This window comes from Priestia sp. KCTC 13724 (assembly GCF_056820425.1).
In genome coordinates, this window is sequence record NZ_JBXDLD010000021.1 from 1 (window position 1) to 57,357 (window position 57,357).

Here is a 57,357-nt window from a genome sequence, read left to right on the forward strand (position 1 = left end):
ACCCCGGTCAAAGACGTACATGCATTCTTTGTCGTCAACGAGTACTTCCAGCTGACCACGATCATGTTCAATCGCATTCGTTAACACCGCTTTATCCGGGTATGAACAGCCTTTTTCTGCGTAAACAAGACGTAAATGAAGCTTAATGCCTGATTTTGTTTTACGGAATTCAGCCCACTTATGGTTTTTCAAGTTCAATGGCAACGTACTTGAGTCGATAATTTTCAGTGGTGTTGTCGTTTCTCGGCGCTGCTCATAATGTGGTCCGAGCTGCGAAAAGCTAATCGCTTCTAAATGCGTCGCTTTTTGAAGGTCGTCAGAAAATAATGTCTCACTGACTGCACGCAGACTCTCGGTTTCATTGAGCTGAGCAAATACGAACAATTTCAAGAATGACGCAATGTGTAGCTTCTTTGTATAGTAATTTAATTGATAGCTTTCAACCAATTCCTCGAGTTTTGTGGAGAAAATCGGTGAAAACCATTGTTCAAATGATGTTTTTCGTGTAAACTTATCCATGTTTATTGTTCTTTATTTTGGATTTGGATGGTTTAGTACCGCCCAACCATTATAAAGGCTTTTTTTATGCAAAGATAAAATTACTGAAAATTTAGATTCTTATAAAGCGTTGAATTATTTTAATGCGACACTAGTGAAAAAATATAGTTTAAAAATTTTTTTATACTGCTTTTAGTTTCCCTCTACCTCTTTTATAGTGAATACAAACCATATTTTTATTTTATCTACCTTCCTTTATCTCAATAACACCGTAATGAAAAGCGGCGGTTTTACGCTTATACACATGAAATTGATGCTCATGAAAACGCGTGCTTTTGTAATGATCTTTAAGCACAACACGCTTCCTTGCAACTCGCTTTGCCTGCGTCATAACTTGCTCCGTTAGCGGTGTGTATAAAGCAAGTTGCTTTAACCCTTGAATTCCGTTAGAGTCAGCAAGGTTTGCTTCAAACATGGGATCAAAATAGACAATATCAAATGAATTATCTTCACAGCAATGAAGATATGTTTCGAATGTTTGGTGCATGACAGAGATTCTGTTCATCGCTTCATCTATTTCACGAATACCACTTTTCCACGTTTTTAAGCCTTGCTTTAATAAATACGCCATAAAACGATTTCCTTCTAATCCCTTTACTAGCCCTCTTTCTCCGACGGCAAGGCTGGCAATAATACTATCGGAAGCAAGTCCTAGCGTGCAGTCTAATACGCTCATACCAGTTGTTAATTTTGCGGCTTGAATAAACGGGTCTTGTTCACCTTTTAATAACCGCTTTGCCCGAAACATCGCTGAGTTTGGATGAAAGAAAAATGGTTCTTCTGCTTCTTGGATATGTAGTTCCATTCTCTCTTTTCCAACAACTAAAAGATCTGATTTTTCTTTTTTCTGCAACATTTTCACAGATGTTTTTGCTCGAGCAACGTATGGAATGTGCAAATCATTTGCTACGCTTTTAGCAAATCTAATCATCCTTTCATCCGTTCTCCCAGCTGTCGTTACAATCATTGATTTTACTCCTTTCCACCTAAGCTACATTATTTACGCAGAAGAAAAAGGATGCCTGAAGACATCCTTTTCGCGTCTTACATTATTCACCTACTTCGTAGCACGCTATAAATTAGCAGTGCTTGTTAAAACCGTCTAAAACATTTTCAAAAATGGCTTCTAATGATTGACCTTCAATTTCGTGACGTGGAATGAAGTGAACAACTTCTTTTCCTTTTAATAGAGCCATTGATGGAGAAGATGGTTCAATATCACCAAAATATTCTCTCATCTTTGCTGTTGCTTCTTTGTCTTGGCCAGCAAATACAGTAACCGCTTGATTCGGTTTATTTTCAGCATGTAAAAATGCTTGTGTTGCCGCAGGGCGAGCTAACCCAGCAGCGCATCCGCATACGGAATTCACAACAACAAACGTTGTACCCTCTGCATTTTCCATAAATTCTGTTACCGCTTCTTCTGTTGTAAGCTCTTTATACCCAGCACGAGTTAACTCTTCACGCATCGGCTTAACAAGCTGACGCATATATTCTTCATATGCCATTGACATCGTAATCTTCCTCCTTACAATGATTCATCCACACATCATACTACAAATGCCAGGAAAAATCTAGCTAGAGCTCGGTTCAGTACCACATAAATTGAGAAGAAACAGCAATTACTAAAATTCGTTCAATTTTTGCCGTATTTTACTATTATTCTTCCATTTTTTATACTATAGTTATAGGTAGAAGTTTATACATAGAAAGGATTTTTTTCAATTGAAACCGGCTTTACAGAAATCAAAACAATTTTACATTGGAATTAGCTTAGTACTACTCATTTTTCTTTTATTGGTGGCAATTGGCAAGTATACGAATGCACAAACAATGAGTGCAGCAGCAAAAGAACCCTTGGCTTACACACCAATGCCACAAAAAGAAAACGGTGTAAACTATGCAGGCAAGACGTTAAACACATTACATCACAGCGCGTATTTAGCAAATACGCTAAACGATCGCAACGAACCGCTTACTAAACCAATTTTTATTACGTTTGATGACGGACCTAACAATGATACTCCAAAAATCTTAGATACTCTAAGAGACTACAACGTCAAAGCAACGTTCTTTTTATTAAAGAATCAAATTGACCGATATCCTGACATCGCTAAGCGCATTGTTGCTGAAGGGCATAGCGTCGGATGTCATGGAGTTTCACATGATATTCATCAGATGTACGGGCAAGATGGCGCTGCTTTAAACGAAATGACAACGTGCTTAAAAGCTCTTAAGGACGTGACTGGCGTTGATAGCAAGCTCATCCGCGTACCTTTTGGTAGCGTGCCGTACTTAAAGGAACCGCATAGAACACAGCTGACTTCTCGTTACCAGCTGTGGGACTGGAATATTGACAGTGAGGATTGGGCGCTACGCTCTGCGCCAAAAATCATTCAATCCATTGAGCCACACATTGAACACGTGAATGCAAGCGAACAAACACCGGTTATCTTATTTCACGATAAGCCTTTTACGGCACAGTCTTTGCCAACTATATTAACCTATTTACATTCTAATCATTATCAATCTATGACGATTAATAATACAATGAAACCATTGCAGTTTCCTTTTCACACATAAAAAAAGAGCATTCATCTGAATGCCCTTTTTTCTCTTACCCTTTACGACTTTCCGTCATTTGTTTCCAAACGGATCCTTTTGCTTCTTCTCCGCCTGCAATTCGTTCAATTGCTAGTTTAATTTGTAAATCAACCTCAAACTCTGGATCGTTTTCCGCTGCTTTTAAGGCTGACAAAGCTGTTTCGTCTCCTACTTCGTATAAAAACATTGCTGCTCTCCAGCGCACAAGCTTACTTTTATCTTGTAGCGCTTCACACATCGCCGCAATCCCTTCTTCAAACCCTAAATCTGACATACAGTCTCCTGCAGTACGACGAACCGTTACAGATTTATCTTTTAAAGCTTTATATAAGAATGGAAGGACTTCTTTCGATTCAATCATTCCAAGATAGACCGTTGCTAAGCGGCGGATGGATGCTTTTTCATCATCAAGCGCTTTGTTCAAAACGGGTAAATCCTCTTCTGTTGGATTCATTTGCTCTAAATGAGCATAACGAACTGTCCAATCTTCCTCATCTAACATTTCTTCTGTTACTTTATATGCTTCGCGTGGCTTTACAACTTGCTCTCCACTTTCCTCTTGCTTTGCAAGTTGGACAAGTCGATTCAAACGCTCCTCAGGATAAGCTGCTGATAATTCCTCTACAACATCTTCTCCAATTGCTTCTAGTTCACCGTAGCGAACTCCTTGCTCTTTCCATTTACGCTCCAATACAACGTTTGATGCAAATTGCTGAACTTCAGCAACCGCTTTTGCAAAACGATTTGGAAGCCCAAATCGCTTCTCTTCTGTTCCATCCGTTAACTTTACTTGCATAGGGACATTTTTAAACAGTTGAACAGCTACGCTCACTTCCCCGTAGTGCTCATTAATCTGCTGGTTTTCAGTCTCATCCTGTATGTCTTCTCCAAAAGCTGCGCGAACCTGAGGTAAAATTTGTTTCCAATCATATTTTGCATTACGCTCAACTGCCAAAAAATCAGCGACGTGATATACGCCTTTTACGCCTTCAACCTTCATGATTTCTTGAATAACCGCTGGGGCTTCATGACTATTATCTTTATGGTAGTTGTTGCTTTTTCCTCCAGGCAACACTTCATTTAAATTGATCTTCATTGTATTCGGACTTGGTGTGGGTTCAATAGATTTAATCTTCATACACTCATACTCCTCAATTTCATTTTTTTACATTGTAACATGCTCAAAAACAGAGGGTCTAATCACCTGCTTTTTTACGCATTTTCAATTTCTTCAATTAGTTCCGAAAGCTCCGTCCAGCGTTCTAGCAGCTCATTTAAATCATCGTTTGCTTGCTCTTGTTCCATCGATAAGGTATGGGCTTTGGAGTAATCACTTCCAGCTCGTTCAATTTCAGCTGTTAAGCGTTCAATCTCCTCTTCTTTGGCTGCAATTTTATCTTCAATTTCATCCCATTCTTTTTGCTCTTTATATGATAAGCGACGCTTTTTCTGCTTTTCTTGTACTCTAGGCTTTTCTTCTTTCACTTTGGTCTCTTGCACTTGTTTTTGCTTTTGACGTCTTGCTTCTTCCAGCTGATCCGTATAAGCACCGTAATAGGTTGAAATGACGCCGTCTCCTTCAAAGACCAACAAGTAGTCAGCGACTTTATCTAAGAAATAGCGATCATGTGAAACAGTAATAACAACGCCTGGAAATTCCTCTAGATAGTCTTCTAGAACCGTTAACGTTTGTGTATCTAAATCATTGGTTGGCTCATCTAACAGCAACACGTTCGGTGAGGTCATTAAAAGCTTCAATAAATAAAGGCGACGACGTTCTCCACCTGAAAGCTTTCGAATAGGCGTTCCGTGTGTATGAGAAGGAAATAAAAAACGTTCAAGCATTTGCGAAGCTGAAATTACTTTTCCATCCGTCGTTTGGACGATTTCAGCTGACTCTTTGATATAATCTAGCATTCGTTTATTTAAGTCCATATCGTCACTTTCTTGCGTATAGTACGCAATTTTAACAGTTTGCCCACGATCAACCTCTCCGCTATCAGGTCCAATACGACCAGCAAGCATGTTTAAAAGCGTTGACTTCCCGCTTCCATTTTTACCGACAATCCCAATCCGATCTCCTTTTTTCACAATGTGAGTGAAATCGTTCAAGATCATCTTACCTTCAAATGCTTTTGACACTTCTTTTAGTTCAACAACTTTTTTCCCTAAACGACTGCCTGTTAAACTTATATCCAGTCCCTCTTTTTCAGTACTTCCTACTTTTCCTTCAAGTTCTTCAAATCGTTGAATGCGCGCCTTTTGCTTCGTTGTTCGCGCCTTGGCACCACGTCGAATCCAAGCTAATTCATTACGGTATAAATTACTTAACTTGGATTGCGTTGCTTTTTCTTGCTCTTCACGAAGTGCTTTCCCTTCCAAAAACGCTCCATAATTTCCTTTGTAGCTGTATAAATTACCACCATCTAATTCAAAGATGCGATTCGTAACGGCGTCTAAGAAGTAACGATCATGCGTTACGAGTAAAACGGCACCTTGATACTTCGCTAAATATTCTTCTAGCCATTTTACCGTTTCATAGTCCAAGTGGTTTGTCGGTTCATCTAAAATTAAAAGATCCGGCGTTTGAATTAAGCTTTGAGCAATGGAAACACGTTTTTTCTGACCACCAGATAATGCCCCAATTTTCTCTTGCATATTGGTAATACCAAGCTTCGTTAGAACGGCTTGGGCACTAGAGTTCGCTTCCCATGCGTTCATTGCATCCATCTTTTGCTGAAGATCATATAAATTCTGCTGCGCTTTTTCACTCGAAGCATCTTGCTGGAGCTCGTACAGCGCAAGCTCATATTGCTTTAATAACTGAAGAAGCGGCGTATCACCGCTGAAGACCTGCTCTAGCACCGTAAGTTCAGGATTAAAATCCGGGTGTTGAGGCATATACGTAATGCGGTAATCCTTCGCGTGCATGACTTCGCCACCATCGGCTATTTCCAGTCCTGCAATAATTTTTAGCAACGTTGACTTTCCTGTACCGTTGACACCAATTAAGCCAATTCGTTCATTTTCAGTAATGGTAAAGGTTAAATGATTAAATAAGTTCTTTTCCCCATACGTTTTTGTTAATTCTTCAATCGTAATCATTTTCATTGTTATAATTCCACTCTTTCTTAAATTGTGCTAAAAAACCAAGCATATAGTCATGACGTTCCTTTGCAATTGCTTTAGCTGTGTATGTATTCATTCCTTCGTACAACTTCAGTAGCTTTTCATAAAAATGGGCAACAGCCGTTGACTTTCCATTTCGATATTCTTGTTCCGACATCACGTCTCGAATCTCAATTGAAGGATTGTATAAAGGTGTTCCTTTGGCTCCTGCATACATAAATGTTCGCGCGATACCCACTGCTCCAATTGCATCCAAGCGATCCGCATCTTGCACAATTTCTCCTTCTAACGTCGTCATGTCCGGACGGTTTCCACCTTTAAAAGACACTGTTTTTAAAATATGTATAATATGATGACAATCCTTTTCGCTAATCCCGTGAACAATCAGCCACTCTTCTACTTCTTTGTAAGCTTTATTAACATCAACCACTAGTTTATCATCTACAACATCATGAAATAAAGCAGCCAGTTCGACTACCTGTTTATTTCCACCTTCTTTTTCACATAGAATCATAGCTAAATTGCGCACGCGATTAATATGCTGCCAGTCGTGGCCCGTAGTGTCATGTGCGAGCTTCTCTTTCACAAATGCTTCTGCTTCTTTTATCGTTCGCTTCATCTTAGCCTCCTTATGAAACGCATTTATTCAATTCATTTTACCACAAAGAAGCTCAGGGTGTTTGAGTAACAAAAAAGCAGATGAACACTACACTCACCTGCTTTGCCTTATATTAATTCTTCAATGTCTTTCTTTATATCTTTTGGTGAAGAGCGACACTTGTTCACCTTTAATCGTTTTTGCAGAATACTTATAAACTGACATACATTCGACCTCCATTTAGTAAAGTATCGTTCATACCTTTATTGTAATGTATGAGATGTCGTTTCAACAATTTATAAGCGCTTATCATGTGCTTGCTGTTCACAATAATTTTTCAACTGGTCCATTGTTTGGAGCATATAGTCAATCATCTCAATTAAATCGGCCACTTGGTCTTCATAAACAAAGCGGTTAAACATCATTTTTACTTCATTTTCATATTCGTCAGTGTCAACTTCATGAATCACTCGTTGTTCAATTACTCGATTCTCTCCCCAAACTCTTTCACACAGCGTGCGAATTTCATTGCAGTCTTCAATCGTATAAGCAACGGCTTGCTTAATATAAAAAGCAATAAATACCGTACAGCCTGGCTTTTCCTGACGAGACAGAGTTAACTCAGCATGGATGCTATCTAAATCCGTTGAAAGAGCCAAGGTTGCCGTACAGCACGAATGCTGCTGAAATGAAATACGATACGTCCTCGTAAACCGAGCTAAGTCCATTAAGTCTTCACGATTTACAACCGATACTTGCCCCGATAAATCTAAATCGTATATTTCCCCTTCCACAACCACTTTTAAATTATCAAATACAATTGGATCAAACATCGTTCCACTACTTTCTTTACAATAAAATAATTTATCCTTTACTTGTTCTAACCATTTCCTATGATAACATACGCTCTTTGGAAAAAATAAGAAAAAGACGATGCACCCATCGCCTTTTCCTATTAAAAGATTCCTACTGCTTGTCCGTTCTCGTCGACGTCCATATTTAGCGCTGCTGGTTTTTTCGGGAGGCCAGGCATCGTCATAATTGAACCTGTTAAAGCAACTAGAAAACCCGCACCGATCGATGGCTTAAACTCACGAATTGTGATGCGGAAGTTTTCAGGTCTTCCTAATAGTTCTTGATCATCACTTAGTGAATACTGTGTTTTCGCCATACAAATCGGTAAGTACGACCATCCGTATTGTTCAAACTGGGCGATTTGCTTGTGGGCTTTTGGAGAGAAATCTACGCCACTCGCTCCGTACACTACTTTTGCAATCGTTTCTACTTTTTCTTCAACTGTCGCTGATAAATCATAAATCGGTGCAAAGTTTGACTCTTCTGTTTTCATGATTTGGAGAAGTTCTTTTGCTAAATCAATACCGCCAGCTCCACCTTTTTCCCACACTTCTGTGAGGGCTACTTTTACGCTGTTTTCTTCACACCAGCTCATAATCGTTTCAATTTCTCCTGTACTATCCGTAACGAAACGATTCACTGCCACGACGCACGGAACTCCAAATGCGCGAATTGTTTCAATATGCTTTTCTAAATTCTTCATGCCTTCTTGTAGCGCTTCAATATTTTCCTTACTTAACTCAGTTTTTGGAACGCCTCCGTGCATTTTCAATGCGCGGACGGTGGCAACAAGCACAACGGCTTCAGGCTTAATATCTGCCATTCGTGCTTTAATATTTAAGAACTTTTCTGCTCCTAAATCAGCTCCAAATCCTGCTTCTGTCACAACATAGTCACCTAATTTAGCCGCCATCTTCGTTGCAATCACGCTGTTGCACCCATGGGCAATATTAGCAAATGGACCGCCATGAATAAGAGCTGGCGTATGCTCTAACGTCTGGACGAGATTAGGCTTAATCGCATCTTTTAACAGAAGGGTCAGTGCTCCTTCCGAGTTTAAATCAGCGACCGTTACTGGCTCATTTTGATATGTATAACCAACTACAATGCGAGCTAATCGTTTTTTCAAATCTTGAACGCTTGTTGCCAAACAAAAAATGGCCATAATTTCTGATGCTACTGTAATATCGAAGCCATCTTCTCTTGGTACACCTTGAACTGGACCACCAAGCCCGACTACTACTTGACGAAGTGCACGATCATTTAAATCAACGACGCGCTTCCATGTTACTTTACGCGTATCAATTCCTAGCTCGTTACCTTGGTGAATATGATTGTCAATAATAGCTGATAGCGCATTGTTTGCTGTTGTAATGGCATGAAGGTCTCCCGTAAAATGAAGGTTGATGTCCTCCATTGGGACAACCTGAGCATAGCCACCTCCAGCTGCTCCTCCTTTAATTCCCATGACTGGACCTAAAGAAGGCTCACGCATGGCGATAATTGCTTTTTCATTCAGCTGTTGAAGGGCTTGTGCCAGTCCTACAGTTACCGTAGACTTCCCTTCACCCGCAGGGGTCGGATTAATGGCCGTCACCAAAATAACCTTGCCATCCTTCTGGTCTTTTAAGCGTTCCATAATGTCCAATGAAAGCTTTCCTTTATAATGGCCGTATGGCTCGAGCTCCTCTTCTAAAACACTTAGCTGAGCTGCAATATCCTTAATCGGTTTCATCTTTGCTTCTTGAGCGATTTGTAAATCACTTTTCACTTGTTTCTTGGTTGTCATGTTATCCTTCTCCTTTTTCATACAAATGAATGCACGCTCTTTTTACCATTAAAAGAACCTTATTTATGTATATTAGTCTTATCTAAGTATTACCTAGCACTTACTGTTGATATTGTATCATTTTTGGCTTAAATTACGAATAAGAAACTCTACTTTTTCGAAAATTCAGTTGATTAATATTCTGTATATTCATATAATAGTGTATTGTATATAGAAATGAAAATCGTCTTTGAAAAAACCATTCAAGAGATAAAAAAATCTGTGTGCTCACTATATATAGTGATTGATTGCACGTTATATTACGAAAAAACAGGAGGAAGTTTTATTGCCTATTAACATCCCGCGTGATCTACCAGCAAAAGAAATTTTAGAAAAAGAACGTATTTTTATCATGGATGATGTACGGGCATTTAATCAAGAAATTCGCCCTTTAAATATTGCGATTTTAAATTTAATGCCTGAAAAAGAAAAAACTGAAACACAGCTGCTTCGTCTGCTGGGTAACTCACCGTTACAAGTACATATTACGCTTCTGCACCCAGCAACCCATGAAGCGAAGACAACGAGTAAAAATCATTTGGATCAGTTTTACAAAACCTTTAAGCAAATTAAACACCAAAAGTTTGATGGCATGATCATCACCGGTGCACCAATTGAACATATTCCATTTGAAGATGTGAATTACTGGTCGGAGCTCACTGAGATTATGGATTGGTGTAAGACAAACGTTACGTCAACGATGCATATCTGTTGGGGAGCTCAAGCTGGGTTATATCATCATTTTAACATTGATAAAAGACCGCTTGACGAAAAATGTACAGGTGTGTTCACACATACTTCTCTTCAAGAGCCTATTAAGCTTCTGCGAGGGTTTGATGATCTCTTTTTCTCCCCTCATTCACGCAATACAGATGTGGACTTAAATGAAGTGAAAGCTCACCCCGATCTAACGTTGCTATCACACTCAGAAGAAGCAGGTGTCTACTTAGTCATGTCAAAGGATGAAAAGTTCATTTTCGTAACAGGTCATCCTGAATATGATGTTCAGACGCTACAAGATGAGTTTATGCGGGACAAAACAAAAGGAATGGATGCAAAGTTGCCTGAGCACTATTTTCCAAATGATGATCCAACCCGTGCTCCGCTCAAAACGTGGCGCTCGCACGCAAATCTATTATTCATGAACTGGTTAAACTATTATGTTTACCAAGAAACGCCTTATGAGTGGAAATGAAAGAACCTGGTCACAAACAAAGCGGACTCTCTCTAGAGTCCGCTTATTTCTTTAAAATAATGCACGCCACGTATTTATACCAATGATTCCATCTACGGAAAGGCCTTTGCTACGCTGAAATGCTTTTACTGCACTTAACGTGTTGGTGCCAAAAATGCCGTCAATAGTGCCTGGATTATGGCCAGAAATATAAAGAGCGGCTTGTGCAATCCATGTTAAATTTCCACGAGCCCCTTGTACAATATTTACAACGGCATTCCTTGTATTACTCCCATAAATACCATCTACGGCTAAGCGAGCATTAAACTGCGTGTTCAGCTCAGACTGTAGACCTTTAATAAGCGCTGCTTTTGTATTAGGTCCATAAATGCCGTCTACAGCAATGCCTGTTTTATAGCGAGAATTTAACGTTTGTTGAATGGTACGAATAACAGTATCTCCCGAAGTTGAAGCTGGCGGAGCTGAAGACTTTGGTGGTGTTGGCTGTGGTTTTGCAGGTGCTTTTGGCCGCGTTGAAACTGGTGTTGGTGTTGGCGTAGGTGTAGCCCCTGATTTTGCAGGCAACCTTAAAAAAGTTGCCATTCCTTTTGCATAGGCATAGGCTATATTCTGTAAAAACGATTCGTTTTTAAGCAAAGTCGCATCTGCAGCTCGGTCAATAAAAGCAATTTCAGTTAGAACAGCCGGCATATTTGTACGACGAAGCACGGCATAAGAGGCTGTTTTTTTCCCTCGGTTTGGATGGTTGTAACCGCCTATTACTTTCTTTACTTCACCATGTACTGCATTTCGCAACGAAACAGAGCTAACTCTTCGACCCGTATAAATATAATCTTCGTATCCTGTTCCACCTCCAGCGTTCACGTGAATAGACATAAATGCGTCTGCTCCCCATGCGTTTGCCCGACTTGCTCTTTCACTTAGTGACAAAAACACATCCGTTGTACGCGTAGTGCGAATGGTAAACCCCGTATATTGATCATTAAAAAATTGAATCATGTATTGCTGAAGTTTTAATACTAAATTTTTTTCAAGCAGCCCACTTGACACGGCCCCTGAATCGTGACCACCATGTCCTGCATCAAGATAAATTTTTTTCATATCGCTTGTCTCCGCCCTATATTTAAATTATGCTGCATTCGCTTATAGCGACACGTACAGAAACCTACTTCAACTATTTTCTAAAAAAAGGAACGTAACCCGAGGTTTAATTTATGTAAATACAGAGTAAATACTATATAAAGAGACTTTTAACAGAATGATGTTAAATGAATCTGTTAATGATAAGCTGTATAGCTGTTTTATCAGCTCCTCATTCTACCTCAGAAGTCTTTACTGAAACGTTAGGGAGTTTTTTAAATGATTACAAAAAAAGAAGCGTTTCTATTTCATCATGAGTTAAATCGGCTGCTGGCAGATTATCGTAATTGTTCAAATTCAAGCATTCGAGATGAGATTTACAAAGATATTCTGTTAATAACGAACGTCATCCACGAGTTTAAAGAAAAAAGCTTGCATTAGATACAGAGATTAACTCTTTCCTTTTATATAGTTGAACACACATCAAAAAGGGAGTAACATTTGTTACTCCCTTTTTGATGTACTGCATATTCCTTACGTACTAATGGTTGTATCAACATCTAAGTTTGTGATGGAAGTAGACGTTGAGGTCACGTCTGCGAAATCATCAAGCTCTAATACCACTGGAACACCAAGGGGTACAGGTGCACTGATTGTTATCTGCGCAGGAGTAATAACGCTTAATCCTGCTTGTTGGAGTACTCCGTTGATATAAACGTTATATACATTATCTGCTGCGGGTGTAGGTAGTGCTGCAACGGGATCTCCATTATCATCTAAAAAGGAAGCAACGGGAAATGAGGTCGACTTTCTTTCGTGAGTTCATGTCTTTTTTGCTCCACGTTCATCCCTCTTTAATCTGACAGTCTTACTTCATTGGTATGTTGAGCTACATTTGGTTTATGTGTTTTTTACATTTTTTTCAATATAAACAACCATAAAAAGCTTAATGACTGCTTCAACTCAGAAGACAATGGTACAAGTGTTTCTTGGTTTACTCCTTTTTTATATACACCTTCACCATCTATAATCTCCCAACCATTTTCAAAAGCAAGCTGTTGAAACTCCCACGGCATCATCGTATTACAAATGACGTTCTCTCCGTACAGACGACGATAGCTATTGGTCCTTGGTTGTGCTGTTGGTCCTAATATTCCTACACATGCATGACCTCCAGACTTCACCACTCGTTTGATTTCATTTAATGCTACTAACGGCTGTTCTGTCCATTCGAGGACATTAATGACGACTACAGCATCTGCTAAATCATCATCAAAAGGAAGATCCATAACGTCTGCTGCTTTAAATGTCGCAACGTGCTCATGCAATTCTTTTGCTTTTTCAACCATCTCTGTTGATAAATCGACTCCAAGTGCTTTGTACCCCGCTTGTGCTAACAGCCTCGTTCCGTACCCATCTCCACATCCAATATCTATGACGGTACCATCTTTCTTAACATGCTGTTGAACTAAAGGGATAACTCCTTTTCTACTCCCGTTTTTCCACATATTTTCACTTTTTTGATTCCAGAATGAAACTTTTTGATTCCACTGTGAATGTGCTTCCTGATGCCAGTTAAATGTTGTCATGTATGTACCTCCTACTTTAATTTATTGTTATGTTATTCGTGACAAAAGCTTCTTTACCTTTTAAAAGGAATAAAACTCTACAGTTTAGCCATGATAAAAATGTGTAGGTTTCTTCATAATCATAACTAAGAAGGTGAAAAACATGGATCAATTTGTTGCCGTTCGCAAAGATGATAAAGGAAACTTAACTGAATTTAAAACACAAAGTGGTCAGATACTGAACTACGAGGAAGCCATGAAGCGTGTCGCCTCCGGTGAAATTGAACACGTTACGACGTTTATTGGAAAAGACGGCGATACATATATTCGCAGCGTACCTGACCATGATAAAACAAACAACTTAGATTCGTTACCAACTTTTTAAAAGGAGAATGATGATTATGACAAAGAAAAACAATAAAGGTAGTGCAAATCAAAGCAACCCAAAAACTCAGCATCAAATGGTTGAAATGGGCGAAGAAATTACGAGCGGAGATAATTCAAAAGGAAATAAGCGTAACAAAGATCAAAATAGCAAAACAAATTAATAGGACATAAAAAGCAAGGATCCAAACGGACCCTTGCTTTTTACAACCACCTTTTTACCGTGAACTTTTTATGAAGTGGATGTGTAATCATTATACAATGATGAATCGGAGCACCATAATCGTCAACTTCTCCTTTGCCATCATCTAAGTAAAGACGAAAACCCAATCCAGTATCAATAGGTAGTATAAACCGATTATAGAAATGGTGAGAATCCACCTTCTTAAGAGGTAAATCGGCGTAAATCCTTAATGCATCTAACAATGCATCTTTGCTGTTCACTTGAATGGAAACGGGCCCTCTATCAGATAGGTAATCTACGATTTCAATTTCTTTTGAGCTTACTATTCCTTCACTCTGAAACTGAACAACGGTTTTGCCCACAGACTTAGGGATAACCGTTCCATCTTTCGCAATTGAAACGATGCGTTCATTCTCAACTTGATATTCTCCTTTCGGTTGAATGCAAGCAAGAGTTGGAGGGACTTGCACACTATATTCATTCGCTCGCTCTTCTTTCATATTTTCAATTCCAACAATAATAATTTCTTGCATTTTCCCCTGCTCAACAAGTTTATTTACCACATGATGAACGTTCCATAATTGGCCGTTGAAGGCTGGATGAAAAATATTTTGACCATCATGCATATAGAGCACAGGATACGCGGTATTTTGTGCTTGTTTATAGCTAGGTGGTAAATAAACATACAAATTACGTTCGTTCTGCAAATGAATAGATTTAAAATTTGAAATTTCAACAATTGAATGCTCACTCAAACTAATTCACTCTTTATATTAATTCATTAAATTAAATAATATATTTAAAAGAAAAGAGCGCTTTTCACACCCTTTATACTTGTTTTTGATACACGCTATACCATAACGCTAAGCTACCGGCACCAATAATCTCGACATATTCTCCAAGTTCGGATGAAATAACTTCTACTTCCTCCTTACGAGCTAAGAAAGATCGCTCATTCACTTCCTGTTTAATAATTGACGTTAGATCAACGCCAGCAAGGGTTAATGGACCAGACACAACAATTTTTTTAAGGTGAACCATATTCACAAACGAAGCCAGAACGACCGCTATTCGCTCAGCTGCTTTTTCAACAACGCGCCTAGCTTTACCTTCTTGATTGGCTACTCGCTGTAGCACTTCTTGGATATCTTGTGCCTGTAGTTCTTCTACAATGGCTTGCTCTGATGCATATTGATTGAGACAGCCGCTGCTTCCGCACCAACATGGCTTTCCATCTGGCAGGTATGTCATATGGCCGAACTCACCTGCTCCTGTTAACCCACTGCGATATAATTCGCTTTTCAACACTAAGCTTGCTCCGATACGATATCCAAGGTACAAACACATAAAATCAGCAACTTGCTTTCCTTGTCCAAACATCTTTTCTGCTAAAGTTAAGGCACTTACGTTATTATCAAAATAAATAGGAAGCTTTAACTTCTGCTTTAGATATTGCACAATGGGCACATCAGGCCAACCAATTATATCGTTTCCTAAAAGCTTACCTTCTTTCAAATCAACTGCTCCCAATGAGCCGATCCCGATGCTCGCTACGTCTACTTCTTGCGCATTAATATACTCACTAATTCTACGTGCCACAAACTCTAAATACTCTTCCAGGTTAAAATCTGCTGGAACAGGAACCACTTGAATATTACGCGTCTCTCCTTTTAGGTTTACTAACCCCACTCGGATTGTCTCCATACTAATGTGAACTCCAACTGCCCAATAAGCATCGCCTTGTAAATCCAACGCGATGGATTTTCGCCCTACTCGCTTTGTTCCTTCTTGAACATCTCCGCGCTCAATGATAAAGCCTTCCTGGATCAATTCAGCTGTAATATAAGTAATTGTTGCTGGTGTTAGCTGTGTAATCTCAGCAATTTTCTGTCTCGACATCGGTCCGTTTTGCAGCAAAACTCTGAGTACCAATGACTGATTTAACTGTTTTGTTCGCGCTGTATTTTGACCTTTTAATACCATATCTCTCTATCTCCTATTACATCTTTGTATTTACTGGTATTTTTTATTATACCATGCACGCATTGAAATAATAGCGCCACTTTCCCTTCTGAAAAAGCGCTTCTAAGGTAGAGCCACCATTTTCACCAATAATAGCTTTTGGAAACAAGTTTTCGTTGTACCATTTTGAGATATAGCTGACCCCATCTATCGCCCCATCACTATGTAGTCCAATATCAGTTGGATCTAGCGATTGCTTCTCTTGTTTAAACACATAGCTTCCCATACCGCTCAATACAGCATTGGCAAAATAAAAATTATCCCATGGAGCCAAGAAACCGTATTGCCCTGCGTTTTGATTAGATTTTGAAATTTCGTAAAGTTCATTCATCGTTTTGGGTGCCTTCTTCATAAGGTCTTTATTATATGGAAAAATAGGCGTTTCAATAGCTTTTGGTAGTCCGTAAAGTTTCCCAGCATAAGATTCTGCTCGGATTGATTGTTCTGTAAATGCCGATACAATTGATGACTCTACTGTCACGGGTGCAATGACACCTTCTAGTGCTAGCTGACCAATTTGATCATGAGGTAAAGCTGCAATGATTTTCTTTATCTTCATAATAAAACCCCCTACTCAACAATTAATTAATTATTTTAATTAATTTCTTTATGATTCATCATTATAATTCGGTTTTCTATTCTTGCAAGCACTTACACCATCTTTTTTAAAATAAAACTCTTATGTTTTTCTATTGACACATTATTAAAATACTCATAATATAAGATTCAATCAATATTAATTAAGTAAATTAATAAATTAAGTTTGAAAGGATGTTTCTAATGCTTCGTTCTTCTATTTATCATCGACCGAAAAATAATTTCGCGTATGCGTACGATGAAGAAACTCTACATATCCGATTGCAGGCTCAAAAAGGAGATCTCCAAGATGTGACTCTTATTCATGGTGACCCTTACATATGGGAAAACGGTGAATGGATTTATTCAACAAGTTCTATGAAGCTTGTAGGTTCTGATGACTTGTTCGATTATTGGCAGGCTATCATTCGTCCTCCACATGCTCGCTTACGATACGGATTTATTTGCAACGATGGAAAAGAATCTTTAACGTATACGGAAAGAGGATTTTTTGAAGATGTTCCTACCCATTGTCACTACTATTTTGCTTTTCCATTTTTAAATAAAATAGATGTTTTTTCCCCTCCTTCATGGGTAAAAGACACGGTTTGGTATCAAATTTTTCCTGAGCGTTTTGGGAATGGAAATCCAAAGTTAAACCCAACGAACACCTTATCATGGGGAGAAACACCTACTCAAAGCAGCTTTTTTGGTGGCGATTTTGAAGGGGTCATTAATCATCTCGATCACCTTATTGAACTAGGAATTAACGGCATTTATTTCACACCTATTTTTAAAGCAATGACCAACCATAAATACGATACAATTGATTATTTTGAAATTGATCCACATTTTGGAGATAAAGAGACATTTAAGCGACTTGTAGACGAATGTCACAAACGCGATATTAAAATCATGCTTGACGCCGTCTTCAATCATAGCGGCTACTATTTTGAACCGTTTCAAGACGTTATTAAATACGGTGAAAGCTCGAAATACAAGGATTGGTTTCACATTGCCAAATTCCCGCTTAATCCAGGAAACCAACTATCTTATCGTACGTTTTCCTTTGAGCCAACCATGCCAAAGTTAAATACAGAAAATAAAGATGTGCAAAATTATTTACTAGAAGTAGCAGAGTATTGGATTCGAGAATTTGATATTGACGGATGGAGATTAGATGTAGCGAATGAAGTAGATCACCATTTTTGGCGATTGTTCCGCAACCGAGTAAAAGCAATTAAACCGGACGCATATATCCTAGGTGAAATTTGGCATGATGCAATGCCTTGGCTGCAGGGAGATCAATTTGATGCTGTGATGAATTACCGCTTTACAAACGCAGCGATTGACTTTTTTGCAAAAAAACAAACTACCGTAGAGCAATTCCAAAACGAACTGGTTCACGTGTTGCAATCTTATCCGCAGCACGTAAACGAGGTTGCTTTTAACCTGTTAGGTAGCCACGATACAGCGCGAATTTTAACCGTATGTGAAGAAGATACAAATCGTTTAAAGCTGCTTTATTTGTTCCAACTTTCCTTCACTGGAACACCTTGTATTTATTACGGTGACGAAATTGGCATGACAGGTGGAGATGACCCCTTATGCCGTAAGTGTATGGAATGGGATGAAAACAAACAGGACCTTGAATTATTTCATTTTGTTCAAAAGCTTATTTCACTTCGTCAACAAAGCCCAGCTTTCTCCAAGGGAGAATTCTCGTTCCATGCTATAAATGAGTCTCTTGTAAGCTATCGCAAAACGCTTGGTGATGAAGAGCTACTCATTATCATTAATCCAACAAACCGTTCATTAAAGGTTAAATTTCCTACCTCATTTGCTGACAGCATTGATTTATGGACAAATAAGCACGTATCAAACGATTTGATGTTAAACGAAAATGAATTTGTGATTATGCGTAAAATGAAATAACCGAAATGGCCATGATGATAGTCATGGCCATTTCGGTTATTTCATTTTAACTTTTATAGACTTCACCTTAATTAACGAGAACAACAAAAAACAAGCCCAACCAAGAACAGGTTGGGCTTAATTCATACATTTATTTCATAGAGGGGGTCTACTGAAAAAAGCTCTACAGCGGACTTATTATTGTGATATTGAGAAAATCGTTATAATCAATGTTGGTTCGGTAACCCTAAAGTTGTTACTTGACTTTCCTGAGTTACTGCACCAACTGATGCTACACCTGCCACCAATGTAAATGCTAATGTTAATCCTACTAATAATTTTTTCATAGATATTTCCTCCCCTTATTGTGATTAATGTTAGTGTAGCATAAGATTTTTTTTCGTGAATTTGATGATATGGGCGAATATACCTGTTTAAACGGGTATATTCTTCTAATTCGCTTTATTTTCTCAATAATTATAATAATAGGAATATTTTTGTTTTTTTATACGAAAAGTTCATTAATTTCACTTTTCACTAACTCCGTGAACTTTTCATTCCTTTGTAACTGGAAGATACGGACGGATTTCTCTAAGTATTCTTTCCCTTGCTTAACTCTTCCAAGCTTTATTAAGTTTTCACCAGTTTGGTAGTGAAGTTCACCAAATAAATACATGGACTCATTGGTTATGCAAAGATCGATCCCTCTACTGCTGTAGGTAATCGACTCTTCGTACTGTTTCATATCAGCTAATGTTTTCGATAATCCATATAAAATACGAACCTTCAGCATCTCTTGACGAATTTGTGGAAGTGCCGTTATATGCTTTAGCGCTTGTCTATATAGTTCTTCTGCATTTTCATATTCTTTTTCTTCATGATAAATGATAGCTACGCTGTTTAAAATCTCAATTTCTTTTTCTTTATAAAACGTCTTCGACTGCTTGGTATAGTCAATCGCTTCGTATAAAAGACTGAATGCTTTCTCTTTTTGCTTATGCAAGTAATACGTACAAATTCCTTCATGCCACGTTAAAAACTGCTTATTTAGCGTTGGTTGAAACAATGGACTTTCTTTTTCCTTCTTTATAATATGGTCAATCGCCTCATAGTCTCTTTGGCGAATATATTGACGGATAAGTGATTTTACTGCATCCACATAATCTAATCGGGGAGACTCAACTGTATCAAAAAAATAGTTTACATCTACGCCCAAACGCTTTGATAGCTTATACAGCGTAATGCTAGAAGGATACTCTTCACCATTTTCAATTTTGCTAATCTGCGCTTGGGTACAAATATCTTTTGCTAATTCTTGTTGAGTTAGCTCCGCCATTTTTCGAAGTTCTCTCATGACACGCCCAATTCTGTACTCTCTCATCTCATTCCTCACCCTTATATAAAATTTCAACCAATAGTATGTGTTTCTCTTTTTCTTAAGCAAATTCCTTTATCTAAAGACATAAAATCCGCTTTCCAAGACGTTTATAGGTCCTTGTATCAAAATAAACGATAAAACACAATATAAGTTTCGCAAATTTCACAAAATAAGCTACTGACTGTCGAAACCATACATAAAAAACCTGCATCTTGCTGTTAAAATACGCCTAACAGCTAAGATGCAGGTTATAAGAGCCAGCTTTTATTCATAGATTGGATACGCGCTAAATTTATAATCTCTGCCCAGTCGTGTTACGGTAACATGCTCAAACTCTAGTGCGTCTGACATTTTCTCAGCACCCTTTCCTTCCACAAAAGTAGGAGCATCTTCACCTCCAGCAATCTTTGGTGCCACGTAAAGCTCGAGCTTATTAATTAGCTGTTGTTCAATAAAGGATGCGTTCACTTGTCCTCCACCTTCAATTAAAAGAGAAGAAACCGAATGCTCACCCACTATTTCAAGCATTTGAGATAAGTTCACATGCTTTTCACCGCTTGTGACAAAGACTTTTACACCTTGTTCTTCAAGAGATTTTCTTTTTCTATCATCATAATTACTCGTTGTAAAAATCCACGTTGACGCTTGTTTATCCGTCACTACTTTTGCGTCCAGCGGCGTTCTTAGCTTTGAATCCAACACGATGCGAATTGGATTGCGACCACCTTCAAGACGAGTTGTTAATGATGGATTATCTTCAATAACTGTTTGAACCCCGACTAGAATTGCACCTGTTTCGTGACGAAGTTGATGAACATCTTTTCTAGCATCTTCTGACGTAATCCATTTGCTGTGAGAAGACGCCGTTGCAATTTTGCCATCTAGCGTAATGGCAGATTTTAAAATAACAAACGGCTTTTTTACCGTAATGAAGTGATTAAACACCTCGTTCATTTGACGAGATGCTTCTTCACATATCCCCACTTCAACTTCAATGCCCGCATTCTTTAAAATACTTACTCCTCGTCCTGCCACAAGTGGGTTTGGGTCAAGCGTAGCAATGACGACTTTTGACACTTCTGCTCGAACAAGCGCTTCTGCGCAAGGACCGGTGCGACCATGGTGGGAACACGGTTCTAACGTAACATATGCCGTGCTTCCCTTTGCTAACTCACCGGCCATATTTAAAGCATGAATTTCAGCATGAGGACCCCCCGCTTTTAAATGCGTACCAATTCCTACAATGCGGTTATCATTTACAATCACGCATCCAACAAGTGGATTAGGGTCCGTTTGCCCTTTTGTAGCCTTTGCATTTTGAATTGCAATGTTCATGTAAAATTCGTGACTAATCAAACCAGTACCTCCTCACCTAAGTGACCGGAGCGCTGCACTTTTGTTTGAAGATATTTTTCATTAAACTCTGATACGTCTCCCCAAAGTGGAATACGGCCAGATAATGAAGCACCGTTCTCTTCTAATGCCGTAAGCTTTTTTGGGTTATTTGTAATTAAAATAACCGGCTTTCTACGAATCTGCTTTAGCACGCTGATTGCTTCTTTATATTGACGAGTATCATCAGCGAACCCTAACTCTTCGTTCGCTTCAACCGTATCAAACCCATTTTCTTGAAGCACGTAAGCCATCGCTTTACTAAATAAGCCAATTCCTCTTCCTTCATGATTTGCTAAATAAAATAAGGCACCCGCTCCGTTTTCTGTAATCATCTTCATGGATTGTTTCAACTGGAATCCGCAGTCGCAACGCTTGCTTCCAAAAATATCACCTGTATGACAAATACTGTGCATGCGAATTAATGCTTGATCCGCTTCTTTAAAGTCTCCATATACAAGTACGCTAGACTGCTGTAAATCAGCTAAATTAGCAGAATTCACCTGTTCAACTAGCTCTTCTAAGCTAAGTTCTCCTTGTTCCACATCATCCGAACGTAACCAAGAATACCATTGAAAGATTTTAGTTTCTCCTTCTAAGTTAACCGGTAAACGAATTGGTCCTACAACGTATATATAATGATCTTGATTATTAATGACATTTACTTTATCTTTTAGTGCATCTATCACTTTTTCATTTAACATATTGGTTCCTCCTGACAATCACATTACATTCTTATTTTAAACTAATTAATGTCATCCTTCCAATTTGGATGCTTTACATTCCATTTAGTTACTTTTTGTAAGTTAATTTAATTATAAAAGTTACATTTATATTTGTAAATCATTTTATCTCAAAGTAAATAATTTGAACACTATTTATTACGCGTCAATGTGCTATATATAATTTTACAAGGGTAAGGAAACGAAAGAAAAGCACAGCGAATAATTTCTTCACTGTGCTTTTTTAAGCTTTTTCACCAATTTTTTATTTATTTACTATCTGTTTTTCCAACGCTACCCTAGAGGTAACTTTCGAATAGCGACCGTGCAGAGCATAATAAACTACAAGTGCCATCACACCAATAATAGCACACACACCGTACATTCCTTGATAACCAATTGAACCAGAGACAACCGCTAATACAAAGGATCCCACTCCCAATCCCGAATCAAATAAAACAAAGAACGTAGCTGTGGCAACTCCACGACACTGCGGTGGTGATACTTTTATTGCAATAGATTGTAAGCTTGATGTTAACGTTCCAAACCCAATTCCAATCAAGCCACCAGCTAGTAGGAAAGTCGTCCCTGAAGACGCTTGACTGATAAGAAATACACCGATTGTAAACAGTAGAATTGCTGGATAAACAACGAAGTTCTCACCATAGCGGTCAAACCATTTTCCTGTAAATGGACGAGACAATAATAAACAAACCGCATACACAACAAAGAAATAGCTTGCTACGCTTGTGAAGTTCATCTCGTTAGCAAAGACAGACACAAACGAAATAATGCTTGCGTACGCAAATGAAAGCACAAAGCCCGCTAATGCAATTGGAAGTGCTTTGAATTCAAATAGGCTTGCTAGGAAAGATGCCTTCACTTCTGTAGAGCTTTTCACCATTTTTAGCGTTGGAACTTTTAGCACCAAGCTACATAATAACCCTAACACTGATGCTACAATTGCTACTGTAAAAACGGCTGAATGCCCAGATGCTTCGATTAGTGTTAATCCCATAAACGGTCCAATTACCATCGCTAGGTTCATAAATGTAGCAAAGTAGCCCATTCCTTCTCCACGACGATCATCAGGAATAACGTTTGCTACAATTCCCCCAGTAGCTGTTGTTGCCATTCCGAACCCAATTCCGTGCAATACGCGAAGCAGCAGCAAACTTGAAAGTGAATTGATTTGACTATATAAAACCGAACCAATTAAAAAAAGCACCGCTCCAATGACTAGAATTCTCTTTTGACCAAAGGTAATCATCCATTTTCCAGAGAGCGGGCGAAAAATAATAGCTGAAATTAAAAACACTGTAACAATAAGTCCTAAACTGCCTTTATCTGCTTGTAAAATGTCTGTAGCATATAAAGGAAGCGTAACTGTCATCATATAAAAAACAACAAAAATAAAAAAGCTTGTCATCGAGACGGCTACAAAATCTTTCGTCCATAGCTTTGACTTACTCATTTCATTCCTTCCTTTCCTTTAAACAATTATCATGTTAATTTCCATAAAAATAATTAGTATACAAATTATATGAACTAAAACTATTATAGTGATAATTTCCTTTTATGTCAATTCACTTTTTGGTATCCTCACTTCTGTTTCCAGCTTCTCACAAAACAGCCAGGCAAAGCGGATCACGTGCTTTCCACTTTACCTGGCTGTTAATTACCTTCTTTAATCACTTGAATTTCTTCCGCATTCCCTTTTGCTGGGACTGTGTACTTGACGCTTTCACCTTTCTTTAACCATGCTTTCACTAGTTGACCTTTTTTGTAGGTAACAGATGAATCAGGCACCTTTAAGTAAATAGGCTGAATGGTATCATCACCTAATACTTCGTTTGTCGTATAATTAAGCGCTACGTCCCTAGGAATGACGTTCGCAACTAAAATTTCATCCTCTTTCACTTCCATGATGCGACCTTGGATTACGTACCCTTTGTTGTTATCTTCACTTTGCTGACTTGAGCACCCTATTAAAATCATAATAAAGCTTATTAACCCTATGAATGCAAGAACCTGTTTTTTCATCGTTTTTATCTACTCCTATTTTAAGGCTCTTTTTATTATAACGTGTTTTTTACCCTTTTTTCCAATTAATCAAAGAGTTTGGGACATAACAAAATGATTGCTTCTAAAAGACGAACAATAGCTGTTCCCATCTCTTTAGTTTATCTCAACGCATTCGTTCCATTGCGCTACGGCCACTCGCTTTCCGCGGGGAGGAACCTGAGCTTCCTCGCTGCGCTGCGAGATCTCCGTTTTCCCTCTCTTTCCTGCAGGAGTCGAGTGCCCTACGCTCCATTCCACCATGTTTCCAACATTGTTTTCACAATCAACCAAAAAAACCTGAACGATTAAAAGTTATGAACTCTCAATCGTTCAGGTATAGTAGAGGCTGAACTACTTATGTCTCAGTCTCTTTGCATTACTTTAGGTTAAATTTTCACATCAACTTTTGCTTCTTTTTTCAACTTTTCAACTTGTTCGCCTACTTTTTCTTGCTTCTTCTGTTGTTCAAGCTGGCCTTTGATTTGATCTTTTATTTCTTCATATTTTGGAAGTTGCTGCTGTTGCTCTGACCCTGCACTTTCTGCTTGCTTCGCATATTGGTCATAGTACTCTTTCACTTCTTTATCTGTTACTTCTTCAGCCTTAATTTCTTTTTCTACATATTTATTGTACTGAATGCTTTCACCCAGCTGTTCTTTTAATTGATCCATATTAAGACCTGCTTGCTTTAATACATTGTTAAATTCTTTTTCAGAATCATACTGCTTCTTAGCATCTTCAATTTGCTTATTAATTTCGTCTTCTGATGCTTTATAACCCTTTTCCGTTGCATCTTGAATGAGCAGCGTTTGTCCTACTAAGCTATCGATTGTTTGATTTTTAACCTGCTTAGCTGCATCTTTTGTTGTTGGGTCTTGCCCCATTTGCTGCATTTGCATTTGAGATGTTTGAAGCACTTGGTTATATTCAGATCCTAAAATCTTTTCGTCATTTACAAGCGCTACGGTTTTCTTTTCATCTACCTGCTGCTTTTCTAATTTCTCCTGCATTTCTTTCATTTGCTTTTCTTGTTCTTTTGTTTGTTCCTGCTGCTCTTCCGTTTGAGCTGTTTTCGAATCTTCTTTTTTATCAGCACTGTCGCTAGCATCGTTTGAGCCACATGCTGCAAGGGCTACGGAAAGTAGTCCAATGATGAAAGGGTATTTCAATTTCTTCATAGCTAATAGAGCTCCTTTCGTCTTTTCAAAGAATTGCTTTCGTTTAGAAAACATCTTGAGGGCATTGTATCGAACATGCTTCTAAAAAGAAAGTAATTCGATCAATTTTACATATCTGTAACAGTATTGAAAAGATTCGTCATTTTATACACCTTAGCTGAAAAAGATGGTAAAAACTTACCAAATCAATATGTATAACATATCACACTCTATGGAATAAGCGTATTTAATTAACAAATTGGTTACGCTTGTCATAAGAAAATAGAATCATTAAAGCACCTAATCCTGCACAAACCGTGTACATGACCGGATAGGATAAAGCATCCGCAACGGGTCCCATAACCACACTGCCCAATGAAACACCTAAATCTGCTGTAGCGATAAATAATCCAAGAAGAACGTTTCGATTAGTAGCTGGCAATACAAAACTTCATTTTCTTTTCACAAATAAAGGAAGCTAGGCCATTAAACCCAGCTCCCTTTTCATTTCTTATCTAAATTCTCTTGTTCTTGCCTCTTTCAAACCTTCTTGTAAATAATAAAAAAATCTTAATTTCATTTTGTTTTCTATTTTTAAACCTTTAACTCTTCCTTGACTTTTTCTTCTTTCGAAACAATTGTAGTGACTTTTACCCCTTCTTCAGCTTTACCTGTTTCGTTCACTGGACTTTCTTTTGGAGAATTAGATGTAGTAGTGAGTAAGCTGATATGGAAACCAGCAGTATTATATTGATTATTTTTTGGACATGTAACCCCGCCTTTACATATACTTGAATTTTATTTATTTTTTACTTTTATACAAATAAAAAAGAGCAGTTCGATTTTGAACTACTCTTTTCATCATGTTAATGTGCTTGCTCTTGATTATCTACAATAATTCGCTTAATAAAGAACGAAATAATCAAGCCAACAACAGCGACGATCGCACCAAAGATAAAAGCGTTTTGAACACCATTGGTAAACGCAAGCACTGCATTTAATGGATCTGTTGGGTCTGATACAGATTCCATAAAACTTCTAGAACCTGACGATAAAATTGAAATTGCAACCGCTGTTCCTACTGCACCTGCTACTTGCTGCAGCGTATTCATAATTGCTGTACCGTGTGGATAAAGCTCTGGTGGCAGCTCGTTTAAACCATTTGTTTGAGCCGGCATCATAATCATGGAAACGCCAATCATAAGGGCAATATGCAAAGCAACAATAAGCGCTGTTGACGTTTCAAGTGAAATCGTTGAAAAGCCAAACATTGTCGCTACTACAATAATAAGACCAGGAATAACTAACCACTTAGGGCCAAAACGGTCGAATAGCCCACCCATTACAGGTGAAAGAAGTCCGTTCACAATTCCTCCTGGAAGAAGCATTAATCCGGCTGCAAATGTTGATAGAGCTAATGATGTTTGTAAGTATAACGGTAAAATCATCATGGATGACAAAATAACCATCATCGAAACTAAAATTAAGAGAAGCCCAATAACAAACATTGGGTACTTAAATGCTGTTAAATCAAGCATTGGTTCTTTCATTTTCACTTGACGAATTGAAAAGACTATCAAACCTAAAATCCCAACTACAAGGGCAATAATTACTTCGGTACTTCCCCAGCCACCGCCTTCTCCAGCGCTGCTAAAGCCGTACACAATGCCACCAAAGCCAATTGTTGAAAGAATAATGGACAAGATATCAATTTTTGGCTTTGTTGGTGTTGTAATGTTTTGCATAAAAAATGATCCAAACACCAAAGCCACAAGTAGTAATGGCAGCGAAATCCAGAAAATCCAGTGCCACGTAAGTGTTTTTAAAATCAGACCTGATACTGTTGGACCAACCGCTGGTGCAAACATAATCACAAGACCGATAATCCCCATCGCTCTTCCGCGTTTATGAGGCGGAATAATGACCAAAATGGTATTAAACATTAGGGGTAAAAGAAGAGCTGTTCCAATGGCTTGCACCACGCGAGCAATCATTAATACACTAAATGTTGGTGCGATTGCCGCGATAAACGTTCCAATAATGGAAAAGATAAGCGACGCAATAAATAGCTGTCTTGTTGTAAACCATTGAAGAATGAAGCCTGAAATTGGTACTAAAATACCAAGCGTTAATAAGTATCCTGTTGTAAGCCACTGTGCTGTTGTCTCATGAATACCAAAGCCAATAATTAAGTCACGAAGAGCCATATTTAAAGCTGTTTCACTGAATAGTCCGATGAACCCAGCGATTAGAAACGAAGCAATAATCGGCAAAGCTTTTACGTTAGGAGTTTGTGCAGCCTGCTGGTTACTCATAGTTAATTCCTCCCTCTTACTATCTTTTTATAAGTACATAACAGTATATAAGTAATGTCCTCAGCCTAAAGAAATATACCATTTATAGGATTATCATACAAGTTTAATGTTTGTAATTTCTTGAACTTTACTTTTTCTTTATTATACCCACTTCTTTCACTTAAACTATTACTATTGACTCATTTTTCCTATGCCAAACAAATCATTTATACTGGATACCGTTACCATAACAACCATATTTATTGCACCCTTTCAAAAAGTATGATAAAAATGTTTCCATTGCCTACCATTTATTTATGAATGGGGAGCTTATTACATTTGCTTAAAATCATCATCTAATAGATTTTAAGTATATAGATAAGGAGCCGTGGTTTAAGTGGCAAACATTTTAATGGTTAATTTCCCTGCAGAAGGACATGTCAATCCTACTATTGGTATTGTAAAAGCTTTTACAGAAAGAGTTTATGAACAATTCTGCTGATTTAACATCTGTGTTTACGAGCTCATATTTCCAGCCTAACAATGAGCAATTTGATGAATCGAAGGTCTTCATCGGTCCGACTTTTCCTAATCGTGCTGATAAGGATAACTTTCCTATTGACATGTTAAAGAACGAACAAGTTCTGTTTATCTCAGTGGGAACCGTACTTGATCACACTGAAGAGTTTTTTAACATGTGCATTGATGCCTTTGCAAACTTCGATGGTAAAGTTGTCATCGCTGCAGGTGAACGAGCTGACATGAATCAAATTAAAGAAGCACCTGAAAACTTTATCATTTCCGCTTACGTGCCTCAGCTCAAGGTCCTTGAGCACGCAGATGTGTTTATTACGCACGGAGGCATGAACGGCGTAAATGAAGTTATTCATTTTAACGTTCCGATGGTGGTCATCCCGCATGATAAAGACCAGCCGATGGTCGCCCAGCGCTTAACAGAACTAGAAGCGGGATACAGATTGCAAAAAGAGCACGTCAATTCAAACACGCTCAAAAAAGCGGTAAACGAAGTGCTTGCTAATGAGCAATACAAAGAAGGTATTCAAACCATTAACCGAAGCTTTCAAGAGTGTGGCGGTGCTAGAGAAGCGGTCCATATCATTGATCGATTTATTGCGCGTGAATTGTAATGAAAGCCTGCACCCTTAGCGTTGGATGCAGGCTTTTTTGAGTAATTCATTCATCTTTCCATACATGTTTTATCTGTTGAGAATCATGTTTTGCTAAGCTAACTACTTAAGTAGATTCGTAGTACTGCTTCCAATGAAGCAATCTATAAATAAATAATTTATTGCTGTACACCAATATACCTTTTTTATACAATTAAGTAAATAACAACAAACTATATTAAAGGTGATTAAAGAATGAAGAAATTAATCAGCTCGGTAGTTGTAGTAGGTTTATCTATTTTAGGGATTATTCTTACCTTAGGTGCAATTGGTACTACTCTGCTCGTTATTAGTGCTGCTGTTGGCTTAGGAAGAGATGATGTCGCAGGTTTTGCTGATAATAAATACATAATTGGAAGGCCTCCAACCTCTTATAATCTTTATGAAAAGAACAGCGGTACAACCATTTTAGATAATATAATAGGCTACAAGACAGAAAACGGTAAAACGTATGTGTTTAGTACAGACTCGAGCTATATTGTAATTGATGAAGAAAAGGAATCTTATCTGAAGAAAGAAGTGGAAGAAAGAGATGCCCGGTATGACAGACTTCTAAAAGAAATGGAAAGATTAGAATAAACGTCATAAAAAGGAGAACTTAAAATGGAGCTAGAAACTAGCAGGTTAAAACTCATACATGTACTTCAGAAACAGTTAAGGTTGCAGTTGAGCAAGGCTATGAGAATGGATCTCAAATCTTATATTAATTAAAGTAGCTACACAACAAGTCTAGTGACTGATTGTGTAGCTACTCTTTATTTTTCAAACAAAAACTGAGTCTTATCTCCTTTTAACTCAAGCTTCGCGTCAAAGATCTTGTCTCCTTTTTTAAAGCCTTTTATGAGGTTCGTTTGCCCGTCTTTTAACAGCTTTTTCGCATTGGCTTGCGAGATCGTTTTCCCAAGAATTTTTTTTGAAAATGTAAAATTGCACTGATTACTTTGGTAATTAGAACAGCCATAAAACGTTCCTTTGTCAACGATGTCACCATCACATTTTTTGCAGCTTCCTACTTTTGTTCCAGTCGTCTTACCTTTTCCACCTTTTTTACCTCTTGTTTGCTTGAACTCACTGAGATCAAATCCGTCAAATGACCAATGGTTGCTTTGTTCCTTTGCATCTTCAATTAACTTAAGAGAAAGCTTCTTCGCTTGTTCCATAAACTCTTGAGAAGATGCTTTTCCTTGACCAATTTCATGAAGACGCTGCTCCCACTTGGCCGTCATTTCAGGTGATGCAAGAATACTTGGTCCAATTGATTGAATTAGTACTTTTCCTTTATTCGTGGCAAACACCTGATTCTTCTTCACTTCGATATACTTGCGATCGCGAAGAACGCTAATGATTCCTGCACGTGTGGCTTCTGTCCCTAGCCCCTGCGTTTTGGTTAACACCTTCACAAGCTCGTTGTCATCTAAATGCTTTCCAGCTGTTTTCATTAGCGTGATAAGCTGACCTTCCGTGTAGCGCTTTGGAGGCTGTGTTTTTCCGTTTTTCACCTTTACATCCTGAACAATTCCTTCTTCTTTTTCCTCTAGTGAAGGAAGGTCTTGCTCATCCTCATCTGCGTCTTTTTCTTTTTGCTTCCCATAAATAACTTTGCGCCAGCCTTCTTGGATTTGCTCTTTTCCTTTTGAAATAAACGTTGCCCGTCCTTCGACGAGCGTGTGAATGGTCGTATAGTCGAAAATGGATTGCTTATAGTGTGCTGCAATTAATCTTTTGACAATGAGCGTATAAATGTTGGATTCTTCCCCTGACATTTTAGCTGGATCTGTCACCTGCTCTGTCGGAATAATGGCATAGTGATCCGTTACTTTCTTTTCGTTTACATACCGTTTATTATTCATAATGGACTCAATAGGAAGAGGGAAAAATTCCTTAAATGCACCAAGCTCACTAATCTTTGCAAGCGTATCTGGAAACATTCCCGCTTCTTCTTTTGTCACATAGCTCGAATCAGATCTTGGATAAGAGATAATCCCTTTCACATAAAGCTTTTGCGCAATTTCAAGCGTTTTTTGCGGTGAGTATTTGAACATTTTATTAGCTGTTGCTTGTAATGAGGAAAGGTTGAATAAAAACGGTGCTTGAAACTCTTTGCGCTCCTTTTCAATGGAATCAATAACCGCATTTTTCCCTTTACAAAACTGCATAATTTTATGGGCCATCTGCTCATCAGTTAAGCGAGAATCACCGTCTTTATGCCACTTACCGTGATATATTTTGTTGTCCATATTAAACGTAGCCAGCACTTCCCAAAACGGTTCAGACTTAAAATTTTCAATTTCATGCTCGCGCTTAACGATCAAAGCAAGCGTGGGCGTCTGCACTCGTCCTGTCGAAAAAACGTCTGAAATTCCTTTTTTCTGAAGCAAGAGCGTGTATGCTCTAGAAGCGTTCATTCCGATTAACCAATCCGCACACGCTCGGCTTAACGCTTCGTAATAAATATCTCTTGTTTCTTGTTCTTCTAACAGGTTTTCAAAACCGTTTACCACTGCTTTTGGCGTTAGCGAAGAAATCCAAAGGCGCTTCATCGGCTTGCTGTTTTTACAAAGCGTTAGGATGATTCGAATGATTGCCTCCCCTTCACGCTCAGCATCACCTGCGATAATAACTTCATTCACTTCTTGTCTATGTAGTAAATCTTTAATAATTGAAAACTGCTTCCACTTTGACTTCGTTACGCGATGTTGAAACTGCGTGGGCACAATCGGGAGCGTATCAAGCGACCATTTTTTCCACTTTTGATCGTACTCTTCGGGTGGTACAAGCTCACATAAATGTCCAATTGCCCACGTTAAATATGCTCCTTCTGGAAACAACTGATTCGGGGCAATCTCCACATAGCCGTCCCGCTTTTTAAACGAAAAAGGCGACGCTAGCTTTAGCCCTTGATCTGGTTTTTCTGCAATAATTACCTTCATTTAGTTAATCACCTTATATCTTTGATTCATTAAAATAGCGTTGCTCAATTGTATTATTTTATCATATAAATGCTTTTAAGAGTATGTTGGAGTGATTAGCACCCTATCAAATAAAAAAACCTCATCTCTACACAAGTAGAAAAATGAGGTTTTTTTCACTTAGTTAGCCGGTAGTGGTACATGTGGTGCCACAAGATTTTCTTTACGCATTTCTTCCCAGAAAGCGGCTGGAATTGCTGTATTTAATGCTTCTTTATCTTCTAAAATACGCTCAGGTCGGCTAGCTCCTGGGATAACAGCCGACACTGCAGGGTTTGCAAGTGCAAACTGTAAAGCAGCAGACTTAATGGTAATATGATGACGCTCAGCAATTGCTTTCATCTTTTCAACTTTGGCTATAATCTCCGGTGATGCTGGTTGGTATTCAAAATGTGTGCCACCTGCAAGAACTCCGGAACTATATGGCCCCCCTACTACAATAGCCATGTTGTGTTTTACTGCTGATGGCATTACCCGTTCTAGTGCACGTTCGTGGTCTAAAAGCGTGTAGCGCCCAGCTAAAAGCGATACGTCTGGTTTTGCTTCTTCTAATTCAAGCATTATTTCAATCGGCTCGACACGGTTGACACCAAGCCCCCAACCTTTAATAACCCCTTCTTCACGAAGCTGAGTCAGCACTCGAAAAGCCCCTGTTCTTGCTGATTCAAATTGAGCTAGCCATTCGTCTCCGTAAAAATCTTGCGCTACGTCGTGAATATAAACAAAGTCGATACGATCAGTCTTTAAACGTTCTAGACTTTGTTCAATGGAACGGAGCGTTGCATCTGCACTATAGTCGTTAATAATTTTATTTTTCCTTCCAAATTCAAACAGGCCACCCTTTTCACCAAAATCACGAGCTGAAGGATCTTCTAACTCGTCTAAGATGACTCGTCCAACTTTTGTACTTAAGACATACTCATCTCGATTTCGATGTGATAGTGCTTTTCCCAGTAGAATTTCTGCTAATCCTGCTCCGTAAAAAGGTGCTGAATCAAAATAGCGAATTCCATTTTCCCATGCAGCATCTACTGTAGCTATGGCTTCTTCTTCTGGAATGTTTCTGTACATGTTCCCAAGTGGAGCTGTACCGAATCCAAGCTTACCTTTTAGTATTTCTTTCATTGTTTGCATCTCCTTTTACGATTATATTCTGTAAATTAACCATTTATAAGCTTTTATAAACAATCACATTCATTAGATATGTATTCATTATGACGCGTATAAAGAGATAAAAAAAGTACGTACTTCCAAGTAATATAGTCACTAAAAAGTAACCTCTTCATTAAAAAAAGCCTACTTTTCCTTAGCAGACTTTCCGAGCATTAATCATTACTTCTTTTATCTTCTTGTATACTTAAGAGGAAGTAACTCTCCAATTGTCGTTTTCACTAATTTACCGTCTACTTCCAATATCACGTAGCAGTTTGGTGCATAGTCTGAAATAAGCTCGCGACACATTCCACATGGGCTCACCACTCGAATGGTTCGATCTTCTTCATCACTATAAGGGTGCCTTACAGCTACAATCGTATCAAAGCTTTTATACCCATTTGAAACGGCACTTCCAATAGCGATGGCCTCTGCACAAACGGTCACTCTGCCAATGTACGCTTCAATATGAACAGTAGAGATAATCTCACCTGTTGCTAAGCGAATAGCTGCTCCTACATGATGCTTATCATCTTCATACAGTGCCGTAATCTTTTGCTTAGCCGCTTCAATTAATTCCAAATCATGTTGATTAAGTTCTAATACTTTCATTGCTTTTCCTTCTTTCGGTTACCTTGTAGAAAATAGTCCAGTAGCTCTTTTTCTTCTTCATTAGGACTTCTATGTACCTCTTCCTTAAACTTAGTAAGCATTTCTTGTTCAGACAGATAATCTTCAGCAATTTTGGATAGCTGCTGTAGCTGGTCGAGATATTTAAAGAGCTCAGCTTTTGTTTCTACATGATCATGAGATGTTGCATACCAGTTTGCATTGTAAGAGCGTACTTGTTCGATAACCTTTTCTAACTTACTAGAATCATAGCTCCAGCTTCCGCTATAAAAGTCAGGGCTTAAACAATCGCCTAAAAACACCATTTTTTCTTCTGGAATGTAGATGACTGAGGAGTCTTCTGCATGGTCGCCTCCAATATGCTCGATTCGGCAGCTTATGCCCCCTAAATCAACTTCTAAGCTTTTATCAAATGTAATAACAGGTGTTTGAATATGTAAATTAGAGCGGTCAGGCAGCTCTTTTTTTATCATCTCCTGACAAAATTCAATTTCAATTCCATCTCTCACTCGTTGATCTAGCGCCTCGTTATCCCATGCAAACGACTGATATTCTTTTAATCTAGCTTTTGTTAAATCATGTGCAACGCTTACAGCATCAATAGCTTGTAGTCCAAACGTATGGTCCCAGTGCCAATGAGTAAGCACGACAATATCAATCTTTTTTTCCGTAACGTTTTGAAGCTCCACTTGGAACAGTTCAGCATGAGCAGGTGAATTACCGCTATCAATCATTAGACAGTGCTTCTCCCCAACAACAGCTGCTAGCAAAGGTCGGTCCGTATCAGGCTGATGATCTAAATAATAAATGTGTTTACCAATAGGTTTTAACATAACCTTCTCCTTTTTTATCTTACTATTTTTTATTGTACGAAAATTTAAGATTAATTGAAACAGCATATACAATAAAAAACCTGCTGATCATCTTCAGCAGGTTTACTCTCATTATTTCTGATGAAGCCTCACATGCAGCTTCCGAACTTCCTCAGCTAATTCAGGGACAGGTCCTTCTACTTCAATATCCTTCACCACTTCTTGAATCGATAGGTTACGCACAGGTGACGGAGCAACGTTTAGCTCGTGCAGCCACTGGGCTAGCTGGTTCGATGAACTTGCATAGATAATTTTCCCTAACCCAACCCAACCGTGCGCAGCTGAGCACATGGGACAGTGTTCACCTGATGTATAAACAATTGCACGCGCTCGCTCTTCTTTTGATAAGTGCTCGGCTGCATAGCGCGCGATTGAGAATTCAGGGTGCTGCGTATCGTCACCGCTTGAAATACGGTTATAGTCTTCAAAAAGCACGTTGCCATCTTCTGAAACTAGAATAGAACCAAACGGCTGGTTTCCTTCTTCAAGCGCGCTTTCAGCCAATTCCACACAGCGCTTAAGGTGCTTTATATCCTGTTCTGTAATCATCTATATTGCCTCCTATCAGTTATTCTATTTACAGAATAACTGATGCACGTATTTCTTTCCAATTTTCTACCCTTTGAAACATTTATTAAGCTGCGTTCTGTTGACTTAAAAATCGTCTATTTAAGCTAGGAAGATACATAACTAAAAATACCGACCTTCCAACCGTATATAAAGTAAATGCTAGCCAAAGCCCGTGATTATGCCATATCGGCGTCGCTACTACCTGTGCAACGATGTATAAAAGCATCGCATAAAGCATTGAGTTTCGAATCGGTGCAATATAGGTTGCTCCGGTGAATGCGCCGTACATGACAAGCCCTAAACAAGCTACAAACGGATATAAAATGAGCCACACTCCATACTCAGTAGCAAGCGTAATAACGCTAGGTAACGTTGTAAAAAGCTTAATGATTGGTTCTAAGAAAGCTGTGTATACCCCGGCTATTACAAAAGCTACAATGACGGCCCACTTCCTCGATAGAGATAAAGTTTGGATATACAAACTTCGATTTTGGGACCCCACTGCTTTTCCAACAAGAATACTTGAAGCATTCGCAAAGCCATCAAAGAAGTAAGCCATAATATAGTGAATTTGAAATAGCACCGCGTTAGCTGCTAAAAATTCTGTGCCGAACGAAGCTCCTTTAGCTGTAAATAGGTTAATAACAACTAACAAACAAATCGTACGTATAAATAAATCTTTATTCACATTAAACATTTTTTTTACAGATGCTGTATCAAATAGAATACCTACTGAAGGTGTTTTCCACTTAAACGGAGATGCTTTAGAAACAATTAATAGTCCTAAACTAAACGCTGTGACTTCGGCTATTAATGTAGAAGCTGCAACGCCTTTAACGCCAAAAGAAAAAACCTCTACGAATAAAATGGCAAGCGTCATATTTAACACGTTCGTGATAATTTGCAACGAGAGCGAATGCTTGATTTTAGCCATTCCCATTAGCCAACCTAAAATCACATAGTTCATTAATGTAAAGGGTGCTCCCCATATACGAATTGTAAAATATTCAACTGCGAATTGGCTTACTGCCGCATCTGGAGACACAATTGCCAAAGCTGCACGCTGAATCGGTACCTGTAGCATAATAAAAATAAGTCCAACGGTTAGAGCGATTAAAAATGGACGCGACAATGCAAGTATTCCTTGCTCAGAGCTGTTGGCTCCATTAGCTTGTGCTGCAAAAGCAGATGTGCTAACGCGCAAAAAACCAAACAGCCAGTATAATGTATTAAAAATAAGGGCTCCAACTGCTACACCGCCAATATACGCTGGATCTGAAAGTCGTCCAACCACGGCCGTGTCGACAGCTCCTAATAAGGGTGTCGTCATCGTTGAAATGGTGAGTGGAATTGCTAAAGCAAGATATGTACGATAATTCAATAAGCCACGCTCCTTTTTTCAAAGATAATAGCCTTGATTATAAAAACCAAGGCTTTTTTACGCATGGGCATACGCTTTTTCTTTTGTTCCAATCGAACGAAAGCGCGGATGCTCTGCAAGAATCGAGCTTCTCATTTCTTTCACTGCTGAATGTTCCGAAGTGAAAAACTCATGTTTTGAATCATACTGTTGTACTAGTTTTCCTTTTTCTAATACTCCAATTCTATCGCTGATTGTATACGCAGCTTTAATATCATGCGTAATGAAAAGATAAGATAGCTGGAAGTCTTCTTTTAATCCTTGCAATAGCTCTAGTATTAATGTTTGGGTCACCATATCCAGGCTACTAACCGCTTCATCTAATACAATTAATTTTGGCTTTAATGCAATTGCCCTTGCAATATTAATTCGCTGCAACTGTCCACCGCTAAACTGATGAGGATATTTCTTCAAATCATTTTCACTAAGTCCTACTCTTTCCAACAGTTCGATAACAGCTTTCTTTTGCTGTGCTATCGTTAAGCTTTCGTAGTTTTCTAGCGGTTCAGCAATAATGCGTTCTGCTGTTAAACGGGGGTTAACCGAAGAATATGAATCTTGAAACACCACTTGAAGATCACGGCGAATTTGCTGATGAATTTTCTTATCTGCTTTGTAAAGATTCTGACCTTGAAATAAGACTTCACCATGCTCAGGCTGTTCTAAGCCAAGGATTACTTTCCCTAACGTACTTTTACCGGCTCCACTTGTCCCAAGCAGTCCTAGACATGTTCCTTTTTCTATAGAAAATGAGATATCAGAAAGCACTTCTCTTGAATGGCTTTCTTTTTTAAAAAAACTCCTGCTTTTATAGCGATGGCTAACGTTATTCACTTGTAATAAAGTCATTTCTTCACCTCTTTACGAATTAATGATTAATCTAGATTTAACATGGGTCTAGATTGTAAAACCTTCTTCGTATACTCATGCTTTGGATAATCAAATAATTTAAATACATCTGTTTGTTCTACGATTTCACCTTTTCTCATAACTGCTACTTGATCAGCCATTTCAGCAATCACGCCTAAATCATGCGAAATTAATAAAATAGCTGACCCATAATCAGCGCGAATATTATTTAAATGAAGTAATACTTTCTTTTGATTATAAACATCAAGAGCAGTTGTCGGTTCATCTGCAATAATAACAGCTGGATTTAAACAAGCCGCAAAAGCAATCATCACGCGCTGAAGCATGCCCCCACTTAGCTGAAAAGGATACTGCTTTAAAATGCTGGCTGGATCAGGTAAATTGACGGCTTTCATCGCTTCCACAGCCATCTCTCTAGCTTGTTTCTTATTCCATTTTGTATGAGAGCGAATCGTTTCAACAAATTGATGCCCAATTGTAAAAACCGGTGTGAAAGCATTCATTGGGTTTTGCATGATAAAGGCAATTTCTTTACCACGAACGGTACGCATTTCTTTTTCATCCAGTCCGTTAAGCTCTTTACCGTTTAGAAGAATACTCCCATCGACATGTACGTTTTTTTGCTGAAACAGCTGTAGGATTGCTGTGCTGGTGACAGTTTTTCCTGAGCCACTTTCTCCTATTAATCCTAGCACTTCGCCACGCTTTAGATTTAAATTAATATTTTGAACCAAAGAAGTGTGGCCACTCGCTGCTTTTTTGTATACGTGTAAATTCTTCACTTGTAAAATATGTTCCAACTTCTTCATTCCTTTTAGAACTGACGTTTGCTTCCATATCGCTCTGATAAAGCTTCACCTAATAAATTAAACGTAACCACGACAAGCATGATAGCTAAGCCTGGATACAGCATTAGTTCAGGGTTTGTTCGAATATAGGATTTCCCTTCATGAATCATTGCGCCCCACTCTGGTGTTGGAGGCTGGACTCCTAGTCCAAGAAAAGACATTGCAGATATATCCATGATGGCCCATCCCATTTCGAGTGTACCCATGACAGCAAGTGGAGGCAGTACGTTTGGGATGATATGCTTTCGAATAATCTTCCATTGTGATGAACCGCTAACTTTCGCAGCAGCAATAAAATTTTGTTCTTTTAAGCTCAGTACCATTCCTCTAAACATCCGCGCGTAATAAGCCCACTGCACAAGGATTAAGGCAAAAACAACCTGTGAAAGTCCTGGTCCAAGTATACCAACAAGTCCAAGAACAAGAATTAGACTTGGAAACGCCATAATACCGTCGCATAGCCTCATTAAAAACTGATCAATCCAACCACCTTTATATCCTGAAAAGGCTCCCACCAATAACCCTATTACCAGTGATGAAACGAAAATAAGCGTCGCAAACCCCAATGAAATGCGCGCTCCATATAAAAGACGTGAAAACGTACAGCGACCTAGATGGTCCGTTCCAAGCGGATATTCAAAAGACGGTGACTGAAGCTTATGAGCTAGATTAACAGCAATTGGATCATTAGGCGCAATGAAAGGAGCGAATATAGCAGTGATAAAAAGAATCCCTAATATAATCGAACAAATTGCAATTACCTTTTGAGATTTAAATAGTTTATAAATGCCTAACTTCATCACTACTATCCTTCTTTCCTTGAAATCCGAGGATCAATGTACATTTGAATTAAATCCACAATCAAACTACTAACAATAAATAAAACAGCCGCAATTAACACATAGCATTGAATGACAGGAATATCTCGATTAAAAATTGCTTCAATAAAATAGCGGCCAAACCCAGGCCACGAAAAGACCGATTCAACGATGATTGTTCCTGTAAGCAACTTACCAAGGTTCATTCCAAGTCCCGTAATCATTGGAGAAATAGCAATCCGTAAGACGTGCTTTGTCATAATTACCCTCTCACTAATTCCTCGTGTTCTAGCAAATAACACATAGGGTTCTTCTAAGTTCTCTAGAACACTCGTACGCAGTAGCCTTGTATACATAGCAATTAGCGGAATAGCAAGGGTAATCGCTGGCAACACAAGATGCTTCCAAGTCCCAACCCCTTCCACCGGAAACAGATCAAGCTTAACAGAAAAGAAAAAGATTAAAATATCTCCTAACCAAAATGTAGGAATAGATGCTCCGAAAAAAGAGATGACTCGGCTGATATGGTCAACAGCACTATTCTTCTTTATTCCAGCGATAAACCCTAAAGGGACGCTGACAATGATCGCAATTACAAAGCTTCCAAAAGCTAGCTGCAGCGTAGCTGGCAAGCGGACCATTACTTCATCTAAAACCGGCTGATTTGAAAGATAGGATATGCCGAAGTCGAGCTGGCATATCCTGATAATTGCATGTACATATTGAAGAAAAAATGGATGATCTAATCCAAATTCTTGTCTTTTTTGCTCTAAAATCTCATCTGTTGGCTGGATATGGGCTGCTGCCAAATATGCTTCAGCTGGATCAACAGACGAAAGATGAATCATTCCAGTTGTAATAAGCATTACAAAAAGAAATACAGGAACAATTGACATCATTCGTTTTAGTATAAAATAGCCCATAACGCACACCTCTTAACTACTTACTGTTTAATGTTAATACCTGCAAATGGATGTTCATCTCGATTAGCAGGGAAAGTAAAGTCTTTTACTTGTTTTTGATAGACTGCTGTTTTCTTAATATAAGAGATAGGTACAATCGCCCCTTGCTCTTGTAAAGATGTTAGAATTGATGTATATAACTCTTGTCGTTCTTTTTCATCCGTTGTTTTTGGAACTTCTACCATTTGTTTAATCAGCTCATCTTTGTTAGGGTAAGCTGAAATAGCTTCCTTAAAGCCGTAACCGTCTGAAGCCACAACGTTTACAAATGTGTGAGGATCATAGGGAGCCCCATAGTTACTAAAGAAGTTAATATCAAACTCATTACCTTTAAATCGCTGAACTTGCTCAGCTAACTCCACGCCAACAATGTTTAGCTTTACACCAAGAGCTGCCCATTCAGCCTGCAGCGTTTCAGCCATTGTTTTTTGAATGTTCTCTGCTGAGTCATACATTAATTCCACTTCTAGTGGCTGTCCGTCTTTTTCTCGCACTTCTTTTCCTTTTGGTAACTTCCATCCAGCTTCATCTAACAACGCTTCAGCCTTTTTCACATCATAATCTACTGGTTTGGCGTCAAGATTTTTTGTATATGGAAAATTCGTCGGTAAAATATTATCCGCTTTCTCCTCTACGCCTGACGTCACGCCTTCAACCATTGCTGCTTTATTAAAACCATACTGTAGTGCTTGACGAACGCGCTCATCTGCAAGCTGTTCCTTTTTCGTGTTCATGACAAGCTGTCTTGTTGCAACAGGTTCTGAAATGCTTGTTTCATAGGTATCATTCGCTTCTAATTGTTTAAACGTATCCAAGCTAATTGAGCCTTCACCGTAGAGCAAGTCTACTTCACCTTTTTCAAAAGCAAGCACTCTCGTTTCTGCATCAGGAATTACTTTCACTTTAATTTTCTCAACTTTTGGAAGCTCTCCCCAATAGTTCTCATTTCGCTTATAAATTGCATATTCATCTTTTTTGTATTCATCTAAAATCCAAGGCCCTGTTCCCACTTCTTTTTCAACACCTTTTGACGTATCTCCGTCTTTAGGGAAACCTGCTTCTCCTAAGAAGCGAACTGGTCGAACAACTGCTAGCTCTTGAATTGTTGGATAGTAAGGTTCGGTTAAAGATAGTTGAAACGTGTTGTCATCAATTACATTAACCTGGTCAATTTTGTTCATAAAGCCTAACCAGCTATGTAAATCTTTATTTTTAAGAATTGCGTCAAAATTCTTTTTCACAATCTCTGCATTAAAATCAGTGCCATCAGAGAATTTCACGCCTTTACGTAAGTGAAACGTATAATTCTTGCCATCTTCAGATATTTCCCAAGATTCAGCAAGCTCAGGCTGTAATTTCCCGCCTTCTTGATAACTTACTAATGGTTCATATACCATCGATTGTGCAAATAATTGGGACGGATTGTATACGTGTGGATTCATTTCTCCCACATCTCTCGGCCAAGCCATCGTTAACATATTATCGTCTTTTTTTACCTCGCTGGCACTATTAGTACAAGCTGTTAAAAAAACTGATAATAAAAGCATACTTATAAAAATACTGTAATAAAATTTCTTCTTAAACACCGTGTTGTCCCCTCTCGAATGACTCTGATAATCATTTTCAATTGTATGAAGAAAAAACTGTATTGTCAATACTTCCTAAGCATATTTGTGAATATTTCTGCATATTCATAAATCATTTGTACTACTAGTATAGAAAACAACCCACACTTCGAACCTACTCTATTTTCACAACATTTCTTTTACGAGATTAAACCAAACTTCACCTGCGTGGGTAGAGTTTGATTTTCCTTCATTATAATAACCGTTTTCTTCATAAAAAGGAACGAGTTCTTCTAAACAAGTAAGCGTAACCCCTTCTCTTTTTTTCTTTACGCACACAGCTTCTAACTCATTTAATAGTTTACGAGCTATCCCTTTCCCCCGATAATCAGGATGAACAACTAAGCTAAGTACGCTTTGGAAGCCTCCCTCCTTTGGATTTAGATTCGTTTTTTCAAACAAATCATCCGTTAAATAACGTGTAGGAATGACTGGGCCTACGACGTATCCAGTAATTTTCCCTTCTTTATCTTTCGCAATGATAAACGAATCAGCTATAACTTGGATTCTTTCTTTCATTGCGCTTTCAGTTGCCGCTTCTTTGGGAGTGAAGCCCATTCTTTCAATGACCATTAACTCGCTTAAATCTTGTTCTTTTGGTGTATGATACGTTATGTACATCGTGGGTTCTCCTTTCACTATTAGTTTGAATTCTATGCATTCCTCCGTTTATATCCTAACTCAACCTTACTAAAGTTTCATCTCTTTCTATAAAAAGGAATATCTATTTTTTAAGATTACAATCTTAGGATTCCGGGTACTATACATATAGCTTACAAAGTAGTTACTCAAACTTTTATTAAAGGAGAGATTCATAATGGCAAAGTTTCAATTAGGAGATACAATTCCTACCTTCACACTACCAACAATTACAGGTGAAACATTTTCGTTTGATCAGCATCAACAGGAACATAAAAGCTGGCATTTAATCGTATTTTTCCGCGGAGCATGGTGTCCAGTTTGTGAAAGCGAATTAAAAGATTTTCAGGAACATAAAAGTTTCTTTGATGAACAAAACGTGCATTTATTAACGATTTCAACCGACCAACAAGAAAGCTTGCAAGAACTAGCAGAAAAAAATGATTTGGCGTTTCCGATATTACAAGACAAGGATTTAACAGCATTAAAAGCGTTCGACGTATACTATCATAGTGAGGATTCTCCATACGAAGATCACGGAACGCACGGTGAACCTGCTTATTTCCTTATTGACGAAAATGGCAAGCTTTTATACCAACAGCAGCAAACCAGCCCATTTGGCCGCCCGGCAGTAACAGAGCTTCGCAAGATTGTAAAGTACATTAAAAAGAACCTAAAATGATAAGAGTGAAAGAGACTGAGACATAAGTAGTTCAGCCTCTACTATACCTGAACGATTGAGAGTTCATAACTTTTAATCGTTCAGTTTTTTTTGTTGATTGTGAAAACAATGTTGGAAACAGGGTGGAATGGAGCGTAGGACACTCGACTCCTGCGGGAAAGAGAGGGAAAACGGAGATCCCGCAGCACAGCGAGGAAGCTCAGGTTCCTCCCCGCGGAAAGCGAGTGGCCGTAGCGCAATGGAACGAACGAGTTGAGATAAATCAAAGAGATGGGAACAGCTAGTGTTCATCTTTTAGAAGCAATCATTTTGTTATGTCCCAAACTCTTTTTTGTGTACTTATCTTATTTACATTCAAATATTTGTTTGAACGTTTTATTATCTTTGTAATATACTATATTCAAACGATTATTTGAATGAAGGGAGATTTCTATGGCAAAGGATCGCTGTGATATTTATTGTTTTAACGAAGAAAAAGTCAATCGAATTAAGCCATCGATTCATACTGAAAGCATTCAAGCAGTCACAAAAACACTCAAGGCATTAGCTGATGAAACACGATTAAAAATTGTACTTGCTCTTTGTCAAAGTGATGAACTATGCGTATGTGACGTGGCAAATATTGTGGAATGTACGGTTGCTACTGCTTCTCATCACCTAAGACTATTACGCAATTTAGATATTGCGAGCTATCGAAAAGATGGCAAGCTTGCTTTTTATTCGTTAACTGATGAGCACATTAAGCAATTGGTTGTAACGATGTTTAAGAACGATTCATCCGTAACGAGCTAAGCTTTTTGTATACTATGAGGAGTTGAAAGAAATGGCACATTCCGATCGAGAAAGTTATAAAGGAGAAAAAAGCTGTTGCCAAGAACAGCATGAAACACAAACAGCATCCTGCTGCGGTTCAAGCAGCGCCAGTTTACAAAAGCATCATACGCATTCATCTTGTTGTACTAGTGAGCCCTCTGAGTCTATTAATCTAGAAAACCCTGGACAAATTGAAACGTATCGCGTCTATGGAATGGACTGTCCATCGTGTGCTGCTACCATTGAAAAGAGCTTGCGAAATCTACATGACATTCATGAAATAAACCTAAATTACAGCACGGGAAAATTACAGGTTTCCGCTGCTCATTCATCTGCATTCTCTCCAATTATACGTCAGGTAGAAAAGCTTGGTTTTGACATTGAACCTCTTCATCACCAAAACTCAAAGACATACCTAATTGAAGGAATGGACTGTGCAGCATGCGCAAATACCATTGTGAATCACTTAAAAAATATATCTGGCGTTCAAGATGTTCGCGTCAACTTTTCAACTGGAAAAGCGCAGGTAGAGCACGACACCCCTACAGAAGAGATTATTCGTGAAATATCAAAAGCCGGCTATACGGCTACCTTGATTACGAGTAGCAGAACAGTTTCTTCTTCTCAAAAAACAAATACGCTTCCGGTAATTACTTCTGGTGTACTTATTGCATTGGGATTCACCGGCTCTTTCTTTGGAATTCCATTATTAATAAGTAACGTTTTATATGCCATCGCGATGATTATTAGCGGCTACAAGCCCGCAAAAAGTGCATACTACGGGATTAAAAGCCGTTCACTCGATATGAATGTCTTAATGACCGTTGCTGCACTCGGAGCAGCAATTATTGGAGAATGGCTAGAAGGTGCTACTGTTGTTTGGCTCTTTGCTTTAGGCGTCATGCTTCAAACAAGATCAATTGAACAAACAAGAAACTCCATTCGTAACTTGATGAATTTGGCCCCTCCTGATGCTTGGGTAAAAACCGGCAATACCTTAATCAAAAAAGCGGTTGAAGACGTCGCCCTTGGTGATGTTCTAGTCGTAAAACCAGGAGACCGTATTCCTTTAGATGGAGAGATTATCCAAGGTGATTCTAGCATTAATCAAGCTCCTATTACAGGAGAGTCTATTCCCGTTGATAAAGCGGTTGGTGATACCGTATATGCTGGCACAATTAATGAAAACGGCTCTCTTGAAATTAAAGTAACAAAGCTAGTGAAAGATACAACGATTTCAAAAATCATTCATCTAGTTGAGGAAGCTCAGGAGAAAAAAGCCTCTACTCAGGCGTTTATTGATAAGTTTGCCGCTATTTATACACCTATTGTCTTTATTTTAGCGCTATTCGTTATGGTTCTCCCTCCCGTTTTTGACGGACTATGGAGTGAGTGGTTTTATAAAGGACTTGAGCTTTTAGTCGTAGCGTGCCCTTGTGCTTTAGTTATTTCCACACCAGTCGCGATTGTATCAGCTATTGGCAACGCCGCAAAAAATGGTGTGTTAATTAAAGGCGGAACCTTTCTAGAAAAAGCTGGCGCTATAAACGCTATTGCGTTTGATAAAACCGGCACACTAACAGAAGGAAAACCAGCTGTTTCAGATGTAATTGCATTGAAATCTGAACAAGACTTACTTGCTGTTATAAAAACCCTTGAAGCTTATTCTAATCACCCCATTGCAAAAGCGATTGTGGCATACGCGGATGAAAGAAACGTTGATACGTTAGACGGAGCTAACTTTAGAAGCATTACCGGAAAAGGTGTTCAGGCAACCATCAACGGAACTAATTATTACGCTGGAAATAAAAAGCTGTTCATTGAACTAGGAACTACTTTTGAGAATTTGCAGACTCACGTTGAGCGTTTTGAAGAAAGCGGGAAAACGATTATTATTGTAGGAACAGAAAAAGAGCTTTTAGGTGTGATTAGCGTAGCAGATACCATTCGTAGCACAACTGTATCCGCTTTACAAAACTTAAAAAACACAAGTATTAAACAAACTGTCATGCTAACAGGTGATCATGAAGGAACTGCTAAAACTATTGCTAAAGAAGCTGGCGTAGAGAGATATTTTGCTAACCTCTTGCCAGAAGACAAAGTCCAAGCAATTCAAAAGCTGCAGGCTGAAGGTTATAAAACCGCAATGGTGGGTGATGGAATTAATGATGCTCCTGCTCTTGCTACCGCTGACCTCGGCATCGCAATGGGTGGAGCTGGCACCGATACAGCAATGGAAACAGCAGATATCGTTCTCATAGCTGATAATCTAGAGAAGCTTCCGCACACCATAAAACTTAGCCGCAAAGCTTTAAAGATTATCAAGCAAAACATTTGGTTTTCTATTATCATTAAAGCTATTGCGTTAATCTTTATCTTCCCTGGTTGGCTGACGCTTTGGATTGCCGTATTAAGTGATACAGGCGCAGCTTTACTCGTTATTTTAAATAGTTTACGGTTATTAAAAATGAAAGAATAACTTTATCACGTAGGAACATAACACGCGTTATGTTCCTACTTTTTTTATGAATACTCCCCTTTTACAAAATATTCTCTTCATTTGTTTATCAAAGTGAACATAGAGATACTATAGAAGTAAATTTGTTCTATAGGAGGTTTATATGAACGAGAGAGATCAAGAACAGCTGCGTCAAATTAAAGAATTGCAAGAAAAATTCAAGAGCGAAATGCAAAATGATCCTTATCCCCTTTACCCAAACTATGGGAACATTACCCAGTTTAAAGAAATTCCCATCAATGTTCCCGAACAGCGTCAGCTTAGTCAACCAGGTGTAGAAAAATTAATGGTTCCCCTTCCTATTATTGAAAACCCAAACTATAAAGGAAGCGGGAAACTTAAAGGAAAAGTTGCGCTAATTACGGGAGGCGATAGCGGAATTGGTGCAGCCGCTGCCATTGCATTTGCAAAGGAAGGCGCTGATGTCGCCATTGCCTATCTAAACGAACACGAAGATGCAAATCGAACGAAATCTCGAGTTGAAGAACTCGGTCAGCGCTGTTTGCTGTTGCCTGGTGATTTGAGAGAAAAAAAGCAGTGCGTTGCCATTGTTGACCAAACAATTGAAACGTTTGGTGAGCTTGATATCCTTTGCAATCATGTGGGCATTCAATTTCAGCAGCTAGACCTTGTAGATATTACGGATGAACAGTTTGATGAAACGTTTAAAGTCAACATCTATTCTCATTTCTATACGACGCGAGCAGCTCTTCCACATCTAAAAGAAGGAAGCTCAATTATTAATACAGCTTCGGTTGTTGCTTATGTAGGTGAAAAACAGCTTATTGACTACACTGCAACGAAAGCTGCAAACGTTGGCTTTACGCGCGCTTTAGCTAAAAGCGTAGCAAAAAAAGGAATTCGCGTGAACGCCGTAGCTCCTGGTCGAACGTGGACACCTCTTATTCCAGCTAGCTTTTCTTCAGACCAAGTGGCCGTATTCGGTTCTTTTAATCCACTCGAACGTGCAGCCCAACCGTTTGAACTTGCTCCAACATATGTATATTTAGCATCTGATGATTCGAGATTCGTTACAGGGCAAGTTTTGCACGTAGACGGAGGGGAATCAACAAGTTCTTAGTACGAGGAGATGAACAGAGTGAAATATGAGTTTAATAAAGAAGTACAGCTGCTTTTAGTAAATCAATCAGATGATAAAGTAAAAATGGTGTACATTAATAATTCGTGGTCCATGCCAAAAATTGGTCCTAGACCGCCTTATTACTGCTATCCAACTTATAAAATGAACAAACCAATTATTTAAATAAGCACCCTGATACGTAACGTATCAGGGTGCTTATTGTTAATCATCTTCATCAATAATGGCTTTTGGCAAGCCAGAATGTTTTGCCCAATAGTAAATTATTAAGGAAATAACAGCAATTAAAAATAGATTTAAAGGGTTTCCTAACACTCCAAGCTCTCCGCCAAATGAACCTAAATAAGAAATAATAATCATAACTACATGGTAAACGACTAGCCACCACGTTGACTTTATTAATATTAGGTTTCGATTCTATAACTTTTTTCATACATAAAAAAGCTAACGAGCAACGAGTCTCGTTAGCTTTTTAGATTATGCATTTGGCATAATCGGATTGGTTTTTTCCACTTTAAATCTAGAAAGATAATGATAAACGCCGTTTTCATCACAGCTATACTCTGTCACGTCATCTACAATATCTTTAATATGGTCACCGGCATTTTTCATGGCTACTGCATATCCAACGTACTTAAACATTGGCAGGTCATTATTACTGTCTCCGATACCTAAAATATCTTCATGCGGTAAGTTAAAGTGTTTGAGCATCTGTTGAATTCCAGTTGCTTTATTAACATTCGCAACCATCACCTCTACGTTATGAGGCGATGAAATGGACATTGTAAAATCCATCTCTTGCTTTAACTCTTCAAGCTCCGCTTTCCATTTATTAATATGCTCATAGGTTCTAGCAAAGAAATAAAACTTGGAGAATTCACTGCCTTCAATTTTCTCTTGCCACTGAATCTCTTCTCCGATAGCTTTTTTTCTTGAAAGCCATTCATTAATTTCAACGCTTTCTGGCTTTGGCTCACGAACTTCATGTTCAACATATTCTCTGTCTTGTTGAAGCGTCATTCGCGGTGCTCCATATGGGAATAATTCGTAATAAACTTGGTTTTCCCGTGCTTTTTCAATGACTCTTTCAACCAATTCGCGTGACAGTGAATGCTTAAAGACCATTTCGCCTCCCACATGTCCTGCCATACCATTGGATGTAATGAATCCATCTACTTCAAAGCCTTCAGGCACTAGCTCTGCTATTTCATCAAAAGCTCTTCCTGTTGCAATAAAGACGAAGATTCCTTGTGCACGTAGGTCATCAATAATTTCTTTTGTCTCAATTGTTACTCGATTCGAGCGGTTTAAAATCGTACCGTCCATATCTAAGAAAATAGCTTTAGGCATAAAACTCATAACAATGATTCCCCCTGACTTAAAAATCTTCACTTCGTCAAGTATATCGTTTTCTGCTATTAAACTCAAAGAATGTAGCTTTTAACACTTTATACACGGAAAAACGACGTCTGACCTAACATTTTATCAACGCCTTTAAGCATTAGGAAATAAGCGTTGAAGAGAAGCTTTCATTTCAGGTTTTATATTAATTTTTGATCTAGTAGCTTTCGCTTTTTTCTCTGCTTCTTCTATGCTACCTGCTTCTGCTTCTCCAAGGGCCAGTAATACACCCATCGCTACTGTACCTGTACGATTACTCCCACCTGCACAGTGGAAATAGGTTTTCTTACCTTCTTTATATGATGAAACAACTGCACGGATAGCTCTTTCAATTGATTCGTCTTGTCGCTCTTTATCATCTACTATAGGCATGTGTACACGCAGTGTTGGTTCATCATGTTCGAGAGCCTCTGCTCCCAAATCATAGATTATATCTACTGGATTTGCCAGCATCATTTCTTTTACATCTAACGCACCACCAATTAAAATGCGATTATAAATAAGGGATTGATAGTTTTCACTGTTCATCTTCTACACCTTAAAAATATATGATTTGTATCACTATTTATATGAATCTTGGACCAAAAACTTAGTTTCCTCCTGTCCAATAAATATAAAAGAGTTTGGGACATAACAAAATGATTGCTTCTAAGAGACGAACACTAGCTGTTCCAATCTCTTTGGTTTGTCTCAACCCGTTCGTTCCATTGCGCTACGGCCACTCGCTTTCCGCGGGGAGGAACCTGAGCTTCCTCGCTGCGCTGCGGGATCTCAGTTTTCCCTCTCTTTCCCGCAGGAGTCGAGTGTCCTACGCTCCATTCCACCCTGTTTCCAACATTGTTTTCACAATCAACAAAAAATCTGAACGATTAAAAGTGAGAAACTCTCAATCGTTCAGGTTTATCATTGGCTGAATTACTTATGTCCCAGCCTCTATCTATTTTTCACTCACCAGTTTCAGCAAAACGTTGGATGCGAGCTCCAATTTCATCACGTACTCGTTGGAAAAACGCCCATTTTTCGTCTTCTGTTCCTTCTGCTTTTGCTGGATCATCAAAGCCCCAGTGCACGCGCTTTACGTGTGGTGGCGTCACTGGACAGTGATCAGCTGCGTGACCACATAACGTCACTACTAAATCTGCAGAATTTAAAATCTCAGGGTCAATTACATCAGATGTTTGGTTTGTAATATCAATACCTGCCTCTTTCATTGCTTTTACAGCATTTGGATTTAACCCATGTGCTTCAAGACCTGCACTGTATACATTCCATTCATCACTTAAATACTTTTTTGCCCAACCTTCTGCCATTTGGCTACGGCAAGAGTTACCTGTGCATAGGAAGTAAATTATTTTTTTTGTCATGTGTAGCATCTCCTTTTTTGTCTGTTATGAAAGTATGAGTAACCAAATATATAAACCAACAAGCGTAATAAACAATGTTGGGATGGTTAAGATAATACCTGTTTTAAAATACGTGCCCCACGAAATTTTCACTCCTTTTGTTGAAAGAACGTGAAGCCATAATAAAGTAGCTAAAGAACCAATTGGGGTAATCTTTGGACCTAAATCAGATCCAATAACATTGGCATAAATAAGTGCTTCTCGAATGGTTCCAGATGTCGCAGTGGCATCAATAGCTAATGCGTCAATCATGACAGTCGGCATATTATTCATAATGGATGATAGAATCGCTGCAATAAAGCCCATACCGATTGTTGCCGCGAACAATCCTTGGTCGGCAACTGCTTGAATAACGTTTGCTAACACTTCAGTAAGCCCTGCATTACGAAGACCGTACACAACTACGTACATACCAATTGAGAAAAAGACAACTGCCCAAGGTGCACCTTTTAATACAGTTTTTGTTTGAACTGCAGGACTTGTTCTTGCCATAAGCAAGAAGAATACGGCAATGATACCTGCAATAATAGAAACAGGCATGCCTATAAACTCTCCTACAAAGTAACCGACTAGAAGCAGAGCTAAGACAAACCAAGATAAACGAAACATTTTTTGGTCTTTAATCGCTGCTACTGGCTCCTGTAAATGGGTTACATCATAGCGCTTTGGAATGCTTTTTCGGAAATATAAATACAGTACTAAAATACTCGCAAACAGTGCAAAGAAATTTGGAATAATCATGCAAGACGCATATTCTGAGAACGTAATACCAAAAAAGTCAGCAGACACGATGTTTACTAAGTTACTTACCACAAGCGGTAACGATGTTGTGTCAGCTATAAATCCACTTGCAATAATAAACGGAAATACCATCTTTTCATCGAGCTTCAATGCTCGAACCATTGCAAGTACAATCGGCGTTAAAATAAGGGCCGCACCGTCATTTGCAAAAAATGCAGCAACTAACGCTCCAAGTAAGGAAACGTACACAAACATACGAATACCATTTCCACCAGCAGCACGCGCCATGTGAAGCGCTGCCCATTCAAAAAAGCCAATTTCATCTAAAATTAATGAGATAATAATAATAGCAATAAACGTTAACGTAGCGTTCCAAACAATTTGCGTTACGTCCCAAACGTCACCGAAGTTAACAACGCCAACTAGAAGAGCAATAACTGCTCCCCCCATCGCCGACCAGCCAATCGATAAATTCTTTGGCTGCCAAATAACAAACACTAAAGTCACCAAAAAGATCAGTGATGCTAAAACAACTGATGTCAAATTTTAACCCTCCAATTACTCACAACAATTAATACGAAGCCCTTTTTCTTCTAACTCTTTTAAGCGTTGATCTTGGCTTGGTATCGACGCGAGTATACTAAGTATAAAATGATAATTCTCGCTTTCTTTATTAAGCGAATAGAAAATCCATTGTCCTTTTCGTCTTTCTCTTACTAGCCCTACATCTCTTAGCTTGCGGAGATGCTGGCTGATTGCAGGCTGACTTGCACCATAAATATCAACGAATTCACATACACAGCACTCACTATGTTCCATCAGCTTCATCATAGATAATCTCGTTTTATCACCGAGCAGCTTTAAAATTTGAGCAGCTTTTTCGATTTCAACTACCGTTTTAGTTTCCATCGTGACACCTCCCATACAAAAACGAATTAATATATAATAATTTGCTTATATGTTTATGTAAACTATAATATTGTTTGAAGTAATTTTCAAGACTTTTTTAGTATAAGCGGTAAAGAAAAAAGTATGAACGTCTTGAGGCATAAGCCAATTTTAATAAATCAAAAAAATTTGATTAAATAACTTGATTTATCTGAAATTTCCATTTACGCTTAATTCATCAAGAAAATTTGATGAAGAAAGTAAAGGTGATGAACAAGTGAGAGTAAACAATTCTGGAAACCTTTCAGTAGAGTACTTTATTTCGTATTTTCAACTAGTTATGAACACTCAAACGATGAAAGCACATGAAGCTAAAGAGCTTATATTTAAACGATTCTTCAACTATGATTCACTTCTTAGAGGCAAAACAACTTATTCTAACTTTGAAAAAGCCTACCTTGCATTTACACAATAAATCAAAAAAATTTGATTAAGGAGCGTTATTATGACACATTCATTCAAACAATATGAACAAAAATTTAAGGCACTTGCTGATGAACGACGATTAGAAATTATGCATGAGCTGTGTCAGCGCGGTCAAACCTGCGTATGTGATTTAACGGATTTTTTTGGTATACCTCAGTCTAAGCTGTCTTATCACTTAAAGATTCTTCTAGACGCTAATCTAATTACGAAAGAAACAAAAGGCACATGGAGCTATTACGCATTAAACGATGAAGAAGTAAATCACCTTTTATCGGATGAGCTCTGCTGTTTATTTCGTAAAGAAAGCTCGTGCTCATCTTAACCTATTAGTTCTGCTAAAAACTCAAAAAAATTCTTAGGGGGAATATTTTATGAAATATGTTCACGTAGGGGTAAACGTCACAAATCTAGAAAAATCAGTCATTTTTTATGAAAAGCTTTTTGGAGTTAAGCCTGTGAAAGTAAAAGTAGATTATGCGAAGTTTTTATTAAATCAACCTGGGCTAAATTTCACGCTAAACGTACGGGATGAAGTAAATGGAAACCAAATAAATCACTTTGGATTTCAAGTAGAAGCTGCTAGCGAAATCCATGAACATAAAGTCCGCTTAGAAAAAGAAGGTTTTTTTGCTCGTGAGGAAATGGATACAAACTGCTGCTATGCCCTACAGGATAAGTTTTGGGTAACAGACCCTGATGGCAACGAATGGGAGTTTTTCTATACAAAAGATAATCAAGCCACTTTGCCTGCTGCAGATACTACGGAATGTGAATGCTGTTCTTAAACAACGAAACAGTAAGGAGCTTGTAGCTCCTTACTGTTTATTGTAAGCTACGTTCTATTTTCCCACGATCGAGTTCATCAACCCATTTCCTATATTTTTTATAGATATTGTTCATCTGTTGTTTATCAAGACCAAGCACTTCACAGCCTCGGTCATCGTAAATAAATAACATTACGTTTTTCGTCACATTAACGAAGAATACATCTGGATAACCTGGTGGATAACCACCAAGCTTTGGCTTTAGGGGAAAGTCCTCATGAATAGCAGCTTTTATAAGCGAATTAACTTTAATGTCTCTCACCTTACAACGTAAAGAAAACTGCTGCATTTCATACTTACCTTCTTCAATTTCAAACGGATACGGGTATGTCTCAACTTGAAGATGCGTTAACAACCTTTTATTTTTAACATAGCGGTTGTAGACGTTTAGCTTCCGTGTAGGTTGTTTCTCTCCTATATATTTATATAAATTTGTCACAAGAAATAGCTCATCATCCCCTTCGAAAACCTCATTAAATATTGTGTGTACTTGATTGTAAACCTTCGCAAAGTAACCTATGTTTGTTTCACCCTTATCCGTCAATTGATAACTATTTTGCCCCAGCGTAAAATGGATACTCAGATCCCATTGATAATAAAGGCTTGGGATTAGCTCAACTTCAGGAAACGCTTTATTAAGATATTCCTTCATTTTCATGCAAAAACAACTCCATTTCACTACCTTTAAACTGAAATCCTATGCTTTTATACAGCGCCTCTCCCGCTTGTGAAGCATGTAGCCACACTCTTTTCACTTCGCGTTTTTGACACTCTTTCATGCATTCTTGAAGGATTCTTCGCGCCAATCCTTGCTTCCGATGAGAAGGGAGCGTATACATGTTTAAGAGATAAGCTTCCTTGCCTTTTAAGTTTTCTAAATAAGGTGGTCTCGTAAAAAAAGATAAGCCACTTACGCTAACAATCTCTTCTCCATCTTTGGCAACAAACGAGACAAACTCCCCTTTTTCCATCGCTTCTTTTAGGTATCTTTCCGTTGCTTCCATCACTGTCTTTTCTTCTTCCTGTGTTTTAATCTCGTTCACTTCTTTTAACAGTTCAACTCTCAGTGAAATAATCCCCTTTACATCACTTAGCACTGCTTTTTCAATTTTATATGTATGTGCCATATCTATTCCCCTTGTAACTAGATTTGCTGGTGTTAATTTTAATTTAGAGCTCTCACTATGTCCATATATTGGATAACCGTTATAGTTGCGTATAGTCTTATTATGTAAAGTAGAAAAACGAAAAGAGAAGCTCTTTGTCTTTAGTTCATTGCTATATCTTTTCGTCTATATACGCTCAACACCATTCCAATAAAAAAGGAATTAAGAGCAATGGGCATCAAACCATAGCTAATAAAAGGCATTGGCATGCTTGTTAATGGGAAAAAGCCAACCAGCATTCCAACGTTTGCAATCAGTTGCGTTGCATATACACTTACAGCTCCAACTAATAGCAGTTTACTATACGAATTGTTTATTTTACCCGTTACTTGTACAATCCGAATCACCAAGAGACTAAGAATTCCTAACAGAATAAGAGCTAATAGCCAGCCGTAATGATAAATAAAACTAAGAAAAACAAAATTCGTGTGAGCTTCTGGAATAAACGCAGTTGTTTCTTTTGTTCCAAACCAACCAGAGCTTTTTATCATTTCATGAACCTGTGGGATTTGAAACCTTAGAGAATTTCCGGTAACGAATTCATAAGGATTAAGAAATGCTAATAGGCTTTCGATTTGATAAGCCTTCATTTGCTGTAGAGAAACTCCTATATAAATAAAAATCATCATAAAAAAGCTACCTAATACTAACATGATTTTTATTTTATTAAACTTGCTCCACCAAATCATAGAAAAGGTCATCACACCATAAATAAAGAATGCGGTTGCGCTCGCGGTCATGCTAAACAAAATAGCGCTTATAGTGAATAAAATCATAAATTGCCAAATTTTAAATTGCCGACTTTGAAAAAAAGACGCCCAAGTTAAATAGAAAAACGGCAGAGCCATTAGGCTTTCAATTGTGAGCGGTCCTACTTTTACAGTAAGAGAAAATACCCCTGAGTCAGATCTATAAATAATATATAAAAGTAAAAAACAGCCCACTAAATAAAATCCCAGCCCCTTATTCATCAACTTTCTATAATCAATAAGCATCAAAAGTATGGCAAGCGCTATGCCAAAGACCATAAACAATAACTTATGCACTAAAAAGTAATTGACTTGAGCGTAGCCTATCGCAACTAGTGGTAGAAAACCTAATAGAAGGCTCGTAATTAATAAACTAATTGTAATCCAGTCAATTTTAGGTCGATGAATCTGATTTAGCTTTTGACCTAATACAATAGGGTTGCCCATATGTAAGATGGCCTTTTGCTCTGCCTCATCTGAATCTACGCCTTTTTGTTTCCAATAATCTTTTGCCTCGTTTAAATGATGTTGAAGTTCTTTTGTTACGTATTCTTGAGCCTCTTTTGATTTAATTTGTTCTTTTATCGTTTGTAAAAATGTATTTCTCTGATTAATCATAGCGTTACCCCTCTAAAATTTCATGAAAGCTCAACTTTTTGGATTGCATTCGCTTCTCTGCTTTTTTCAACGCTTTCTTCCCTTGTTGATTTAAGTAATAATACTTAATTTCTTCTGTAGACCATCTTGTATCAATTAATCGTCGACTTTCTAATTCGTGTAATAAGACGTATAGAGACCCTTCATTATTTTCAAAGTGAAAAATTCCTCTGCTGCGTATTAAACTGCAAAGCTCATACCCATTTTGTTCACTTACTAGCAATTGCATAATTGCTACGAGAATTTCACCTTCACTATGCTGATGGCGTAAGATGGCTTCTTTCACTTTCCTCTTATGAAAAGAGGTAAACTTTAAGCTATTAAACGCTTGTTTATTTACTTTTTGTTTTAATTGTTTTAAACGCTTATCCATTTTTTCTCCTCCAGTGCATTTTTTAAAAGTGCTTTCGCACGTCTAAGCCTTGTTTTAACGGTATTAGTACCGGTTTCAGTCACCAGTGCAATTTCTTTAATTGAGTTCTCTTCAAAATAATATAGGTAAATAACCTCTCGGTACTTAACCGGAAGCAGCATGATTGCTGAAATTAATTGTTGGTCTTCCTGCTTCTGAATAACCTTTTCTTCTATCCCTGATCTATTTATGTAAGAAGTGGGATATTGATTTTCAGTCATAATGACTTTGTTGTTATACCAACTTTTCAAAAAATCTTTACAATGATTGATAGCAATGCGCCAAAGCCATGTTTTAAACTTTGATTTACCATTGTATGTGTGAAGATTTTTATAACACTTAATAAAAATATCTTGAGCTAAATCCTCCGCAATCTCTTTACTATGTACATAAGAATACGCCAGCTTTAATATATCATCTCCATAACAATCCATAATTTCATCTATGACAAAGTCATAATCATTTACTTTAATCCATTCTGCAGTCCATTCTTTCACTTCTTTCTCTCCTTTCACATTATTAGACGACGCTACAAAAAAAAGGTTTTAAATTTCTATTATTTTATTAAACTGGCATCTGCAGAAAAACAGTCTACATTAATAGAAGAGTTTGGGACATAACAAAATGATTGCTTCTAAGAGACGAACAATAGCTGTTCCAATCTTTTTGGTTTATCATTGGCTGAATTACTTATGTCCCAGCCTCTTTGCATTCAACATATTATTTAACAAGTATACTTCCTACGTATTGAGCAGTACCACTTGAGGTTGTAAAGGTAACTTCCAACACATATCTACCTGTACTTTTAGGCATTTCAAATTCTCGATTTTCATTCATTTTAAGTTCAACCTTTTGCTCTTCCTTCCAAAGATTAGCTGCTATAGTTGGGTTCGTCCAAATATCTCCACCGTTTTCTTTGTTTTCTTCAAAATCTAGAAATACTTTTTCATTTCTAGAAGCGTTAATGTCCTTTTGTGATAAGGCGAACTCCCAAATATCATCTACCGTTTTACTTACATCTCCGCTTGATGAAGCCCAGCTAATATTCGCTTCTGTTAACCTTACAGACGAAGCATTTTCTGCGTAGAGATGCGCCGTAGGTGGACCCACATCATAATCTTCAGCTATACACGCAGTGACGATAAAGATTAAAAACACTCCTATGCTTAACCAAGAAACTTTTCTCATCGTATCCCCCTGCTGCATTATTTGAGTTTTACATTCTGTATTAAACTATTCAGCGCAATTTTTTTTAGTCAGCTTTTGTTAATAATTATAGACAGCTTATAGTTAGCATGACCGTTTAAAGACTCTAAAAATTGATCCAGCTCTTGATTGGAAGGAAACTTACATTCCAATAAATAACAGCCGTCTCCACTAATTTTATAGTGGTGAATGACATAGTCACGCTGCGTTTTAATAAACGATAAATAAGGCTCATGATAAGGGCTCGT

The 57,357-nt window shown here is 38.2% G+C and carries 62 protein-coding genes and 4 pseudogenes (1 of these 66 only partly in view); 17 read left to right on the forward strand and 49 right to left on the reverse strand.

Features of this window, described 5'->3' with window-relative positions; genetic code table 11:
* The 3 genes from AC1UFB_RS03640 to AC1UFB_RS03650 all read right to left on the reverse strand — a co-directional run.
* Positions 1–519: DUF4372 domain-containing protein (locus AC1UFB_RS03640; protein WP_482588552.1), on the reverse strand; the 519-nt coding region annotated here is incomplete at its 3' end.
* Between the two features lie 220 nt (positions 520–739).
* Positions 740–1,525, reverse strand: a complete 786-nt coding sequence (locus AC1UFB_RS03645; protein WP_328101849.1) for a class I SAM-dependent methyltransferase — start codon at positions 1,523–1,525, stop codon at positions 740–742.
* A 112-nt stretch (positions 1,526–1,637) separates the two neighbouring features.
* The gene (locus AC1UFB_RS03650; RefSeq protein ID WP_061785039.1) at positions 1,638–2,072 is read right to left on the reverse strand and encodes a BrxA/BrxB family bacilliredoxin; all 435 of its coding nucleotides are present in this window, start codon (positions 2,070–2,072) and stop codon (positions 1,638–1,640) included.
* Between the two features lie 211 nt (positions 2,073–2,283).
* Between AC1UFB_RS03650 and AC1UFB_RS03655 the strand changes: the two genes are divergently transcribed.
* Positions 2,284–3,141, forward strand: coding sequence for a polysaccharide deacetylase family protein (locus AC1UFB_RS03655; protein WP_035319866.1), 858 nt, complete (start codon positions 2,284–2,286; stop codon positions 3,139–3,141).
* A 34-nt stretch (positions 3,142–3,175) separates the two neighbouring features.
* Here the strand turns inward: AC1UFB_RS03655 and AC1UFB_RS03660 are convergent, their stop codons facing one another.
* The 5 genes from AC1UFB_RS03660 to AC1UFB_RS03680 all read right to left on the reverse strand — a co-directional run bounded on the left by AC1UFB_RS03660 (position 3,176) and on the right by AC1UFB_RS03680 (position 9,533).
* Positions 3,176–4,300, reverse strand: coding sequence for a conserved virulence factor C family protein (locus tag AC1UFB_RS03660; RefSeq protein WP_100347600.1), 1,125 nt, complete (start codon positions 4,298–4,300; stop codon positions 3,176–3,178).
* Positions 4,301–4,374: 74 nt separating this feature from the next.
* The gene (locus AC1UFB_RS03665; protein ID WP_100347599.1) at positions 4,375–6,273 is read right to left on the reverse strand and encodes an ABC-F family ATP-binding cassette domain-containing protein; all 1,899 of its coding nucleotides are present in this window, start codon (positions 6,271–6,273) and stop codon (positions 4,375–4,377) included.
* Positions 6,254–6,910, reverse strand: a complete 657-nt coding sequence (locus tag AC1UFB_RS03670) for an HD domain-containing protein (protein ID WP_138117138.1) — start codon at positions 6,908–6,910, stop codon at positions 6,254–6,256. Before AC1UFB_RS03670 ends, AC1UFB_RS03665 begins: the two co-directional genes overlap by 20 nt.
* A gap of 275 nt (positions 6,911–7,185) precedes the next feature.
* Entirely contained in the window at positions 7,186–7,722 is a 537-nt protein-coding gene (locus AC1UFB_RS03675) for a hypothetical protein (RefSeq protein ID WP_482588555.1), read from the reverse strand.
* A gap of 122 nt (positions 7,723–7,844) precedes the next feature.
* The gene (locus AC1UFB_RS03680; RefSeq protein ID WP_062687392.1) at positions 7,845–9,533 is read right to left on the reverse strand and encodes a formate--tetrahydrofolate ligase; all 1,689 of its coding nucleotides are present in this window, start codon (positions 9,531–9,533) and stop codon (positions 7,845–7,847) included.
* Positions 9,534–9,858: 325 nt separating this feature from the next.
* Here AC1UFB_RS03680 and metA point away from each other — a divergent pair, with 325 nt between their 5' ends.
* On the forward strand, positions 9,859–10,767 hold the full coding sequence (metA, locus tag AC1UFB_RS03685; protein WP_100347597.1) for a homoserine O-acetyltransferase MetA: 909 nt from the start codon (positions 9,859–9,861) through the stop codon (positions 10,765–10,767).
* A gap of 51 nt (positions 10,768–10,818) precedes the next feature.
* Here the strand turns inward: metA and AC1UFB_RS03690 are convergent, their stop codons facing one another.
* Complete coding sequence (locus AC1UFB_RS03690; RefSeq protein WP_157803585.1) at positions 10,819–11,868, reverse strand: N-acetylmuramoyl-L-alanine amidase; 1,050 nt, start codon at positions 11,866–11,868, stop codon at positions 10,819–10,821.
* Between the two features lie 258 nt (positions 11,869–12,126).
* Between AC1UFB_RS03690 and AC1UFB_RS03695 the strand changes: the two genes are divergently transcribed.
* Complete coding sequence (locus AC1UFB_RS03695; RefSeq protein ID WP_169799841.1) at positions 12,127–12,288, forward strand: hypothetical protein; 162 nt, start codon at positions 12,127–12,129, stop codon at positions 12,286–12,288.
* 93 nt (positions 12,289–12,381) lie between these two features.
* On the opposite strand, the pseudogene AC1UFB_RS03700 reads toward AC1UFB_RS03695, so the two are convergent.
* Together AC1UFB_RS03700 and AC1UFB_RS03705 are read right to left on the reverse strand one after the other, a co-directional pair.
* Positions 12,382–12,627: pseudogene (locus AC1UFB_RS03700) on the reverse strand (DUF4183 domain-containing protein); the annotation flags it as partial.
* Between the two features lie 131 nt (positions 12,628–12,758).
* On the reverse strand, positions 12,759–13,436 hold the full coding sequence (locus tag AC1UFB_RS03705; protein ID WP_061785044.1) for a class I SAM-dependent methyltransferase: 678 nt from the start codon (positions 13,434–13,436) through the stop codon (positions 12,759–12,761).
* A 142-nt stretch (positions 13,437–13,578) separates the two neighbouring features.
* Here AC1UFB_RS03705 and AC1UFB_RS03710 point away from each other — a divergent pair, with 142 nt between their 5' ends.
* A complete protein-coding gene (locus tag AC1UFB_RS03710; protein ID WP_061785045.1) occupies positions 13,579–13,800 on the forward strand; it encodes a DUF3892 domain-containing protein in 222 nt (73 codons plus the stop codon).
* 16 nt (positions 13,801–13,816) lie between these two features.
* Positions 13,817–13,963: a hypothetical protein gene (locus tag AC1UFB_RS03715; protein ID WP_167556148.1), complete on the forward strand. Its 147-nt coding sequence runs from the start codon at positions 13,817–13,819 to the stop codon at positions 13,961–13,963.
* Positions 13,964–14,003: 40 nt separating this feature from the next.
* Here AC1UFB_RS03715 and AC1UFB_RS03720 read toward each other — a convergent pair whose 3' ends face one another.
* From AC1UFB_RS03720 to AC1UFB_RS03730, 3 genes are all read right to left on the reverse strand, one after another.
* The gene (locus AC1UFB_RS03720; protein ID WP_328100934.1) at positions 14,004–14,738 is read right to left on the reverse strand and encodes an alpha/beta hydrolase-fold protein; all 735 of its coding nucleotides are present in this window, start codon (positions 14,736–14,738) and stop codon (positions 14,004–14,006) included.
* 73 nt (positions 14,739–14,811) lie between these two features.
* Positions 14,812–15,966 (reverse strand): ROK family transcriptional regulator, encoded by a 1,155-nt coding sequence (locus AC1UFB_RS03725; RefSeq protein WP_025907679.1) that lies wholly within the window; start codon positions 15,964–15,966, stop codon positions 14,812–14,814.
* A 46-nt stretch (positions 15,967–16,012) separates the two neighbouring features.
* On the reverse strand, positions 16,013–16,564 hold the full coding sequence (locus AC1UFB_RS03730; protein ID WP_100347595.1) for an extracellular solute-binding protein: 552 nt from the start codon (positions 16,562–16,564) through the stop codon (positions 16,013–16,015).
* Between the two features lie 221 nt (positions 16,565–16,785).
* Here AC1UFB_RS03730 and AC1UFB_RS03735 point away from each other — a divergent pair, with 221 nt between their 5' ends.
* Positions 16,786–18,516 (forward strand): glycoside hydrolase family 13 protein, encoded by a 1,731-nt coding sequence (locus AC1UFB_RS03735; protein ID WP_061785048.1) that lies wholly within the window; start codon positions 16,786–16,788, stop codon positions 18,514–18,516.
* Positions 18,517–19,000: 484 nt separating this feature from the next.
* On the opposite strand, the gene AC1UFB_RS03740 is transcribed toward AC1UFB_RS03735, so the two are convergent.
* The 9 genes and pseudogenes from AC1UFB_RS03740 to AC1UFB_RS03780 all read right to left on the reverse strand — a co-directional run bounded on the left by AC1UFB_RS03740 (position 19,001) and on the right by AC1UFB_RS03780 (position 27,523).
* A complete protein-coding gene (locus AC1UFB_RS03740; protein ID WP_076513895.1) occupies positions 19,001–19,876 on the reverse strand; it encodes a helix-turn-helix domain-containing protein in 876 nt (291 codons plus the stop codon).
* Positions 19,877–20,137: 261 nt separating this feature from the next.
* Positions 20,138–21,229, reverse strand: coding sequence for a bifunctional diaminohydroxyphosphoribosylaminopyrimidine deaminase/5-amino-6-(5-phosphoribosylamino)uracil reductase RibD (ribD, locus tag AC1UFB_RS03745; RefSeq protein WP_328101531.1), 1,092 nt, complete (start codon positions 21,227–21,229; stop codon positions 20,138–20,140).
* Entirely contained in the window at positions 21,226–21,969 is a 744-nt protein-coding gene (locus tag AC1UFB_RS03750; protein WP_025907674.1) for a GTP cyclohydrolase II, read from the reverse strand. The genes ribD and AC1UFB_RS03750 overlap by 4 nt, the downstream gene beginning before the upstream one ends.
* 283 nt (positions 21,970–22,252) lie before the next feature.
* On the reverse strand, positions 22,253–23,461 hold the full coding sequence (locus AC1UFB_RS03755; protein WP_328101532.1) for an MFS transporter: 1,209 nt from the start codon (positions 23,459–23,461) through the stop codon (positions 22,253–22,255).
* 200 nt (positions 23,462–23,661) lie between these two features.
* Positions 23,662–24,030 carry a DUF3221 domain-containing protein gene (locus tag AC1UFB_RS03760; protein ID WP_100347594.1) on the reverse strand — a complete coding sequence of 123 codons (369 nt, stop codon included), beginning with the start codon at positions 24,028–24,030 and terminating at the stop codon, positions 23,662–23,664.
* Positions 24,031–24,165: 135 nt separating this feature from the next.
* Positions 24,166–24,309, reverse strand: a complete 144-nt coding sequence (locus tag AC1UFB_RS03765; RefSeq protein WP_156413479.1) for a hypothetical protein — start codon at positions 24,307–24,309, stop codon at positions 24,166–24,168.
* Positions 24,310–24,437: 128 nt separating this feature from the next.
* On the reverse strand, positions 24,438–25,229 hold the full coding sequence (locus tag AC1UFB_RS03770) for a SurA N-terminal domain-containing protein (protein WP_025907671.1): 792 nt from the start codon (positions 25,227–25,229) through the stop codon (positions 24,438–24,440).
* Between the two features lie 226 nt (positions 25,230–25,455).
* Positions 25,456–25,659, reverse strand: a pseudogene (locus AC1UFB_RS03775) (staphylopine family metallophore export MFS transporter CntE); the annotation flags it as partial.
* 415 nt (positions 25,660–26,074) lie between these two features.
* A complete protein-coding gene (locus AC1UFB_RS03780) occupies positions 26,075–27,523 on the reverse strand; it encodes a DHA2 family efflux MFS transporter permease subunit (RefSeq protein WP_061786528.1) in 1,449 nt (482 codons plus the stop codon).
* Positions 27,524–27,981: 458 nt separating this feature from the next.
* On the opposite strand from AC1UFB_RS03780, the pseudogene AC1UFB_RS03785 reads away from it, so the two are divergent.
* Together AC1UFB_RS03785 and AC1UFB_RS03790 are read left to right on the forward strand one after the other, a co-directional pair.
* Positions 27,982–28,650 (forward strand): annotated as a pseudogene (locus AC1UFB_RS03785) (nucleotide disphospho-sugar-binding domain-containing protein); the annotation flags it as partial.
* Positions 28,651–28,884: 234 nt separating this feature from the next.
* Positions 28,885–29,268 (forward strand): hypothetical protein, encoded by a 384-nt coding sequence (locus AC1UFB_RS03790; RefSeq protein WP_328100660.1) that lies wholly within the window; start codon positions 28,885–28,887, stop codon positions 29,266–29,268.
* A gap of 176 nt (positions 29,269–29,444) precedes the next feature.
* On the opposite strand, the gene AC1UFB_RS03795 is transcribed toward AC1UFB_RS03790, so the two are convergent.
* The 12 genes from AC1UFB_RS03795 to AC1UFB_RS03850 all read right to left on the reverse strand — a co-directional run bounded on the left by AC1UFB_RS03795 (position 29,445) and on the right by AC1UFB_RS03850 (position 42,046).
* Entirely contained in the window at positions 29,445–31,619 is a 2,175-nt protein-coding gene (locus tag AC1UFB_RS03795; RefSeq protein ID WP_100347592.1) for a DNA topoisomerase III, read from the reverse strand.
* A gap of 159 nt (positions 31,620–31,778) precedes the next feature.
* Positions 31,779–32,783, reverse strand: a complete 1,005-nt coding sequence (locus tag AC1UFB_RS03800) for an aldo/keto reductase (protein WP_061785756.1) — start codon at positions 32,781–32,783, stop codon at positions 31,779–31,781.
* A gap of 216 nt (positions 32,784–32,999) precedes the next feature.
* Positions 33,000–33,422 (reverse strand): cytidine deaminase, encoded by a 423-nt coding sequence (locus AC1UFB_RS03805; RefSeq protein WP_025907665.1) that lies wholly within the window; start codon positions 33,420–33,422, stop codon positions 33,000–33,002.
* Positions 33,419–34,273: an MBL fold metallo-hydrolase gene (locus AC1UFB_RS03810; protein WP_328100656.1), complete on the reverse strand. Its 855-nt coding sequence runs from the start codon at positions 34,271–34,273 to the stop codon at positions 33,419–33,421. Before AC1UFB_RS03810 ends, AC1UFB_RS03805 begins: the two co-directional genes overlap by 4 nt.
* A 111-nt stretch (positions 34,274–34,384) precedes the next feature.
* The gene (locus AC1UFB_RS03815) at positions 34,385–34,861 is read right to left on the reverse strand and encodes a nucleoside deaminase (protein WP_094909704.1); all 477 of its coding nucleotides are present in this window, start codon (positions 34,859–34,861) and stop codon (positions 34,385–34,387) included.
* Positions 34,862–34,946: 85 nt separating this feature from the next.
* A complete protein-coding gene (locus AC1UFB_RS03820; RefSeq protein ID WP_281998827.1) occupies positions 34,947–36,263 on the reverse strand; it encodes an MATE family efflux transporter in 1,317 nt (438 codons plus the stop codon).
* Between the two features lie 57 nt (positions 36,264–36,320).
* On the reverse strand, positions 36,321–37,151 hold the full coding sequence (nikE, locus tag AC1UFB_RS03825; RefSeq protein WP_025907662.1) for a nickel import ATP-binding protein NikE: 831 nt from the start codon (positions 37,149–37,151) through the stop codon (positions 36,321–36,323).
* 26 nt (positions 37,152–37,177) lie between these two features.
* The gene (gene nikD / locus AC1UFB_RS03830; RefSeq protein WP_035319858.1) at positions 37,178–37,981 is read right to left on the reverse strand and encodes a nickel import ATP-binding protein NikD; all 804 of its coding nucleotides are present in this window, start codon (positions 37,979–37,981) and stop codon (positions 37,178–37,180) included.
* A gap of 5 nt (positions 37,982–37,986) precedes the next feature.
* Positions 37,987–38,820, reverse strand: coding sequence for a nickel ABC transporter permease subunit NikC (gene nikC, locus AC1UFB_RS03835; protein ID WP_025907661.1), 834 nt, complete (start codon positions 38,818–38,820; stop codon positions 37,987–37,989).
* A 5-nt stretch (positions 38,821–38,825) separates the two neighbouring features.
* Entirely contained in the window at positions 38,826–39,761 is a 936-nt protein-coding gene (gene nikB, locus AC1UFB_RS03840; RefSeq protein WP_482588564.1) for a nickel ABC transporter permease subunit NikB, read from the reverse strand.
* 20 nt (positions 39,762–39,781) lie between these two features.
* A complete protein-coding gene (nikA, locus tag AC1UFB_RS03845; RefSeq protein ID WP_062686838.1) occupies positions 39,782–41,347 on the reverse strand; it encodes a nickel ABC transporter substrate-binding protein in 1,566 nt (521 codons plus the stop codon).
* A gap of 204 nt (positions 41,348–41,551) precedes the next feature.
* The gene (locus AC1UFB_RS03850; RefSeq protein WP_100347586.1) at positions 41,552–42,046 is read right to left on the reverse strand and encodes a GNAT family N-acetyltransferase; all 495 of its coding nucleotides are present in this window, start codon (positions 42,044–42,046) and stop codon (positions 41,552–41,554) included.
* A gap of 196 nt (positions 42,047–42,242) precedes the next feature.
* On the opposite strand from AC1UFB_RS03850, the gene AC1UFB_RS03855 reads away from it, so the two are divergent.
* The 6 genes from AC1UFB_RS03855 (at position 42,243) to AC1UFB_RS03880 (ending at position 47,341) form a co-directional block, all read left to right on the forward strand.
* A complete protein-coding gene (locus AC1UFB_RS03855) occupies positions 42,243–42,746 on the forward strand; it encodes a peroxiredoxin family protein (RefSeq protein WP_100347585.1) in 504 nt (167 codons plus the stop codon).
* A 122-nt stretch (positions 42,747–42,868) separates the two neighbouring features.
* Entirely contained in the window at positions 42,869–43,030 is a 162-nt protein-coding gene (locus AC1UFB_RS03860; RefSeq protein ID WP_482588566.1) for a hypothetical protein, read from the forward strand.
* 148 nt (positions 43,031–43,178) lie between these two features.
* Complete coding sequence (locus AC1UFB_RS03865) at positions 43,179–43,538, forward strand: ArsR/SmtB family transcription factor (RefSeq protein ID WP_025907656.1); 360 nt, start codon at positions 43,179–43,181, stop codon at positions 43,536–43,538.
* 31 nt (positions 43,539–43,569) lie between these two features.
* The gene (locus AC1UFB_RS03870; protein ID WP_482588569.1) at positions 43,570–46,038 is read left to right on the forward strand and encodes a heavy metal translocating P-type ATPase; all 2,469 of its coding nucleotides are present in this window, start codon (positions 43,570–43,572) and stop codon (positions 46,036–46,038) included.
* Between the two features lie 142 nt (positions 46,039–46,180).
* Positions 46,181–47,158 carry an SDR family oxidoreductase gene (locus AC1UFB_RS03875; protein ID WP_328101150.1) on the forward strand — a complete coding sequence of 326 codons (978 nt, stop codon included), beginning with the start codon at positions 46,181–46,183 and terminating at the stop codon, positions 47,156–47,158.
* Positions 47,159–47,176: 18 nt separating this feature from the next.
* Positions 47,177–47,341: a hypothetical protein gene (locus AC1UFB_RS03880; RefSeq protein WP_175384198.1), complete on the forward strand. Its 165-nt coding sequence runs from the start codon at positions 47,177–47,179 to the stop codon at positions 47,339–47,341.
* Positions 47,342–47,380: 39 nt separating this feature from the next.
* On the opposite strand, the pseudogene AC1UFB_RS03885 reads toward AC1UFB_RS03880, so the two are convergent.
* From AC1UFB_RS03885 to AC1UFB_RS03915, 7 genes and pseudogenes are all read right to left on the reverse strand, one after another.
* Positions 47,381–47,575: pseudogene (locus AC1UFB_RS03885) on the reverse strand (aspartate:proton symporter); the annotation flags it as partial.
* Positions 47,576–47,653: 78 nt separating this feature from the next.
* Positions 47,654–48,535 carry a Cof-type HAD-IIB family hydrolase gene (locus AC1UFB_RS03890; RefSeq protein ID WP_076513914.1) on the reverse strand — a complete coding sequence of 294 codons (882 nt, stop codon included), beginning with the start codon at positions 48,533–48,535 and terminating at the stop codon, positions 47,654–47,656.
* A gap of 135 nt (positions 48,536–48,670) precedes the next feature.
* Entirely contained in the window at positions 48,671–49,105 is a 435-nt protein-coding gene (locus tag AC1UFB_RS03895; RefSeq protein ID WP_119542649.1) for a protein-tyrosine phosphatase family protein, read from the reverse strand.
* A 134-nt stretch (positions 49,106–49,239) separates the two neighbouring features.
* Positions 49,240–49,401, reverse strand: a complete 162-nt coding sequence (locus AC1UFB_RS03900; protein WP_482588571.1) for a hypothetical protein — start codon at positions 49,399–49,401, stop codon at positions 49,240–49,242.
* A 120-nt stretch (positions 49,402–49,521) separates the two neighbouring features.
* Positions 49,522–49,941 (reverse strand): arsenate reductase (thioredoxin), encoded by a 420-nt coding sequence (gene arsC / locus AC1UFB_RS03905; protein WP_100347582.1) that lies wholly within the window; start codon positions 49,939–49,941, stop codon positions 49,522–49,524.
* A 24-nt stretch (positions 49,942–49,965) separates the two neighbouring features.
* Positions 49,966–51,264 (reverse strand): arsenic transporter, encoded by a 1,299-nt coding sequence (locus tag AC1UFB_RS03910; protein WP_482588573.1) that lies wholly within the window; start codon positions 51,262–51,264, stop codon positions 49,966–49,968.
* 15 nt (positions 51,265–51,279) lie between these two features.
* Positions 51,280–51,630, reverse strand: coding sequence for an ArsR/SmtB family transcription factor (locus AC1UFB_RS03915; protein ID WP_025907647.1), 351 nt, complete (start codon positions 51,628–51,630; stop codon positions 51,280–51,282).
* A gap of 256 nt (positions 51,631–51,886) precedes the next feature.
* Here AC1UFB_RS03915 and AC1UFB_RS03920 point away from each other — a divergent pair, with 256 nt between their 5' ends.
* From AC1UFB_RS03920 to AC1UFB_RS03930, 3 genes are read left to right on the forward strand one after another with little or no spacing between them, the layout of a single operon-like run.
* Positions 51,887–52,084, forward strand: a complete 198-nt coding sequence (locus AC1UFB_RS03920) for a hypothetical protein (RefSeq protein ID WP_482588576.1) — start codon at positions 51,887–51,889, stop codon at positions 52,082–52,084.
* 30 nt (positions 52,085–52,114) lie between these two features.
* The gene (locus AC1UFB_RS03925) at positions 52,115–52,417 is read left to right on the forward strand and encodes an ArsR/SmtB family transcription factor (protein WP_076513924.1); all 303 of its coding nucleotides are present in this window, start codon (positions 52,115–52,117) and stop codon (positions 52,415–52,417) included.
* A 49-nt stretch (positions 52,418–52,466) separates the two neighbouring features.
* Entirely contained in the window at positions 52,467–52,880 is a 414-nt protein-coding gene (locus AC1UFB_RS03930) for an ArsI/CadI family heavy metal resistance metalloenzyme (RefSeq protein ID WP_025911926.1), read from the forward strand.
* Positions 52,881–52,917: 37 nt separating this feature from the next.
* Here AC1UFB_RS03930 and AC1UFB_RS03935 read toward each other — a convergent pair whose 3' ends face one another.
* The 7 genes from AC1UFB_RS03935 to AC1UFB_RS03965 form a co-directional block, all read right to left on the reverse strand.
* Positions 52,918–53,577, reverse strand: coding sequence for a DUF3885 domain-containing protein (locus AC1UFB_RS03935; protein ID WP_025911927.1), 660 nt, complete (start codon positions 53,575–53,577; stop codon positions 52,918–52,920).
* Positions 53,555–54,046 carry a GNAT family N-acetyltransferase gene (locus tag AC1UFB_RS03940; RefSeq protein ID WP_061786294.1) on the reverse strand — a complete coding sequence of 164 codons (492 nt, stop codon included), beginning with the start codon at positions 54,044–54,046 and terminating at the stop codon, positions 53,555–53,557. Before AC1UFB_RS03940 ends, AC1UFB_RS03935 begins: the two co-directional genes overlap by 23 nt.
* Positions 54,047–54,186: 140 nt before the next feature.
* Entirely contained in the window at positions 54,187–55,452 is a 1,266-nt protein-coding gene (locus AC1UFB_RS03945) for an FtsW/RodA/SpoVE family cell cycle protein (RefSeq protein WP_061786295.1), read from the reverse strand.
* A gap of 4 nt (positions 55,453–55,456) precedes the next feature.
* Positions 55,457–55,864 carry a PadR family transcriptional regulator gene (locus AC1UFB_RS03950; RefSeq protein ID WP_328101327.1) on the reverse strand — a complete coding sequence of 136 codons (408 nt, stop codon included), beginning with the start codon at positions 55,862–55,864 and terminating at the stop codon, positions 55,457–55,459.
* Positions 55,849–56,400 carry a sigma-70 family RNA polymerase sigma factor gene (locus tag AC1UFB_RS03955; protein ID WP_061786297.1) on the reverse strand — a complete coding sequence of 184 codons (552 nt, stop codon included), beginning with the start codon at positions 56,398–56,400 and terminating at the stop codon, positions 55,849–55,851. The genes AC1UFB_RS03950 and AC1UFB_RS03955 overlap by 16 nt, the downstream gene beginning before the upstream one ends.
* A 223-nt stretch (positions 56,401–56,623) precedes the next feature.
* Complete coding sequence (locus AC1UFB_RS03960; protein WP_025910331.1) at positions 56,624–57,091, reverse strand: hypothetical protein; 468 nt, start codon at positions 57,089–57,091, stop codon at positions 56,624–56,626.
* Positions 57,092–57,159: 68 nt separating this feature from the next.
* On the reverse strand, positions 57,160–57,357 hold the final stretch of the coding sequence (locus AC1UFB_RS03965; RefSeq protein WP_100347578.1) for an Lrp/AsnC family transcriptional regulator. Its footprint extends 216 nt past the window's final position; only the last 198 of its 414 coding nucleotides appear in the window; its start codon lies beyond the right edge, outside the window; it ends in the stop codon at positions 57,160–57,162.

Excerpts from the sequence above, each read along its gene's own strand:
- AC1UFB_RS03645 (WP_328101849.1), bottom strand. The coding sequence starts at position 1,525 with ATGATTGTAACGACAGCTGGGAGAACGGATGAAAGGATGATTAGATTT.
- AC1UFB_RS03650 (WP_061785039.1), bottom strand. The coding sequence starts at position 2,072 with ATGTCAATGGCATATGAAGAATATATGCGTCAGCTTGTTAAGCCGATG.
- AC1UFB_RS03660 (WP_100347600.1), bottom strand. The coding sequence starts at position 4,300 with ATGAAGATTAAATCTATTGAACCCACACCAAGTCCGAATACAATGAAG.
- AC1UFB_RS03665 (WP_100347599.1), bottom strand. The coding sequence starts at position 6,273 with ATGAAAATGATTACGATTGAAGAATTAACAAAAACGTATGGGGAAAAG.
- AC1UFB_RS03670 (WP_138117138.1), bottom strand. The coding sequence starts at position 6,910 with ATGAAGCGAACGATAAAAGAAGCAGAAGCATTTGTGAAAGAGAAGCTC.
- AC1UFB_RS03675 (WP_482588555.1), bottom strand. The coding sequence starts at position 7,722 with ATGTTTGATCCAATTGTATTTGATAATTTAAAAGTGGTTGTGGAAGGG.
- AC1UFB_RS03680 (WP_062687392.1), bottom strand. The coding sequence starts at position 9,533 with ATGACAACCAAGAAACAAGTGAAAAGTGATTTACAAATCGCTCAAGAA.
- AC1UFB_RS03690 (WP_157803585.1), bottom strand. The coding sequence starts at position 11,868 with ATGAAAAAAATTTATCTTGATGCAGGACATGGTGGTCACGATTCAGGG.
- AC1UFB_RS03695 (WP_169799841.1), top strand. The coding sequence starts at position 12,127 with ATGATTACAAAAAAAGAAGCGTTTCTATTTCATCATGAGTTAAATCGG.
- AC1UFB_RS03705 (WP_061785044.1), bottom strand. The coding sequence starts at position 13,436 with ATGACAACATTTAACTGGCATCAGGAAGCACATTCACAGTGGAATCAA.
- AC1UFB_RS03710 (WP_061785045.1), top strand. The coding sequence starts at position 13,579 with ATGGATCAATTTGTTGCCGTTCGCAAAGATGATAAAGGAAACTTAACT.
- AC1UFB_RS03715 (WP_167556148.1), top strand. The coding sequence starts at position 13,817 with ATGACAAAGAAAAACAATAAAGGTAGTGCAAATCAAAGCAACCCAAAA.
- AC1UFB_RS03725 (WP_025907679.1), bottom strand. The coding sequence starts at position 15,966 with ATGGTATTAAAAGGTCAAAATACAGCGCGAACAAAACAGTTAAATCAG.
- AC1UFB_RS03730 (WP_100347595.1), bottom strand. The coding sequence starts at position 16,564 with ATGAAGATAAAGAAAATCATTGCAGCTTTACCTCATGATCAAATTGGT.
- AC1UFB_RS03735 (WP_061785048.1), top strand. The coding sequence starts at position 16,786 with ATGCTTCGTTCTTCTATTTATCATCGACCGAAAAATAATTTCGCGTAT.
- AC1UFB_RS03740 (WP_076513895.1), bottom strand. The coding sequence starts at position 19,876 with ATGAGAGAGTACAGAATTGGGCGTGTCATGAGAGAACTTCGAAAAATG.
- AC1UFB_RS03750 (WP_025907674.1), bottom strand. The coding sequence starts at position 21,969 with ATGTTAAATGAAAAAGTGATAGATGCACTAAAAGATAAAGTAAATGTC.
- AC1UFB_RS03755 (WP_328101532.1), bottom strand. The coding sequence starts at position 23,461 with ATGAGTAAGTCAAAGCTATGGACGAAAGATTTTGTAGCCGTCTCGATG.
- AC1UFB_RS03760 (WP_100347594.1), bottom strand. The coding sequence starts at position 24,030 with ATGAAAAAACAGGTTCTTGCATTCATAGGGTTAATAAGCTTTATTATG.
- AC1UFB_RS03770 (WP_025907671.1), bottom strand. The coding sequence starts at position 25,229 with ATGAAGAAATTGAAATACCCTTTCATCATTGGACTACTTTCCGTAGCC.
- AC1UFB_RS03780 (WP_061786528.1), bottom strand. The coding sequence starts at position 27,523 with ATGAGTAACCAGCAGGCTGCACAAACTCCTAACGTAAAAGCTTTGCCG.
- AC1UFB_RS03790 (WP_328100660.1), top strand. The coding sequence starts at position 28,885 with ATGAAGAAATTAATCAGCTCGGTAGTTGTAGTAGGTTTATCTATTTTA.
- AC1UFB_RS03795 (WP_100347592.1), bottom strand. The coding sequence starts at position 31,619 with ATGAAGGTAATTATTGCAGAAAAACCAGATCAAGGGCTAAAGCTAGCG.
- AC1UFB_RS03800 (WP_061785756.1), bottom strand. The coding sequence starts at position 32,783 with ATGAAAGAAATACTAAAAGGTAAGCTTGGATTCGGTACAGCTCCACTT.
- AC1UFB_RS03805 (WP_025907665.1), bottom strand. The coding sequence starts at position 33,422 with ATGAAAGTATTAGAACTTAATCAACATGATTTGGAATTAATTGAAGCG.
- AC1UFB_RS03810 (WP_328100656.1), bottom strand. The coding sequence starts at position 34,273 with ATGTTAAAACCTATTGGTAAACACATTTATTATTTAGATCATCAGCCT.
- AC1UFB_RS03815 (WP_094909704.1), bottom strand. The coding sequence starts at position 34,861 with ATGATTACAGAACAGGATATAAAGCACCTTAAGCGCTGTGTGGAATTG.
- nikE (WP_025907662.1), bottom strand. The coding sequence starts at position 37,151 with ATGACTTTATTACAAGTGAATAACGTTAGCCATCGCTATAAAAGCAGG.
- nikD (WP_035319858.1), bottom strand. The coding sequence starts at position 37,981 with ATGAAGAAGTTGGAACATATTTTACAAGTGAAGAATTTACACGTATAC.
- nikC (WP_025907661.1), bottom strand. The coding sequence starts at position 38,820 with ATGAAGTTAGGCATTTATAAACTATTTAAATCTCAAAAGGTAATTGCA.
- nikB (WP_482588564.1), bottom strand. The coding sequence starts at position 39,761 with ATGGGCTATTTTATACTAAAACGAATGATGTCAATTGTTCCTGTATTT.
- nikA (WP_062686838.1), bottom strand. The coding sequence starts at position 41,347 with ATGCTTTTATTATCAGTTTTTTTAACAGCTTGTACTAATAGTGCCAGC.
- AC1UFB_RS03850 (WP_100347586.1), bottom strand. The coding sequence starts at position 42,046 with ATGTACATAACGTATCATACACCAAAAGAACAAGATTTAAGCGAGTTA.
- AC1UFB_RS03855 (WP_100347585.1), top strand. The coding sequence starts at position 42,243 with ATGGCAAAGTTTCAATTAGGAGATACAATTCCTACCTTCACACTACCA.
- AC1UFB_RS03865 (WP_025907656.1), top strand. The coding sequence starts at position 43,179 with ATGGCAAAGGATCGCTGTGATATTTATTGTTTTAACGAAGAAAAAGTC.
- AC1UFB_RS03870 (WP_482588569.1), top strand. The coding sequence starts at position 43,570 with ATGGCACATTCCGATCGAGAAAGTTATAAAGGAGAAAAAAGCTGTTGC.
- AC1UFB_RS03875 (WP_328101150.1), top strand. The coding sequence starts at position 46,181 with ATGAACGAGAGAGATCAAGAACAGCTGCGTCAAATTAAAGAATTGCAA.
- AC1UFB_RS03890 (WP_076513914.1), bottom strand. The coding sequence starts at position 48,535 with ATGAGTTTTATGCCTAAAGCTATTTTCTTAGATATGGACGGTACGATT.
- AC1UFB_RS03895 (WP_119542649.1), bottom strand. The coding sequence starts at position 49,105 with ATGAACAGTGAAAACTATCAATCCCTTATTTATAATCGCATTTTAATT.
- arsC (WP_100347582.1), bottom strand. The coding sequence starts at position 49,941 with ATGACAAAAAAAATAATTTACTTCCTATGCACAGGTAACTCTTGCCGT.
- AC1UFB_RS03915 (WP_025907647.1), bottom strand. The coding sequence starts at position 51,630 with ATGGAAACTAAAACGGTAGTTGAAATCGAAAAAGCTGCTCAAATTTTA.
- AC1UFB_RS03925 (WP_076513924.1), top strand. The coding sequence starts at position 52,115 with ATGACACATTCATTCAAACAATATGAACAAAAATTTAAGGCACTTGCT.
- AC1UFB_RS03930 (WP_025911926.1), top strand. The coding sequence starts at position 52,467 with ATGAAATATGTTCACGTAGGGGTAAACGTCACAAATCTAGAAAAATCA.
- AC1UFB_RS03935 (WP_025911927.1), bottom strand. The coding sequence starts at position 53,577 with ATGAAAATGAAGGAATATCTTAATAAAGCGTTTCCTGAAGTTGAGCTA.
- AC1UFB_RS03940 (WP_061786294.1), bottom strand. The coding sequence starts at position 54,046 with ATGGCACATACATATAAAATTGAAAAAGCAGTGCTAAGTGATGTAAAG.
- AC1UFB_RS03945 (WP_061786295.1), bottom strand. The coding sequence starts at position 55,452 with ATGATTAATCAGAGAAATACATTTTTACAAACGATAAAAGAACAAATT.
- AC1UFB_RS03950 (WP_328101327.1), bottom strand. The coding sequence starts at position 55,864 with ATGGATAAGCGTTTAAAACAATTAAAACAAAAAGTAAATAAACAAGCG.
- AC1UFB_RS03960 (WP_025910331.1), bottom strand. The coding sequence starts at position 57,091 with ATGAGAAAAGTTTCTTGGTTAAGCATAGGAGTGTTTTTAATCTTTATC.